This window comes from Ruminococcus sp. XPD3002, assembly GCA_900119535.1.
Classification (GTDB): Bacteria; Bacillota; Clostridia; order Oscillospirales; family Ruminococcaceae; genus Ruminococcus; species Ruminococcus flavefaciens_H.
Genome location: FPJT01000002.1, coordinates 173015 through 230685 on the forward strand (window position 1 = coordinate 173015; position 57671 = coordinate 230685).

Below are 57671 nucleotides of genomic sequence, written 5' to 3' on the forward strand. Positions count from 1 at the left end.
GTTATAATAGGATTCTTCTCAATGGGTAATTCTGAGATAAGCGCACAGGTACTTGGTGAGGACTCTCCGGGATGCATTCCTGAGATAGTTAGTTTCATAATGGACAATATAAGCGTTCCTAAGCCGCTTCTGCCTGTATTACTCACTGTTATCGGCTTTATTTACAGTATTGACGGCTCGGGATTCGCAGGACTTATGGTCATTGGAGACATCGCAAGAAGCTTCGGACTCGGCACAGAGGGATCAACTCTTCTGGCTGCACTTGGACAGCTTGTCATTATATGGGTTGGCGGAGGAACGCTTATCCCGTGGAGTATGATACCTGTTTCATCTGTTTGCGGAGTTGATCCTTATGAACTTGCAAAGAAGAACATCAAACCTGTACTCATCGGATTTGCGGCAACAGTGGCAGCAGCGATAGTGATATTATGTGTTAAGTGCGTATGATAAGCGATACGGGAGAGTTTTAAGTGTTCAATTACTAATTAAAAAAACAGATACAATAAATATTTATATACAATCAACAAAGTTGCGATATATGTGGAATTCGTTATTGACAAGGTAAAAAAAGTAAGATATAATATTGTAAGTAGATGCTAACAATTAAATATTTGCGACGGTTTTATTTTTCGATATATTGTTAGTTTGATATAACCAAATATCGTACAATAAAAGGGGATCGTATATGCTTAAGAAAGAACGGCGTGTAAAACAGTTCCCGTACGGTCTGACGGACAAGGAGAAACCGTACAGGTTATTCTGTTTTCATCATGCAGGAGGAAATGTAGTTGTATTCCGTAACTGGCTCGGATTTTCTTCCCATGTTGAAGTTATACCTGTTGAGATACCAGGACACAGCTCCAGAATGAATGAGGAATGTGTTACCGACTTTAATGAGGTGGTGGAGGAATCTGCCGAAGCTATAGCTCGTGCAAGCGATAACAGACCTATCTACCTCTACGGACACAGTCTTGGTGCGGTGATTGCTTTTCAGACTGCGTATATCCTGAAATCAAGATACGGAATAGAAGTCAGGAAGCTTTTCGTTGCAGGCAGACAGGCTCCCATGGACGAGGACGTCACAGGCTTCAAGCTTGAAATGGGCATAAAGAAAATGTACGAGGAACTAATAAATATGGGTATGACTACGGAGAAAGATGTTGAAGACGAGACATTCAGAAAAGTTTTTCAGCCTATACTTGTAAGCGATTACCGGCTTAACGAGAATTACAGGTATAACGGTGAAAAGCTCAATATCCCGATAGTTGCATTCAGCGGCGACGAGGACCACACTGCTCCGAGCGGAGTTATGAAAAGGTGGAAAAAGGTCACTGAGAAGAGCTTCAAGCATTATGAATTTCACGGAAGTCATTTTTTTCCTTATGATAACGGAGAGAAGAACGTTCTTAGCATCCTGAGAAGCGAGATATTTGTTTCAGAGGGAAGAAACGTTCCTGTAAAAGCGTGATAGTCAGCTGTCATTATCCATTCTGTGCGGTATTGGTGAGAACTGGAAATGCTGAACACTATGAAAAGCTCACTCAGGAAGAAAAACGAATGATGACGGACTCGTGTCAGAAGAGAAGGGAGGAGTTCGCGGCGGGACGACATGCTGCTAAAACGGCAGTCCAAAAGCTTAGCGGACATTCCTTTTTGGGTGATGCGATAACGATACGGTACGGCGAACATGGTGAACCTACAGCAGGTGACGATATTTCCCTGAGTATATCCCATGATAGCGGACTTGCTGCGGCGGTCTGCAATTTCATGGAAGCAGGTGCTTCGGGTATTGATATACATAGTATTTCACACGAAGCATCTGAAATAAAAGAAAGCTGGCTTGACGGTGCTGAAATAGCAGTACTTGATTGCTTTGACGATACGGATATAAGCTACTCACTTGCTTGGTGCGCAAAGGAAAGTGCAAGCAAAGTGCTTCTCAGAGGACTTGCGGCGATAAGTGATATCAGGATAATAGATATCGTCCGTGAACAGAATGATGTGTATGTTGATATGCTGTATCAGAATGAAGTTTACAGGGCATTCGTCATGAGGTTCGGCGCTTCGCTTTTGTCACTTTGCCTTGAAAAAAGCAGAGCTGTTACTTATGAAAACACAATAAAAAGTATAATGTACGATTTTCAGGAAGGCGGTCTATGATGGAAGACAGGAAGATATTCTGGTCGGGCAGATACGACTGGAAATACGGTGAAAAAGGCGTAATGATCGGAAATAAGGAATATGAATTTCAGGAAATGTTTCCTGAAATCTATTTTTTGTCCTGTCAGGGATACAAAATGGATGATTTGGTAGAAAAATTACCGGATGTAAATAAGGACAAAGCTCGTGAGGTCATCAGATTCCTGCTTGATATCGGAGCGCTTACGGATAACGTACAGTCACCGGAGGCGCTTTTTGAGCGTCAGTACGCCATTTATCCGAACAGAGATTCATACCCCGAGGATATGCTGATGCGGAATGATCTGATAGCGGAGTTCCGTACATCTGCATTGAACCGCCGTCTGCCGACTGATGCAGATAAATTGATATCGCTTCAGCGTTCTGAAAGAAGCGTCAGAGTTCGACGCAGTACCCGTTCGTTTGACACTGATAAAACAATATCATTCAGGTGCTTTTCCGAACTCCTTGACAGTATGCGTCAGGACAGCAGTGAAGGCGAAATAGTGTACTCTTACCCCAGTGCAGGCGGACTTTACCCCGTAGATATCTATATCTTCGTGAAGAACGGCAGAGTTGAGGGAGTGGACGGCGGAATATACGAGTATATACCGTCTTCACATTCACTGAGACTCGTTAACAGCGGAGAAGTCCCTGCAAGAAGTCACTTCTTCGGAAATAAGGAAATATTCAGGACCTCGGCGTTCTCAATGTATTTTTTCTACAATACTGATGCTTCAATGCCTAAGTATCACGGTATCGGATATTATTACGGCATTGTGGACTCGGGCATTATGCTTGGCAGGCTTACTGATAAAGCTGAAGAACTGCAACTCGGATCGTGCATAATAGGCGTATTTGACATGAAAAAGGCTGCTGCGAATTTCAGTACGGACAGCGGGCAGGTATATCTGCATTGTATGGAATTCGGTGTACCGAAAGAATAACTGCAACGGAGGTCAGAAAAAAGATGGAAAAGGATCGTAAGTCATTTGAAAAAGAGCTATTTGAAAAATACATAAGTGAAGGCTACTGGCGTCAGGAGACACAGTGGGACAGACTTGCCGCACAGGCTGAAAGACTGCCTGATAAGCTTGCGGTTACTGACGATGAGCGTTCACTGACATTTAGTGAACTTTTGAACAGAAGCAAGGCGTATGCAGCTTACTTTCTGTCTATGGGACTGAAAAAAGGTGATGCGGTAATAGTACAGCATCTCAATGCGGTAAGTTTTGTGGAAATGCTGTATGCCTGCTATGCGGTAGGCTTACTGATACATCCCATGCTTATGTCATACAGAGAAACTGAAATAACCGGTGTTATTGAAAAACTCAAACCGTCACTGTATATATCTGCGGATAATTATATGGGATTCGATTATGCCGCACTTGCAAAAAAGTGCATAGCTGAAAGTGATCCCGGACTTAAACTGCTTACAGTAAGTGAGTTTGAGAAAATCGACCTCAGCGGATACGATCTTGACTCTATGACTTACGAAGCACCTGTATTTACCGACTCTTCCATCATTGTTTCCTCAAGCGGTTCAACAGGCATCCCGAAACTCATAGACAGAACTCATGCAAATTACATCCATTGTCAGATGACTTGTGCAAAAAGCATTGATATGACAGAGAATGATATAGAATTTATTCCCATGCCGCTTATGCACTGCTGGAATCTTTGCGGACCGGGGCTCGTAGGTTCGCTCAGTGAGGGCTGTACAGTTGTGCTTTCAAAGTATAACACTCCCGACGAGATAATGCGCCTTATCGATAAATACAAGGTAACGGTAGTTGCACTTGTGCCTGCGCTTATACAGGCTTGTATAGAATACAGGAAGTATGATGAGTCTGAGGATATATCATCCCTGAGAGTTATACAGGCAGGCGGTTCTATCTGTTCTCCCGAGCTGGTCTCAGAGGCTATGGATTCACTGGGATGCGTGGTTCAGCAGATATACGGGATGAGTGAGGGCTTTGTAAGTGCAACGAAGCTTGATGACGAGCTTGAAACTATAGTTACTACTCAGGGTTATCCTGTCTCCGAAGGTTCTGAGATGAAGCTTGTGGATGCTGACGGAAATGAAGTTGCGGAAGGTGAAACAGGCGAACTTCTTGTCAGAGGTCCGAGCGTTGTAACGGAATACTATATGAATCCTGAAGCAAATGCACGTTCGTTCACAGACGATCTGTTCTATTGCACGGGAGATGAGGCGGTACTTGTTCAGAACGGCAGGATAAGGATACTTGGCAGGGTAGTAGAACTCATCAACAGATGCGGAGAGAAGATAACTCCTTCCGAGGTTGAAGAAATGCTGATGAAGATAGTTACTGTAAAGGAAGCTGCGGTTGTAGGCAAGAAAGACTCTGCGCTTGGTCAGAGGATATGTGCGTATGTCACGGCTGAGGACAGTTCGCTGGATCTTGCAGCGGTAAGAAGAAAACTCAGTGAAATGGGACTTGCTTCATTCAAGCTTCCTGACAGGTTTGAGATATTGTCTGAAATGCCGCATACAGGTGTAAACAAAATAAACAAGAAGCTGCTTTCGCAGAAAGAGGATCGGGTGTAAAAATGGAATTATTCAGAGAAGAAATATTGTTTGATATCGTGAAGGGATTTATCCCTGATTTTTCAGAGAGCAAGAAGGATGATGACCTTATTGAAATGGGCCTCACTTCGATACAGATAATGAATACAGCAAACAGACTTAAAAAATACGGAGTGAAAATACCTGTATTTGAACTCGGAACAAAACCTGTATTCAGCGAATGGGTGAAGCTTGCAGGAAAGTATGGAAATAATACAGGACTGAAACCACAGGAAGCTGCATTGGCTCCTGCAAAGGCTGAGGAATTTCCGCTTACCGATATACAGAAATCCTACTGGTTCGGGAGAAACATGACCAAGAACCTCGGTAACGTAAGCTGTCACGTTTATCTTGAACTGGACGGCAGCGGCATCGAACCTGAAAGGCTTCAGGATGCATGGAAGAGGATATTCGGATATCATCCGATGATGAGAATGACTATAACTCCTTCTGGCAATCAGCGTATACTTGAAAAATCGCCGTTCGACAAGCTGGATGTTTTTGATCTGAGGGAGCTTTCGGCTGAACAGGCTGAGGAAAAGCTGCAGCAGATACGAGATGAGCGTTCACAGCGGAAGCTGAAGATCGACAAGGGAGAGACTGCGGGACTTGCACTTTCACTGCTCCCTGATAGTAAAACAAGAATACATTTCGACCTTGATCTCATAGCTGCTGACGTTATGAGCTTCTATATCATAATGAATGACCTTTGCAAGCTCTATATAGGTCAGGAACCTGATGCTCCGAAGCACTGGGATCTTGCAGCTTATGCAGAAAAGCAGCAGAACGATCTTAAGGACGATATCGCAGAGGCAGAAAGATTCTGGAAGGAAAAGGCTCCGTATATGCCCGGAAGACCTGAGCTTCCTGTAAATGAAGGCGCGCTTGAAAAGGAAAGCTGTACATACAAGCGTCAGGTATACAGGATAGAAAGAAGTAAATGGGAGAAGTTTGAAAAGGCTTGTGCAGCAAATAAGACTACTCCTGCTATGGCACTTCTGACAGTTTATGCTTCTGCAGTTGAGAGATGGTCCACTGAAGACAGATTCCTTATCAATATCCCGATATTCAACAGAGATACGAATATAGAAGGCATAGACAAAGTTGTTGCGGACTTTACAAATCTTCTTCTTGTTGATGCCGACTGCCGTATCAGCGACAGCTTTGAAGCAAGAACAAAGAGGATAGGTGATTCATTCCGTGAGAACCTTTCCTACAGTGCTTACAGCGGAGTTAAAGTACAGAAGCTGATAAGAGATGCAAGGCAGGATACCTCAGCTCCCGTTGCGCCTGTTGTTTATTCCTATACTATAGGACAGAAGCTGCTGGATGACACATGCCTTAACACATTCGGCGAGCTTGGATTTATGATATCACAGACTCCGCAGGTCTACATCGATTTCCAGATAGTTGAAGCAGGAGACACTATAATTTTCTCCTTCGACTCTCCTGAGGAACTCTTCGAGGATGCCGTTATAGAGGGTATGTTCAGCGATATGAACGCTATGTTTGAACGTATCGCTGAAAGCGGCGGAGACTGGAGCTTTATTTTCGCAGACAGCGAACCTTCATGTGTACCTGAGAATTATGTGCTTCCTGAAAATAACGGACTTATCCATACAGGAATGCTTGAATATGCGGAGACCGCACCTGACAAAAAGGCTCTTATTTCTGCTGCGGACGGAAGTTTCATGTCCTACGGCGAACTTAAAAGCGAAGCACTGAAAACAGCTGCACTCCTTGCAGAAAACGGCATGAGACCGGGTGATGCTGTTGCTGTTACACTTGACAGAGGCTTCGGACAGATAATAGCTATATACGGTATACTCTGTGCAGGCGGTCATTATGTACCTGTCGGAACGCACCTTCCTTTTGAACGCCGCAAGAAGATATACGAACGCTGCAACATAAAAAATGTTCTCACAGATAAGAAGTATTCCGAAGAACTCGATTATCCCGATGGCATGAAGGTCATAGATATCGCAGGCAGAGACGGCTGCAACGAAGCTTCACCATATGCTTATCCCGACAACAAGGGCGTTGCCTACATAATACTTACATCCGGTACAACAGGCGAACCTAAGGGCGTTGTTGTAACTCATTACAATGCCGTAAATACCATAGACGCAGTCAACAGGGAATATGGCATAAGCGATAAGGATTCGGCACTTGCAGTTTCTGCGATAGATTTCGATCTTTCTGTATACGATGTGTTCGGAATCCTCGGAAAGGGCGGAACTCTTGTCACACTGGACAATCACACTGCAAAGGATAACATGGTATGGCTCAAGGCAGTTGAAAAGTATGGAATTACAGTATGGAATTCCGTTCCTGTGCTTATGGAGATGCTGCTTATGGGCGCGGAATCGCTTTCACATGAAAAGCTGCCGCTCAGAACAGTTATGCTTTCAGGTGACTGGATAAGCCTTGAACTGCCTGAGAGAATAAACAGAAGAACCGATAATTGTGCAGTAGCTGCTATGGGAGGAGCTACTGAGGGCGCTATATGGTCCAATCTTTACAAAGTAACTCTGCCTCTGAGAAGCGGATGGTCTACGATACCATACGGATATCCTCTTGACGGACAGCTTTACCGTGTTGTTGACAAAAACGGAAGAGACTGCCGTCCTTATGTAAAGGGCGAGCTTTGGATAGGCGGAAGCGGCGTTGCAGCAGGTTATGCAGGTGATCCCGAAACAACGGCAAACAAGTTCGTTGAACGTGATGGACTGAGATGGTACAGGACAGGAGACTTCGGAAGATACCGCGAAGAAAACCTGATAGAATTCCTCGGACGTGAAGATGCACAGATAAAGCTCAACGGTTACAGAGTGGAGCTTGGCGAAATAGAGAGCATGATGTCGGGAATGGCGCAGATAACCTCATGCGCAGCAGTATTCGACAAGAAACACGAAAAGATAGCTGCGTTCTATACAGGTGAAGAGCTTGACAATAATGTGATACTTGATACTATCCGTGTTGAGGTCCCCGAATATATGCTGCCTTCGCTGATAATGCATCTTGAAGATATGCCTGTTACAAAGAACTCCAAGATAGACAGGAAGAAGCTTACATCAATGGCTGAAGAAGCAAACGAGAATACTGCTTCTGAAACCGATGAAATAACCGAGGATACTGAATTCACCGCTATACTGAAGGAACTCTTCGGTACATCATCAATAAAGATGAATGCAGGATTCATCGCCAATAACGGCGACTCGATACAGGCTATGAAGCTTGCAACATGGCTTCAGGAAAAGATGAACGTTGAGATAGACGCTTTCGATATCCTGAATGTTGACGCACTCAGTGAGATAGAGGGCGAGATAAACGAACAGCTTTCCGCAAATAAATTCAGTGTATAAGGAGAAGGTATGAAACTCGATAAGGAAAAACTGGTTTTCTATAAGGATAAGGACGGAAATACCGAATTCCGACTTGCAAATATAACAGCTTTCTTCGCAGAGGGAATGAAGTTTTACAGCGGAGAAACGATACCGCCCTTCTGTCTGTATATTCCTGCCTGCCTCAGATTAAAGGGCATAGTTGATGAAGACCGCATGAAATATGCTCTTACCGAGCTTGTCAGAAGGAATCACGCTTTCAGGATGAACCTCGTGAAAGATACGGGCAGAGAAGGATATCGCTTCAGAATAATCGAAAACCTTGATTATCACGCTGAAATAGAGTATCTTCCCTCGGATGATCCCGATGAGAATATGGAATACGCAAAGAAAGCTGTTACTGATATCATCTATAAATATCCCGATCTTGAAAATGAACTGCTTTTTACTTTCAAGTTCTACAAGCTCGGAGAAGAGGACTATTTCCTCGGACTTATTATAAATCATGTTATAACCGACGGACATTCCGTCGGAAACATTATGAATCAGCTCCTTAAAACTTACCTTGACATTGAAGATGAAAAAATGTATTCAGGCGACGAATTCATGGATTTCTATCTTGCTCAGGCGGCAAGCCGTACAGAAGATACCGAGAAGAAGTATAAGGCTTACTGGAAGGACGAATTCGCCGATCTCCCTGCTATTGAACTGACGGACAGAAAGGGTTCCCATGATTTTAAGGAAAGTGATTTCTATCTGGCGTTCGAGAAAGCGCCTGTGCAGGAATTCTGCCGGAACAACAATGTGACTTTTTCCTCCGTGATCCTCACCGCAGTTCATTACGCACAGACGGCAGTTTACGGAGAAAGAGACACTGCGATAACATATTCAATGGCTAACAGAAGCAAGCTGTCCCATTTCACTACAGTGGGACCTATGGTGCAGATGATATCCCACCGTCTTGATATTGAAGAAGGTGATTCGTATTCGGATATATTGAAAAAGACCGGCAGGAAGATAGCAGAGAACGTTAAAAATCAGAACACATGGAACGAGAACATAGGCGCAAGCAGATTTATGCTGACTTTCATGAATCAGGGCGGAGTAGAAATGGTTTCTTCTCAGGGGGACGGAGTTGATGAGATACAGTTCATTCCCGGACTCAGGACCTCTATGTGGCAGGTTCCCATGATAGTGAACTGGGATCTTTATTTCTTTGTTCTGTTCATCACAGAGACCAACGGAATGATAGAGATAGGCTTTGCTACAAATCCGAAATATGTGCCTGTTGAGGATATCACCGCTTTCAAGGATAGTATAACAAGATGCATCAATAATATGATGAGCGGCATATCCGATACTGTAAGATTTGAGGACTGATGATAATGACTGAAGAAATGACAGATTATTTCAGAAGCATAAACGAAAGCTTCTATCGGGACAGGATCGAATGCAGGGGAAGGATAGCTGTTATCGGTGCAGGACTGCCTCCCGAGCTGATATACTGTTTTGACAGTTCTCCGCTGTGGATACTGAGCGGAACTCCTACAGAAGCAAGGGAATGTGACAATGTTCCTAAGGATGCGGATGATCTGAGCAGATCGATTTTCGGACTTCTTCGTTCGGACAGACTTAACATAGAAGATCTTGATGCGGCAGTAATACTTATCGGTGATGATAATTCCCGTAAGCTTGCATGTGAACTGCGCGAAAAATGCAGAGTTATAACGGTCGATATGCCTGCGATGTATCAGTCGGATGATGTTAACGGATACTGGCAGAAAAGCCTTTACGGACTGTTTGAACAGCTTAAGAAGACAGTCGGGATAAAACGCGGCAGTATCAGAGGTGCTGTTAGCTTCATGAACAGCGCAAGGAAACAGGTAAGACGTCTTGTGGCACTAAGCAGAAAGCATCCCGATATTATCGAACACGGTGATATCATGACAGTTGTGAACTCTCTTTACTGCAGCCGCAATAAAGAGGAATGGCTCGAAAAGCTTACTGCTCTTAATGACAGCATGTCAGATAAGGAAGAGAATACAGCGGTTTCGTCCGATCCGGGAGTGATACTTGTGGGTTCGCCTGTATTTTATCCTAACCACAAGGTGATAAGGCTGTTCAGAGAGACGAATATCCGTCTTCTCAGTTGTATTGACCCTGTGATGCAGCTTTACTTCGACAAGGAAATGAAGACAAGAAAGACCGACTATTCACAGTTCTACAGTATAATCAGAAATTCAATAGGCAACATAACTCTTTCAGGATATCTTGAGACAGACTACACTCTTAACAGGTTAAAGGATGAGATAAACTCTACAAGACCGGATGGAGTTATTTTCCATGTCATCCGCGGAAGAAAAACCGAGGACGCCGATTCGGTACACTACGAGAAGCTGTGTGAAAGATGCGGCATATCATACTTCAAGATAGAAACGGATTATCAGGAAAACGATATCGAACAGCTCCGCCTCAGAATAGAGGCTTTTCGTGAGATATTGGTTTGATGAAAGGATAAAAGATGTTCAATTCATATCGCAGAAATCTTATAGGCGCTCTTGCTATGATACTTATATTGGTCATAGCGCTGAGTACTTCCGTCATATGCATATGTTCATTTGACAGGACCATCAGCCTTAACAAAAATAATAACGGCGGAGAGCATCTTGGATATACTTTCAAGGATGATTCGCTTACACTTGATATTCCGTCCGGAGCGGATGAAAGCAGCGTAACATGGTATTATCTTACAGAAGAAACAGGCATCAACGAAATAACAGACGGAGCTTATGAGGGATGCTCAGCATTCCTTGTAGTGCTTGACGAAAGATCGGCTGACGGAATGACGATCCATGAATACGCCAAAGCTGTGACCGATGCAGGAAGCGGTCATTATGCAAAGCCAAACGCTTTTGATATGGAAACCGTACCCTTTGAAGTTGTGATGAATGCAAAGGAGATAACCAAGGAAGAAGACATAACAGTCTGGCTGAACGGTGAACCGCTCCGCAATGAAGAGGTAATGCTCAGAACGGTCAAAGGGGAAAGGAAAGTCTCCACAGATAAGAACGGAACGATCAAATTCAGCTCGCTGAAGGAGATACCCGGAGGTCTTACTGTTACCTATTCAGACGGCAGCGATAAGTACATTTTTTTCCTTATCGCACAGCACAGCGAAAGGTCATGGTATGGCTTCAGAAAGGGAATAGTTCCTGTACTGCTGCTCTTAGCCGTATCAATTGCGGGAATAGCTGCGGTGTTGATAATAAGAAGGTTCCTGTTTGGAGGCAAAAACAGATATGATGTGTCTGCCTTTGCAACAAGAAACAACAGAAAGGATACTTTCTGGCGTATAAGAGACATTGTCCATATCATATCCTTTATATTTATTTTCTTCGGATCGTATTTCTTCGGATTCAAGGTATCAAATTCGGATATACCCGTTTTTGCCTGCGGCTGGAATACGAATCAGTTCATCCAGTGCGGAAGCTGCTATTATATAAGCCACATTTCTTACTGGATGTCTGATCCGAAGGATTCGGTTGAGATGTTCAAGGGCTTCATGGATCAGATGAACTGGAGCATTAAGGACTTCATGCTCTGGGGTACAGGCTGGTTTGTGGGAATGCTTGCTGTAACACTCCTTTTCGGCAGACTGCTTTGCGGCTTTATATGCCCTATGGGATTCATACAGGATAAGCTGTGCGACCTGAGACAGGCTCTTCACATCAGAGAGATAAAGATATCCGAAAAAGGATATAAGGTACTCAGAGTCATACAGACGGAAATGGTCATCATCTTTGTGGGACTTGGCTTCTTCGGCATCGATTACTGTCATTTCTGTCCTGCTGCGGTCGCTACATCACCTGCGTTCGCTGGATTCAGGATAAATGTGTATACCAGCCTTATCACAGCCTCTCTGGCAGTCATAGGAAGCTTCTTCAAGGACAGATTTTTCTGCAACATCTGTCCGCTGGGCTTCATTATAGGATTGTGCCACAAGATATGTCCTGTTAAGATAAGAAAATCAGGAACAGCTTGTACAGAGTGCGGCGCATGCTATGATGCCTGCCCTGTCGGCATAAAGTCTATATATACAGAGCATGAAAAAGAGGACCTTACCTGCAAGGAGTGTTTATTGTGCGGAAAGTGCGTAAACCAGTGCCCCTGCAGCGGAGCTTTGTACATTACCGTTTTCGGCAAGAAGATATACGAATCGTCTGCGGATAAATTCCTGAAAAGACAGATAAGAAAGAAAAAGTGATAGACTATGAGTTCAAACGTTACTATTGGCGAAGAAGCTCTGAATAAAAGAGCGGAAGAGAGATTCGTCCGTAAGACTGCAAGAATATCTGCGAAGTATCTCAGAAGCGTCAGAGAAATGAACAACGTTCCTGAAGCAATGGCTCCATTCTGGAATGTTCTTGAGGACGTTTATGTAAACAACAAAAAGATATTTGAAGAGTCGGCACTGAAAACCGTGGGAACATACTGCGTTATGGTCCCCGAAGAGCTTGTCTATGCGGCAGGAGGAAAACCTGTCAGGATATGCAGCGGAAATCACGTTGCACTTCAGCTCGGAGAAGAGATACTTCCGAAGGATGCTTGTCCGCTTGTCAAGGCGGCAGCAGGAAGCATAATGCCGAATAGTATGGCGTATCTCGGAGATTGCAGGTATTCCGTTATCCCTGTAACCTGTGACTGTAAACGAAAGCTTGTTGATAAGCTGAGGGAATTCCACAGCGTTCATTCTATGAGGATACCTTCTGCGAGTCAGGATGACGGTTCTATTGAGGAGTATGTGACCGAGCTTTATAAGCTTAAGGATTACCTTGAAGAAAATCTCGGAGAAAAAATAACGTACAAGAAGCTGTATGATGCGATTGGCGAGACCTACGCAACAGCTCTTGAAACGGAACGCTTTTTCCGTCTGAAAAGCCGCTTCCCGAGCGTTATACACGGTATACATTCGATAATGCTGTTCAACGCCTACACTTACATGAGACCTGAGGAATGGCGAGGACATCTCAGCGTTCTTAATGACGAGCTTGAAAAAAGGATAGATTCAGGAGTGAGTGCGGCAAGAAAGAACACTCCGAGAATTATGCTTACAGGTTCGCCGATGATATTCCCGAATGTAAAGATCCCCTATATCATCGAAAGTTCCGGCGGAGTCGTTGTAGCTGATGAGACCTGTATAGGCGAACGCGGTTATTCGGATGTGCCTGTTATCAATGACTGCTCAATGGACGGACTTATGCATGCCCTTGCAGTAAAAGCGATACGTCCCTGTACCTGTCCCGTGTTTGTGGATACGGATAAGCGGCTTTACAGGATAAAGAAACTCATAGAACGCAATCAGGTGGACGGAGTTATATATCATGTGCTTCGCGGATGTCTGGTTTACGACTATGAATATCAGCGCATAGAGGATATGCTCGAAAGCATGGGCGTTAAGGTATTAAGAGTAGAGACCGATTATAGTGAAGAGGACGTTGAACAGCTTAAAATTAGACTTGAAGCGTTCCTTGAAGTTATAAAATTCTCAAAGTAAGGCAGGTGTGATCATGGATTATTATATGGGTATCGACGGCGGTTCTACATATGTAAAAGCCGCACTGATACAGAAAGACAGAATAGTGGATACAATGATAGCTCCCACAGGTATTGACAATCCCGGAACAGCAAAGCGTCTGCTTGAAGAGATAACCGCAAAAAACGGTATCACCAGGGACGATGTTAAATATATCATGGCAACAGGCTACAGCCGTAAGATCATTGATATAGCCGATGATGACGTATCCGAGATCACTGCACATGCATGTGGTGTAAAGCTTACGGCTCCGAAGGAATTCAAGCCGGGACTTATAATCGACATTGGCGGTCAGGACAGCAAGATAATCTATCTTGACGCAAATTACAGGGTAAAGAATTTCACCATGAACGATAAATGTGCGGCAGGTACGGGAAAATTCATGGAAGTTATAGCGCAGATACTTGAAACGACTATCGACTGCGTAGGTCCTATATCGCTCGAAAGCAAGGCGCCTTGTGAGATAAACAGTATGTGTGCGGTTTTTGCGCAGTCTGAAGTAATATCGCTTCTTGCAAGAAAATATGCCCGCGAGGATATACTTGCCGGTATGCACTACTCGATGGCAAGACGTATCATCCGAATGATAAAAAAGCAGGAAATGAACGGTGATATCCTCATGACAGGCGGCGGAGCGCTCAATACAGGCCTCCGACAGGCTTTTGAGGACGAACTTATGAAGGATATATTCGTTGCATCACATCCGCAGTTCAACGGCTCGATAGGTGCGGCGGTACTTGCAAGCGAAAGGAAGCGAGATGAGTGATAAGGCATATATTGCAACTCTGCTCACTCTCGTGCTGATAGGAAGCAGATGCGGTATCTCATGCAGTCCGAATATAGGCATCGTACTTTCAACGAATGTACTGACATATGCGGATAATGTGAAGAAAGCTTTCGTATCATATCTTGCTTTTTATCTGGGGAAACTTTCTTCGGTTATCGCCCTTTGCATGACCGCACATTTTGCAGGCGAGATACTTGTAAACTTTCTCGGATCAATAAACGGAGGAAGCGTTAATATTTTCCTTAAGGCAACTCTTGTTGCGGCAGGTATATATTACATCATAACATCACTCCGAAAAAAAGGCGGATGCGGAGGAAACTGCGGCGGCTGCGGACAGATGTGCATGAAAAGCAGTGATAAGGACACAAGGTTCATTTCGCCTTTCATGATAGGTCTTGCTTACGGAATAACGCCATGTGCTCCGCTCATACTGCTTCTCACCGAGTCCCTTGCAATGAAGGTGTGGCAGAAACTGCTTGCATCCGTTATATTTACAGCGGCAAATGCTGTATCGCCTGTTATTCTCATGATGATAATAGCGGGAGTTGTATCAAAAAAGTCGGAATTTGCAAAGGCTGATACAGGAAATATAATGAAAATGATTTCAGGAGCGGTCATGATAATATCAGGACTCACTCTTAAGATAGTCTGAAACTGCTTATGCGTGATAGGAGATGAAACGCTTTATGACGGACTGGATAAGAGATAATATTGCTTCGGTCATATTGTTTGCAGTGGTTCTGATCATACTTGCTGCGGCTTTGAGAAGCAAGATAAAGTCACACAAACAAGGCGGCTGCGGATGCGGATGTGCAGGCTGCAGCGGCTGTTGTATAAAATCTGATAAGGAGGAAAAAAACAATGAAACTGACGGAAACCAAGCCTGATAGTCACGGCAGGATCGTAAGTATCAAGGGCGATGACCGCTTTGTGAACCGCGTCACAGCCATTGGTATAACAGAGGATGTTTCGTTTCAGGTAGTAAGAAATGACAAGAAAATGCCTGTTCTGATCTATCTCAGGGAAACACTTATCGCACTGAACCGTGATGATGCTGAAAGGATCGAGGTAAAAATATGAATACGAGGATAGCACTTTTAGGTCAGCCAAACTCAGGAAAATCTACAGTATATAACGCACTAACAGGCTCACATCAGCATGTCGGAAACTGGCCGGGAAAGACGGTCGAGAAAAACGAGGGTTCATTCAGCTATGACGGAGTGAAGTATTCACTTATCGACCTGCCCGGAAGCTATGGCCTTACAGGTAACTCTGATGAAGAGGTCATAACAACCGACTATGTCAATTCAGGAAAAGCCGACCTTGTCTGTGTTCTGGTGGATGCCTCTCAGCTTGAGAGGAGTATGTTCATGGTATCGGAATTTACAGCGCTTAAAAAGCCTGCCGTACTTGTACTCAACATGATGGACGTTGCCGAATCGCAGAACAAGAAGATAGATGCTGAACTGCTTTCAAAAAGGCTCGGCATACCTGTGCTTGCTTTCACCGCCGCTGACGGAAAGGGATATGACAAGCTGAAAAAGCTTCTTGCTGATGGTCTTGCTTCACCAAAAATGATCAGTTCCGAACCTGAATTCAGCCGTGAAGCAGGAATGATGGATAAGAGCAAATCAAAGTATAAATGGATCGAAAAGATACTGAACGGTGTTACAAAAACTGCTTCTCCCGTATACAAGACCGCAAAGTTCGACCGTATCGCACTGCATCCTTTCTGGGGAAAGGTCATATCTGTACTTATCATACTTACAGCGTTTATGGTCGCAATGATGATATGGCTCCCATTTGCAAAAACTTCGATGAAAATACCTGCGGCACTTGGTCAGCCTATATCCGATCTGCTTCAGGGCTGGCACGTAAATTCGTGGCTTACGTCGGTATTCAGTCTTATCCTTCCGAACGTTGTTGCGTTTGCGATATCCATGGCTTCATTCGTTCTGGGAATAAATATAGTCTTTGGTTTCCTTGAAGAAATAGGATTCCTTGCAAGAGTTGCATATCAGTTTGACGGCATGCTCTCAAAGCTTGGTTTACAGGGCAAGGCTGTCTGCCCGCTTCTTATGGGATTCGGCTGTACCATAGGCGGTGCAAGCGGTACGAGAGTAATGGATAACTGGGGACAGCGAATGCTCTCAATGGCAGTTGTATGGGCAGTTCCCTGCAGTGCTATATGGGGCGTTGTACCTGTTATCTCGGGAATGTTCTTCTCACCTGCGGGCACAATGCTTGTATGTCTCGGAATCCTTGCATACATGGTGGTCATGATAGTTATAGTATCGAAGGTGTTCGGAGCAAAGCTTGCACCGAAGGCTTCAAGAACAGGTATGATAATGGAGCTTCCCCCTTATCATAAGGCACACTGGGGACATATCCTCAAGGAAGCACTGCTTAAAGCATGGGATATTTTCAAACGTGCTCTCAGTACTGTTGCGATAGTATCACTTATCTTCTGGCTTCTCCTTTACAGTTCATCAGGCAATATCGAGGACAGTGTGCTTTACAAGGTAGGTACTGCGATAGAACCTGTGACCAAATTCTTCGGCATGGGCTGGCAGACCTTTATGGCATTCCTCAGCTCGGCATTTGCAAAGGAAGCAACTCTCGGTGTACTCAACTCTGTATTCGTCGGACAGAACACTGTAGTTGATGCTGCATTCAATGCAAAGCTCGGTGTCGGCGACAATGCAGCTCTTGCAGATGTGATAACACAGAGTATCTCAAAGGCGGAGGCACTTGCATTCATGTTTGCATGTACATTCAATGTACCATGTGTAATGGCTCTGTCAACTACATACCGTGAATCACATTCACTTAAATGGACTGCAAAAGTAGCGCTATTCTATATCGGAGGTGCACTTGTACTTTCCTGCATCATTTACCACATTGCTTCTATATTCATGTAACAGAATTATCCGCAGCGCACATTCATGAACGCTGCGGATAGTCGCGTATAAATAATGCGTATTCAATAACCGGGTTTTGTTCGGGAAGCGCAAATTTTTTATAAAATATGGGATCTGCACATCACATTCACTTATGCCGTGCTGATTTTGTCATCTGACAACTTGAAATCGGATGAAACAAGCTGTATTATACTGATTTCAGACTGTTGGACAGAGATTAAATATATAACAGGAGATGATCTTATAATGGAGAAAAATGAAAAGATCGATGTCATGAAGATTATCGATCCCTATGCCAGGAAATGCAAGGGAGTTCTGACTCTGGGAAGGCTCCTTGCTGCATTGAGTGCCTTTGTTGCACTTATTCCTTTCTATGACATCTGGAAGATACTAAAGGTAGCCCTCAACGGCGGTGAAAGGTCCGAGATGAGCTCTCTGGGATGGCAGGCAGTTATTCTTACAGCGGTATCAATGGCACTGTATATATGTGCGCTCTGGTGTACTCATGTTGCGGCAATGCGTGTACAGGCAAATATGAGAAGCTCGCTTATGAGAAGGATACTGACGCTTCCGCTGGGAGTTTTTGACCAGTCTGGAACAGGAAAACTCAGAAGGATATTCAATGGAGCTGCCTCTGCTGTAGAGACATATATCGCACATAATCTGCCTGATAAGGCAGCCGCAGCCGCAACTCCAATAGGACTGCTCGTGCTTTTCGTAATTTTTGACTGGAAACTGGGACTTGTATGCCTTATTCCTGTTATACTTGCTTTTGCCTGCATGATGCGTACAAAGGGCAAGGTTATACAGCAGAAAATGTCTGAATACCAGAACGCCCTCGATGTTATGAGCAGTGAGGCTACGGAATATGTCCGCGGCATATCGGTAGTCAAGATATTCGGACAGTCGGTGGATTCCTTCCGCAGGTTCAAGAAAGCGATAGATGATTACAGCAGCTGGTCTGTGACATATACCAAGCTCATGCGTCCCTCTATGGTGGGATATCTCACATTTGTAAATGCGATATTCGCGTTTATCGTAGCGGCTGCATTTGTTCTCATAAAGGGCGAAATAACTACTGATATCATCCTCAACTTCACATATTACATTATCGTTACTCCGCTTCTTACAGTAACTCTTTCAAAGATAGCATATTCAGGCGAACAGGAAATGACACTGATAGATGCTTTAAGAAGAATAAGTGGTATTCTCGAGATAGAACCCCTTCCCGATGCAGAGAGCAAGGCTCTTCCGAAGGATGATTCGATTACTCTTGATAACGTGAAATTCAGATACAAAGAGGACACTGATATGGTGCTCAGAGGACTTTCCCTTGACATACGCTCAGGTGAACATATAGCGCTTGTAGGTCCAAGCGGCGGAGGAAAGTCAACAGCCGCAGCACTTATATCAAGATTCTTTGATGTTACGGAAGGCGCGATATACGTTGGCGGAGTCAATATAAAGGACATCCCTCAGAAAGAACTGATGAAGAAGATATCTTTTGTGTTCCAGAACAGCAATCTCCTTAAGACTTCAATACTTGAAAATGTACGTCTTGCACGACCAGAGGCTTCGGAAGAAGAAGTAATGAAGGCTCTTGAAGCGGCACAGTGTATGGACATAATAAACAAGCTTCCAAACGGTATACATACAGTTATAGGTGCGAAGGGAACTTATCTCTCAGGAGGCGAGAAACAGCGCATAACCATTGCAAGAGCTATACTCAAAAACGCTCCGATAATCATACTCGATGAGGCAACAGCATTTGCCGATCCTGATAATGAGGCACTTGTACAGGCAGCAATGGAGGAGCTTTCAAAAGGCAAGACTCTCATTATGATAGCTCACAGATTAAGTACTGTTACAAATGCTGACAGGATATACGTACTTAATGAAGGTGTTGTTGCAGAGAGCGGAAGCCATGAGGAACTTATGCAGAAAAACGGCATCTATGCAAAGATGTTTGATGAGTATACACGTTCGGCAGAATGGAGGATCAGAAGATGATTGAAAAATTAAAGCGTAAATATGCTCTTTCGGACCGCGGTGCAGCCGATATGATCAAGGCTTGCTTCTGCGTTGCATTTACGAATATAGTTCTGATGCTTCCTGTTGCGGTACTCTATAAGCTGATTAAGGATATGATGGATAACGATCTTTCAAAGAGTAAGATACCGCTGTATCTCATTATGTGCTTAGCTGTGATAATACTTATGGCGATCGCACACCATATACAGTACAATGCATCGTTCCTTGCAACTTACACCGAAAGCGGTGTAAGAAGAATAAGTCTTGCAGAGAAAATAAGAAAACTTCCCCAGTCTTTCTTCGGAAAGAAAGATCTTACAGATCTTACAACGACCATGATGGGGGACTGTACACAGGTAGAAACTGCTGCAAGCCACTGGATACCCGAAATGATCGGTTCGCTGATATCGACGGTGATAATCGGTGCTGCAATGTTCATATTCTTTGACTGGCGTATGGCACTTGCCTGCTTCTGGGTAGTACCTGTATCATTTATTGCTATATGGTTATCATCAGGCATGGAGAAGAAAGCTGCCGAGCATAATTCAGAGGCAATGCTTGAACTGGAAGAAGGAATACAGGAGTGCCTGGAATCAGTAAAGGATATCCGTGTAAATAATTATCAGGACAGATATATGGAAGGTCTTGATAAAAAGATCGATAACGTTGAAAAGCAGGCGCTAAACGTTGAGATAAAGCTTGGAATAACTGTCAATATCGCATCTATAATCCTTAAGCTCGGTATCGGTACCACTGCCCTTGTTGGCGGACTTCTTTTCGCAGGCGGAGAAATAACTATCCTCACGTTCTTCCTGTTCCTTATGCTGGTATCAAGATTCTATGATCCTATGGAAATAACACTTCAGAATTTTGCGGCTATTATTATGACGGGAATACAGTGCGAAAGACTTAACGAGATACTTGATCATGAAGTTCAGCAGGGCGAACAGAGACTTACCAATAACGGCTTTGACATAGAATTTGATCATGTTTCATTTTCATACGATGACGATACAGAAGTTCTTAAGGATGTTTCATTCACTGCTAAACAGGGAGAGGTCACAGCACTTATCGGACCAAGCGGCGGCGGAAAGACTACAGTATCAAAGCTTGCAGCACGTTTCTGGGACGCTAAAAGCGGAACGATACGTCTTGGCGGTATGGATGTTTCAAAGATAGATCCTGAAACACTGTGTTCGTTGTTCTCATTTGTTTTCCAGGATGTTACACTGTTTAATAATACTGTAAGAGAAAATATCCTTATAGGTAAAAAGGGTGCAACGGATGAGGAAATAAAGAGAGCAGCAAGAATGGCGAGATGTGATGAATTCATCAGCAGGCTTCCCGATGGTTACGATACTATGATAGGCGAAAACGGAAGTGAACTTTCAGGCGGTGAGAGACAGAGGATATCCATAGCAAGAGCATTGCTGAAGGACGCACCTGTAATACTTCTTGACGAAGCTACAGCGTCCCTCGATGTTGAAAACGAGACCGCTATACAGCAGGCGCTTTCGGAGCTTATCAAGAACAAGACAGTTCTTATCATCGCGCACCGTATGCGTACTATTGCAGATGCAGATCATGTTGTAGTGCTTAAGGACGGAGTTACCGCAGAAGAGGGTTCACCTGCAGAACTCATAAAACAGAATGGAATTTTCAAGCACATGACAGATCAGCAGCTTATTTCACAGAACTGGAAAATGTAATGTATGCTTTCATATGCAGCTCCCTATATGGGAGCTGTTGTTCTTGTAAGTGTTAAATATATTGTTCCCACGATGAATACATGGAATTCTGCTTCAAATCAGGTCTGACGATCGGTATTGAGAAGAGAATAGACAGAACTTGCGTATAAAAGTAAAAGCCCGGCTATTATAATGCTTCAAACAGCTGCCTGAACTGTTTATCATTCTTCTTCAGGCAGACAAGGAAATATCTCACCTCAGCCTCTTCGTCTGTAATGGGAACTTGAATACGGCCTGAACTGCTTCCGAAAAACTCATTTGCAGTATCTGTGCTGAATGATGGCAGAACAGAGGCATTGACGATCTCGTCGAAAGTAAAGCGGTCGTTTTGAATCAGAAATCTGGAATGGGACATCTTTCTGACAGCCATATCGTGCCAGAAACCGATCTCCGACATCAGCAGGAAGTTCTCGCCGTCAAGGTCGGAGAAAGACAGCGTGGCTTCATTTGCAAGCCTGTGCGTCGGAGGAAGCGAGAAGAACAGCTTTTCCGTTCCGCAGGCGGCGCTGACGTAGTGTTTATCTTCTGGCTGAAAATGCAGCACGATCAGCTGATACTGCCCGTTGTGGAGACCTTTCAGCAGCTCTGTTTCCTCTGTGATCTCCGTCTGTATTGTCATTGTCGGGTATAATTGCGACAGCAGGGGAGTCAGTTTCCATATGGGTGCGGGCGCACAGACGCCAAGCGAAATCGTCCTGCGGCTGCGGTCAAAGTCCCGCACCTGCTTTGCAATGCTGTCTATCTCTGACAATGCTTTCACGGCAAGTTCAGCGGTCAGTATACCATTTTCGTTTAGTTCCAGCTTATTGCGGCTGCGTACAAACAGTGGTACACCGATATCTTCCTCCAGCTTTCTCATATTACGGCTCAGCGCAGGCTGTGAAAGATACAGCCGTTCGGCAGCTTCGGAAAGTGTACCGTATTCTTTGAATGCGGAAAGCTGCCGCAGTAGATATAACTCCAACATATCATCACCTCAGTATGATTATGATTTATAGCAGTATCCAATATTAGCATTCTACAATTTCCGGATATTATGCTATAATATGCTTGTAACAGGATATTTGTTCTTATTATAACACAAACCAGTATCAAAAACAATACCGGAAAAGAGGGATCATATGCCGGAGAGAAAATTTCTGACTGTATTCTTTTCATGGGGTGGACACACAAGAAAGGCTGCAAAAATGATCGCAGAAACAACAAGCAGCGATCTATTTGAGCTGAAACCGGAAAAGGCGTACTCAAAAATATACCCCATATGTGCGGCACAGGCGAAGAAAGAGCGTGACAAAAACGTCCGACCTTCCTTTCAAGATGACATTGCGGATTTATCAAAGTATACCGACATTGTGATCGGCTATCCTGCATGGTGGTATACATGCCCGATGATCGTGCTTAGTTTTCTTGAACAGTACGACTTCACTGACAAGAATGTGTACCTCTTCAATACCCACGGCGGAAGCGGTTCTGTCGGCACGGACGACGTAAAGAAGCTGTGCAGGGGAAATGTTCACAAAAGCATTGACGGAAATCACCTGACAGAAGCTGCTGTCAGAGAATGGCTGAGTCTATAAATACAATACAAGGAGGATCTTATTATGGAATTCGTAACACTGAACACAGGAGCAAAAATGCCACTGGAGGGCTTCGGAGTATTTCAGGTGCCCGATGCGGCTGTCTGCGAACAGGCTGTATATGACGCGATCAGGACAGGATACCGCCTTATCGACACTGCACAGGCTTATATGAATGAAACGGCTGTCGGAAAGGCAGTTAAGCGTGCGATCGCTGACGGACTTGTAAGCCGTGAGGAACTATTCATCACCACGAAGCTGTGGGTATCCAACATGAAAACAGAGGACGGCGCCTATGCTTCTTTGAAAGAGTCCCTTGAAAAACTTGATATGGAGTATATCGACCTTATCCTTATCCATCAGCCTATGGGCGATTACTTTGCAGGCTACCGTGCACTTGAAAAAGCTTACAAAGAGGGCTGGGTAAAGGCGATAGGCGTATCGAACTTCTATCCTGCTATCCTTGCGAATTTCTGTGCGAATGTAGAAATCATGCCCGCTGTAAATCAGGTAGAGCTGCACCCGTTTTTTGCGCAGGACAGTGCGATCACGCTCATGAAGGAATACGGTATCGTACCGCAGGCATGGGGACCTCTCGCAGAAGGCAGACACGGTATCTTCACCCACCCTGTACTGACAGAGATCGGAGCAAAATACGGTAAGACCGCTGCTCAGATCGCATTGAAATGGAACGCTCAGAGAGGTGTTTCGATCCTACCAAAATCCGTTCATGTGGAGCGTATGGAGCAGAATTTTGATATATGGGACTTCACACTTTCGGACGAAGATATGCATAAGATAGCTGAACTTGATCTTGGACACAGCGAGATAGTTGACCACAGCGATCCTGCATTCGTAAAGATGATAAACGGTTTCAAGATCTGAGGAGGATAAAGCTATGTACTTAGAAAATATCAACAGCCCTGCCGACATCAAAAAGCTGGAGGTTTCCCAGCTTCAGTCACTTGCGGACGAGACAAGAGCCGCACTCATCAACAAGATAAGCAAAGCAGGGGGACATCAGGGACCGAACCTTGGTGTTGTGGAGCTTACAGTTGCTTTTCACTACGTTTTCGACTCACCGAAGGACAAGATAGTATTTGACGTATCACACCAGTGCTATCCGCACAAGATACTGACAGGCAGAAAGGAAGCCTTCCTTGACGAGGCGCATTTCGGTGATGTGACAGGCTATACCAATCCGAATGAAAGTGAACACGATATGTTCATTGTCGGTCACACATCCACTTCTGTTTCCCTTGCCCTCGGACTTGCAAAGGGACGTGACCTGAATAAGCGCAGTGAGAATATCATAGCACTCATCGGTGACGGCTCACTGTCAGGCGGTGAGGCTCTCGAAGCTCTTGACTATGCAGGCGAGTACGACAAGAACCTCATTATCATCGTCAATGACAACGACCAGAGTATCGCTGAAAATCACGGCGGACTCTACAAAACGCTGAAAAAGCTCCGTGAGTCCAACGGTACTGCCGAGGACAATCTCTTCCGTGCAATGGGACTGGATTACCGCTATCTCGATGACGGCCACGATACCTCAAAGCTGGTTGAACTGTTTGAGAGTGTGAAGGGCATCGACCATCCTGTTGTTCTTCATATCCACACTATCAAGGGAAAAGGCCTGCCCTACGCCGAAAAGGACCGTGAAAGCTGGCATGCAGGCGGTCCCTTCCACGTTGAGGACGGTTCACCGCTGTATCCCAATGAGGGCGGAGAAAGCGTTGTATTCAGCAGCCTTAAGAAACTGCTGGACACCGATGAAAAGGCTATCGTCCTTAATGCCGCAACTCCTATGGGACTTGGCTTTGTGAAAGGCGTCCGTGAGGAATACGTCGACCGCGGACAGTTCATCGACGTCGGCATCGCAGAGGAAAATGCAGTCGCTATGGCAGGAGGCATTGCACGAAACGGCGGTACAGCGGTATTCGGTACATTTGCGCCGTTCTATCAGCGTACATACGACCAGATGTCTCACGATGTATGTCTGAATGACAGTCCTGCAACTTTCCTGATACTCAGTCCCGGCGCATACGGCATGAATTCCAACACACATATTGCACTTTGCGATATACAGATGTTTGCACATATCCCAAATCTCATTTACCTTGCGCCTGCAAGCAATGAGGAATTCGTGCAGATGTTCAGATACGCTACAACTCAGAAGGAGCATCCCGTTGCTATCAGAGTGGTGGATAACCTGAAATCAACAGGAATCGCTGACGATACCGACTACTCCGTTCTGAAGAACAAGACAGAACGTAAGGGCAGCAAGGTCGCTCTCTTTGCAGTTGGCGGACTTGTTCCCATGGCGCTTGAAGCTGCCGACAAGGTGAAGGAGCAGACAGGTGTTGATATTACGGTCATCAACCCGAGATTTGTCAGCGGTGTGGACGAGGAACTGCTGAACACGTTAAAAGCCGACCACAGCCTTGTTATCACCATTGAGGACGGTGAGGTCATGGGCGGTTACGGACAGAATATCGCTTCATTCTACGGCGATTGTGATATGCGTGTACACTGCCACGGCATTTCAAAGGCTTTCCACACAGAATTCAAGGCAGATGAACTGCTTGATGCTCACGGTATCTCTGCCGAAAAGCTGGCTGCTGAGATAATCTGTGGGCTGAAATAATAATGTATTTCACATGAAAAGAAGTCCTCTTATTAAAGGACTGCCAATGTGAAGATCTGCGAGTTTTTTGGAATTCCTCTTCAAATCATGTGTGACGATCAGTATTGAAAAGTGAACATATAATAGAGGCTGCTGGCATCGTGTGATGTTGTTAACACGGTATCAGCAGCCTTTTTCTCATGTAATCATACTGTTCAAATACTAATATCTGTCACGACCCATTCATTTTCCTCCAGCGGATAGGCATTGCCGCAGAACGGGCAGTCTTTGTTCTTTGCCGCATCGAAGCTTGCGCTGCATGATGGACAAGTTACAGCCATGACAGAAAAACCAAGATCGGTAGGCTTTTTGATAACTTTCCGCAGACTCATGCGTATTTTGTCAGACTCGCGGAAGATTTTACCGCTGCGGTAGTGCAGGCTGTCGGTATAAAACGTGAGCGAAACATCGCAAACACCGTCTTTGATGCTGTATTTGTTAACGCCTGAATTATGGTAGGTAATATCCACGATCTCACGAAGTTTTTCCGGGATCGGTTTGTCGCAATGGCAGATGGTCAATTCCTGCGGATTTTGGCTGTAGAGCATGAGCTTCAGAAGCGACATGGACTTGTCACGGAAGTATTCTGTTGAAAAAGTGGGATCAAGCGTATGCATCTTATTACAAAATATCAGTGACTTCATCATTTTACTGCCGCCACGGGCGTTCTTACCCATCAGTTTTACTGAGCCGATACTATTTACAATGAACCACGCAACGACACCAAACATAGCGCCGGGAATAATACTTCCCAATATACCGGATACGCTTTCGCTCCAAAGGCGGGGATCATTCAATGTTCCGGTGAAGGCTTTGAACAACGTCGAAAGAATGAAAATTGCAAGAAAGAAAGCGGTACAGCCCAAGATATATTTTTTGATCTCCCTTGTGTCGAAGAGTTGTTTGCCGTCTTCTTGGATGAAGAAATGCATCACCTTCGGATACAGTTCATCCATGAGGAATTTAGTGTTACAGAATTCGCATCCGGATTCGAGCTTACCAAGTGTAGACGGTGCACCGCAGTTCGGACAGCTCATCGCAGTGTCAGGAGACGGAACACTTCCGTTTTTAGGATTCTGTATTACAATGGTCAGTCCGCCCTCAGCGTCACTGTTGTAGATCTCATTCTGCGAATTGCGGATGTTCGTGGTGATGTGTTTGCTTCCGCCAATGATGGAATTCACAAAGACGCTGTCACCGTAGGAAAGCGATCCGACGCCTCCATTGCTCACATCTGGTTTCCTGATCTGTATTTCCATACTAAGTCCAAGTGACTGAAGTTTCTGTTTTTGCAGCTCCAGCGTGAAGCGAGTGTCCTGACTTGCAAGCTCAGGGGTGTTTCCTTTGCTGTACCAGTCGGAAAGCTGTTTTGCAAAACGATGATAATGCTGCTTCATTTCTTTATTGTCTGAGCGGTTGTTACTTAATCCATATTCTTCCATAATGTCATTTTCTCCATTTCTTCCTCGGATTCGGAAAGCACATTTCAAACTGTTTGGATTATTACAACTTTTTTAAGCACTTAACTCTATCCTCGATCGCATTTTTTGATTAGCACTGTTTTTCTCTATTTTCAGGCTGTTTAACAAGTGTCAGTATTTCTGCACACTTAAAAGTTAAAAAGCAGTTTTAAGTACTAAAAATCGAGTGTTTAAATAGACTGATTCCTGAGCTGTATAACGCCAATTATCCGCAATAAATAGCCGTTTTAAGATTCCTGCCTTGACAGCAGAATGTCGCACTCAACGGGCAGTTTATTTGGAAATGTGTCTTTATTCTTATAATATCAGAAGTCCAAACTCTTGTCAATATATAATGTGCATGTATTATAGACACTATATTCCTCGCTAATATTCTCTGAGCCTGCGGTAGAAAGCATTGGTCCGAAGACATTAAGTAATAAATATATTGTTTCCACGATGACTGCTTGGAGTTCCGGCTTGAATTTGCTGTTCAGTATGTACAAATGAAAACAGCTATTGACAAGTGACCTATCGTTCGCTATAATATACAGTGAACGATAGGTCACTCTTTATTATCGGAGGTAAATATGGCAAAGGACACAAAGGAAAGAATACTCGATGAAGCGCTAAGGCAATTCTCGCAAAAAGGCTATGACGGTACGAATATCCGTGAGCTGACCGCCTCGCTGGGACTTGTGAAGTCTTCCATGTACAAGCACTTTGACAGCAAGGAGGAGATCTGGAACTCTTTGCTCGACAAGATGATCGCATATTATGCGGAGCATTTCGGTTCGGCGGAAAACCTTCCGCCTGTACCCGATTCGCTTGAGGGACTTGTTGCAATGACGATGCATATGGTCGATTTCACTGTACATGACGAGCGTGTTGTAATGACGAGAAAGCTCCTTACAATTGAACAGTACCGTGATGAACGTGCAAGTCAGCTTGCGACAAAGCATTTTCTGACTGGCCTGACCGTGATGTTCACACACATTTTCAAAGGCATGATCGACAAGGGACTGCTGCGGAATGATGATGCGGAAATGCTTGCCTTTGCCTATACTGCACCAATTTCGGCGCTGATACATCTTTGTGACCGTGAGCCGGAAAAAACAGATGCAGCAATATCGCAGATAAAAGCATTCAGCGAGCATTTTGTATTGACCTTCGGTATTCGTAACGGCGGTGAACAACTATGAAAAAGGTAATATATATCCACGGCAGAAACGGCAGCGCCGATGAAGCTGAGATATACAAGCCCATATTTTCGGGATATGATATCATCGGGCTTGAATACAAATCAGAAACACCATGGCAGGCAAAGACAGAGTTCCCGAAGCTGTATGATGAGATATGTGCAGAAAGCAATGAGGTCATACTCATAGCCAACAGCATAGGCGCTTATTTTGCTATGCATTCGCTGGCAGAAAAGAAGATAAACAAAGCATATTTTATATCACCCATTGTTGATATGGAGCGTCTTATCCTTGATATGATGAAATGGGCAGGTATCGGCGAAAAGGAGCTTGCACAGCGTGGTGAGATAAAGACCGACTTCGGGGAAACGCTTTCGTGGGAATATCTTTGCTATGTCAGAGAACGCCCAATAAAATGGCACATTCCCACAGAGATACTTTACGGCGAAAATGACAATCTGACCAGCCTTGAAACGATAACTGCATTTGCTGAAAGGACAGGCGCGGAACTGACGGTGATGTCCGGCGGTGAGCATTGGTTTCATACCGAGGAGCAGATGCGGTTTCTGACAGAATGGCTGACGAAAAGGAGATAAAACAATGACCGACCGCTACCGTGACATAAAACAACTGCTGTGCGATTATGCATTGCTATATTAAAGCAACTACAGATGGAGTCGTTTGACGTTTGTATATGGTTCTATGCTGATTGTAAGGCTCTTGAATACTATATCAACAGAGCACAGAAGTCGCATCTGGCAAGCGATATCATGCTGACGATGTCCCGAAGCACAGCAATGTCCGGAGACATCAGACATACGCTGTACCTCATCAAGGGGATACACCTTACATTCTTTTGTTCTCCTGGACGGCATAACAATATTTTTGCAGGGATTATCCGAAAGCATTTGCATCTTTACTGCATAATCAAAGATGGATTATATAAAGGATAGTTTCAATGCATGCGGCCTCGGCCGCTTTTTTTGCGGAGAAGTGAGTCATTTTAGTGGAGTGAATCCGTTTGTATGGCGGAGGTATTGAACGCATAAAAAAATGTGATAAAATTATTATAAATTTGTCCTATTTGGTACTTTAAGTACGAGTTGATAGAATGAAAGCGATCGCTGAACTGAATATAAGGAGGAATGCATATGACAGATCAGGAGTTCAAGGAACACATGAAAAGATCTCCGGAAGAGTGCATGAAAGCAATTTTCAATGACTACTGCAATTATGTATATATCATAGCAGCAACTAAACTTAAAAGCTGTGGTACTGCGGAAGATATAGAGGAATGTGTGAGTGACGTTTTTACAGAGGTATTCAAAAAGATGAATTATCTTGGTGACCGGGAAGGCGACCTGAAAGGATTTATCGGAGTTATAGCCAAACGCAAAGCAATAGATATGTACAGAAAACTAAGTGTAAAAGCATATAGAACGGTATCTGCTGAAGATGAAGGGATCATGGAAATATCGTCCGGAGAAAACATAATTGAATCTGCTGAGATGTCAGAGCGCAATTCCATCTTACTTAATAAAATAAAAGAATTAGGCGAACCTGACACGTCGATAATAATAAAACAGTACTACTATAATATGACAGTAGCTGAAATAGGAAAAGCGATCTCAATGACCGCAGCCGCAGTACAGAAACGAAGCGTCCGGGCAAGACAAAAGCTGAAAAACATGCTTTGTGAAGTCGGCATAAATTATTAAGGAGGGATATGTATGAATAAGAAAGATGAAATGTTCGGGGAATTCGACATTGACCTTGAAACTGCTGATAGAATTGCAAAAGAGTATCCGTCCCTGTCAGATTCAGCCAGAGAAAGGATGTTTAATATGACTAAGAAGAAAATGAATATAACAAACCATGCTGATGAGGATAACAATAACAGCGTACACGGTGTAGAAAAATACAATCGTCCAAGGTGGATAAAGTTTGCAGGTATGGCAGCAGCAGTTGCTATTATCGCAGGCGGAATCGGCGGAGGAAACTACCTGCTCCGCAATATGAAGAATTCAGCTCCGGCAGAAAGCTCATCATCAGAAGCAGAGCCTTCTACTGATAGTTCATCATCTGCGACAGAAGCTACTACAGGATCTCCTGTGATAACAAGCATTACTACAACAGCTGATACAATAACTACATCTGCTGTCGTTGAGACAACTACAGAAGCAGCTGATACAAAGAGCTTAACTCCTGAAGAGGCAGCACATAAGCTCACTGATGATTATTGGGATTATGAGTGCTTCTTCGATATTTTTGCCCGTACAAGAGGATATGATGGAGATTCAGAGTGCATAAGGTTAAATTACACTATCCGGTATGACGGGTGGACAAGTGATGCTGAACTATTATATTATAAAACTTCTGATGAAAGACTAACTGAGAAAAGTATGGATGGCTTGAAAAAGCTCTATAATACATATTACAGCAAAAATTATGATCCATTCTATTCTGTCAATGCTGAATATACACATAACTATGAGTTATTCGGACCTTCATTTACAGCAGATACTCTTCCTGCTGACGGAAAAATAGACCTTGCATATACATATATTGAGTATGAGGGTGAATTATATCAGAAAGTTATCTCTAGTGATTATATAAGCGATAATTACTGGACAGATGATCCGATGGAAATAACTGACGTAACTGAAAAATCTTTCACACTTAAAAGAAAACTGAATACCACTCCAAATGCAGTATACGAAGCAACTCCCGGCGAAGTAACATTTAAGATAGTATTCGATGAAGAGGCTCAGGACTGGAGAATCGAGCAGAAGGATGTTGAATATGAATATCCAAATACTTCTTCAACTGGTAATTAATAATAACACAGATGAATATTTGTCAGTTGATAGTCGCTACCAAATTCGGAGTAAACGCCAAAAAGTGAAATAAAAGAGTATATGATGAGACCGATTGTGAAAACAGTCGGTCTCATTTGCATATTATTCGATTGTCCGGATAAAAATGTTATTGTGGATCCTGTCGCCGCAGCGGATTTCCGGTTGAGCGCAGATACGGATATGGCTTTTACTATTGTTAATGAACTTCGGGATCAGATAAAACATTGAGATCATAGTCGGGATAAGTAGAAAATGCGTTATTTTGTCCACCTTTTCTTCATATTTTATGTTGACATGAGACAAATAAAATGGTATAATTAATTATAAAATGTTATTTGATATTACAATATTTAACTTGCTGTTGAGTCTTGATAATGAACGAGTCCTGAAACAAGTATATTATAGTCCGTTTGTTAACCTTATTATTAATCAAAAGGAAGTGCATAATAATGATCAAAGGATTGGGATTAAAGAAGCTGATGATAAGTATAAATGCGGCAGTTTTTTTGTGTCAGAGTCTGAGTATTCTGCCTTTACCACAAATAAAAGCAGCCGACATCAGCGGAAGAATTATCTATGTTGCAGAAAACGGCAGCGATCAAACGGGAAACGGTTCATCCGGCAGTCCGTATCGTTCAATCAAAAAAGCTGCTGATGAAGCAACAGCAGGAACAACTGTACTTATTCGCCCGGGTACATATATTGAGGAGGATATCAAGCCAAAGGAATCGGGCAAGGCAGATGCTATGATCGTATTCAGACCTGAAAATACATCTGATATTGGTAAGGTAATAATAAAACATAAGGATGTTTTCAACGGCTCAACAATTACTCCGCAGGTAAAGGCACAGTGGCTTGCCGATACGGGGTGGAAAGAAGATGAGGTCAGGCATTACGATGATGCAGGTATAGAATACTCCATTGCTGCAAGAAAGAATGAGCTGACTGACGTATTTAATCTGTTCGGACGTGACTATGTAAAAATCGAAGGCTTTGTATTCGAGGACTATAAATACGCAAGAAGTACGATCAACATTATGGGAAAGGGCAATGTGGTACTGAATAACCAGTTCAAGAATATCGGCTGTGTTTACAATGCTCCGTGGACCTGGTCCAATCAGGGAGTTTATCGCCCTGATGTAACTATTCCTGTTGCAGGACAGGATAATGTTATCCGAAACAACTACTTCCAGAGTGTATATGGCGAAACACTTTGCTATGACAATCATTCCCAGAACTGTATTATTTCTGAGAACACTTTTATTGGCGCAATAGGAAAAAATGCCGGTGCAGGCGGTGCGGAATCCTCCACATTAGGCGGCAGAGCTGACGGAAACAGAAATAATGCATTTGCCTTCAATTATTCAGGCGGTTCAGTAAACGGCGGAACGATCTGGCTTGATATCAGCGTAAGAGATTTCACTGCCGTCAGAAATGTAGCACACAATACAGCATATTTCATGTTCAATGAGTCTGAATGTACACGCAACTGGGCTTATGAGAATATTGTTTATAATAAACCTCTTGACGAAAACAAGAGAATGCCGATCGGTCCATATTTTATGAATTTCCCCGCACAGAAAATTGAATCCGGACTTTTCTCCGCATTCTGGGATACCGGCTCGACATGGGATGCAAGATGGGTCAATAATGTAACATATAATCTTAAAAATGGTATTTCTCTCGACAGATCATATAATAATGATGTTATAAATAATATTTCCTATGAAGACAATGACAGTATGTATAACAGCAATGATACTGTCGGACTCCTTGTCAAGGAAACATCTGTAAACGGTTTCCATTCATGGCACGGAATCGACCTTAAAGGCGGCGGCTCACTTACTGTTCAGAACAATCAGTGGTATTCAGAAAGGAAACCTGAGTATGTTCGCTATATGGATCCGTCACAGTCTAATATTACGGTAGATGCTTTGAATGCACAGCTTGGAACAAAGACAAACAGTCATGAGAATCCGATGTTTGCAGATCCTGCCGCAGGTGATTTCAGTCTGAAGGAAGGAAGTCCGGCGATCGGTTCAGGTCATAACGGAGTAAACAAGGGTGCATATGCAGTATATCCGAAGACCGATGTAGGTTATAACGAGGATCTCGGTCTGACAGAAGATGTGAATGTAAGCTTTGCAAATCTCAATACTTCTGCTAAACCGGGAGATGTCATTGACCTTAAGCTTAGCCTCAGCAAGCCTGCTGTAAGCACAATGGAATTCAAGGTCGATGCTGTAGCAGGTGATGCACAGCCTGATAAGGATTACAGCTTTGTTGACGATCCGGCTGTAACATTCAATAAAGGCGATACTGAAAAAACAGTCCGTGTTAAAATTCTTGGCGGATATGATCTTGACCAGCTTCTTGTATTCCGCCTTGAACCTGTTGGCACAACAAAACTTGAATCTGTAGGTGCAAGGGATATGCACCTTGTCAGGATCAACAGAGCTGAAAAGCGTGTATTGGTTCTCAGCAATGTTGGTGATTCCATGGGTTCTGTGGTTACAGAATATCATAAGCCGGGTGAACGTGTAACAATAGACGCAAAATCAAGACCCGGTTATACATTTGACGGCTGGCAGGTCGGTATCGATGCAATGGATGTAACTCCGGTCAGTGCAGACGGCACTATTTCCACATTCATCATGCCGGAATACAATCAGAGGATCCAGGCAAAATGGAAGCTGAACGGTTCTCGTGTAAATGTAGCAGGGATTCGCTTGAGTCAGGAAAATATATCACTGAATGCAGGCGAAACTTCTCAGATAAAAGCTGATGTTTTACCGGAAAATGCAACAGACAAGGTGGTCATCTGGACTTCATCAAATCCGCTTGTGGCATCTGTTGATAAAAACGGTGTAGTAACTGCATTATCAGACGGTACAGTCGATATCTTAGCAAGAACACTGGAACCAAGTGACAGGCAGTTTACAGCAAAATGTAAGGTCAGTGTTACAGGTTCGATCGTATCTGCTGAACCTATTCCTTTTGGTGAAAGAATCGAAGCAGAAAATTATACGACCAAATCAGGTATAGAAACAGAAGACTGCAGCGAAGGCGGAAAAGATGTTGCTTACATAGAAAATGATGATCATATCGGATTCAAAAACGTTGATTTCGGAGACGGTGCGGAAAATATTGATTTCCGTGTGGGTTCAAACGGCGGAGATAATTCAATTGAAGTGCGCCTTGGTTCACCTGACGGAAAACTCATAGGAACTTTGAATGTAAGCGATACAGGCGGCTGGCAGACATGGGAAACTCAGAAGTGCAGCATTGATAAGACCTCCGGTGTGAATGATGTTTACCTTGTATTCAAGGGCGGAGAGGGATATCTTTTCAATCTCAACTGGTTCTGCGTAAATAATACTGTGATAGGTGACTGCAATGCAGACGGTAAATTTAATATTGCTGATATCGTAACTTTGCAGAAATGGCTCCTTGCTGTTCCTGATGTGGAACTGAAAGACTGGCAGGCTGCGGATCTGTGCAAAGACGGAAAGATCGATGCTTTTGATCTTTGCATGATGAGAAGATCGTTGAAAAGTAAATAAACGGAAGCTCTCCTGAGAATACGCTGTTAAAGCCCTGAGGAGTACGCCTGTACATACCGCCTTTTTTTCCAATGAGCGAAAGTCCTTCTGTCTTGTGCGGTATCAGGTATACTCCATCTGGGGCTGGAGGATGCTGCTGCGGAGCTTCAACGCATGGAGGAAGTCCAGAACGCCCGACAGGAAATGAACAGAACAAAGGATGAAGCAGTATGATATGCTTCCAGCTACGGCTCACTTCGGTGAGCCGCTATTTTTTTGCCTGTTTTGACTTGATGAAATGGAAGGATTATGGTATAATGATAAGGAGTTGAGGACACTGGTAATTTTGAAGTCGTGCATGTTATTTGTAATGAGCAGATTCCATATGCTGATTTGGTGAAAATTGAGACGAAGGCAGGCTGATAGTAGGCATTACTCAATTGATGAAAGATAATTCTCTAATTCCTGACAAACTTTTCGAGTTGATTGGATTCTTCCTTTAACACCATGCAGACTTAGTATATTCATTGTTAATTCATCATTGTATTTTTTTATGAATTCAAGCTCCATATGCAATGGATACGTTAAGTAGTTTTCTCCGTTTACGACGAATTCTGAATCATCTATTTCTATTCGGTCCAGATTGACTTTGGTTACTTTACATTTAAAAAGGATTGCCATAACGGGTTTTGAAACATAGATATATACGATATCGCCAATTTTAATATTAGGTGAAGATTGCTTCCAGTCAAGACGTTTTAGTTTTGAAAAAGCTTCCTCCACTTTGTAATATTTTTGATTACAAGGAACAATCCATTTCTGCATAAATGCACCTCCGATTATTTTTCATTACTTTGATTATACATCGCATTCTCCTATGTGTCAATATCTGGAGACACTGTAATATGCACAAATATCGGAAAAATCACCTCGCACATTACTAAGCAAAATCTGAGAGGAAAAACGTATGATAAAGGTTATGTTTGTCTGCCACGGCAGCAGGGCTGAAACACATCTTTTAGGGCGCTGTAATGCGGCAAATGCGTGACTTGATTGACCAGTTTGCCGTATGTCTACTACCAAATTACTACTAACGATTTGAAGCCGAAAAATGATGTAAAATAGGGCTTTTCCGAGTAGCTTTGATGCTCGGAGAAGCCCCTTGTTTTTATACGCCCAGATGCTTTTCAAATACTGCCATGATTTCCTCGACGCGCTTATCGCCGATGCCCTTGATTTGACGGAGGTCTTTCTCAACCTCGCGCAAGTCGATAGACTTGCCGTCTTTCTCCAGCAGTCCGTCAGCGTAGCGCATCAACGTGCCACGACACGTTGAAAATGATTACTTTTATCCGCGACTATACTTCGGATACTCTTCAGTAGGCTGTTTTCGCTCAAAATCCGCACGAAGAAATGTGTCTAAAATTCTGGCTTTGGCGGAGGTATAATAATAAAGATGGGGTATATTCATATAAGCCGGTGTTTTTGTTTGCCTTCCTTTCCTGCATGAATGAAAAAGGAGAAGCCTCTCTTTCGGATGTCGTTGAAGCCTTTACATGGTATTACGAAGACCGCATTCAGAACGGTCTGCCAGCGGAGAAGAAGAACTGTATTGATGTCGAAATCACGACCTATTGTTATACTTCATATGTCCTGAAAAAGAAACACATATACACAGTCTCCATATTGCTTTTTCCTTTCCTACTTTATCAATCATGACTGTTTTCCAGATAATTGACAGCCCACTCCAACTCGTAATCTTCCCCGTCACGGAAAATCTTCATCGCTGCATCGAAATCCAGAGGGATGCGTTCCTCAACCGGATTACGGCTGATACGGTCGGGACGGGTGTCGATATTAGGGTCGCCGTTCCCGTCAAGCACAAGACCGACAGGATATCCCACATATAATTCTCCGCCCGAAAGAACGCTGATACCGCCTGTTTCCTGATTGCAACCGTAGGGGTCTGTCAGTCCCGCAAGGGTGACATTGGGCAGTCTTGAAAGGTAGTAGGAAGCACTGTCGCCTGCACTGAGACAGCCGAAGTTCGTCAGAGCGACCACTTTCAGGTCGGCAAATTCGCCGTCGGCATGAATGTTATGATCGGCATTGCAGATATACCTGCCGTTTTTGCGTGTGCCTACACCAAGCCCGTACCAGTCCTCTGTTGTCAGCAGGTCGCAGAGTGCGTTAGTGATCTCGTCAGCACCGCCCTGATTGTTGCGCAGGTCTATCACAAGATACTCCATTCCCTGTGTTTTGAGGTCACGCAGCTTTTCACGGAACATCTCCCTTGCCCGTGCGTGATCACCCATCATGTATCCGACGAATATATCATAAGCCCCATTGTCCGTTGTTTCTTGTGTCACTCTGAGATAGCCGCATTTTTCGTCAAGCATTTTTGTGGAGAAATTCTCGTCCGCCAGGGACTGATATTCTTCTTCTGTGCCTAAGGTCTCAAAATGCCTGTAAGCCCTGAACGCTTCAAGCTGTGTATGCGGGTCGCCTACATCGGTGAGGGTCACGGTCTGCTCTGCTCCGCTTTTATCCACAAAAGATACATCAACAGTCTCTCCGCCGACTCCCGAAAGTACCATCGCTGCCACACGGTCGGCGTTCTCCTTTACAGGCATACCGAGGTCGGGAACATCCTCTGCAAGGGACTGCAAAACGTCCTTACCGCCCCATTTTGTGATTACAGTGCCGTCCTCAATTCCGAGCTTATTCACATCATCGGTGGTGCATACTGCGATCACATCACCATTTTTGAGCTGAACCATTGCAAGACCGTACTCATGGGGCTTATATGACATTGTGTAAGATGCAAAGTGGATCATGTTTTCATCATCGCTCATCACAGGTACATGACCGTCATGAAGCTCACAGCAGAATTGCATGACCGCATCTGCAAATTTCTCCTTGTCCTGTTCCTGCTCCGCTTCCTGCACCATCGGCATATATTTTTCTTCAAGTGCGGCAAAGTCCACTTCCTTCCATTCTTTCAGGATATAATGCTTGTCCATATCCTGCACCAGTGAATGGAAGGATCCGGTGTAGCTTTCCCGTGTATGATTGAAATATAACGGAGACATACCAAGATAGTAGAAGCCGAAAGCACAGGTCACAAGCCCTGTGAGCGCCGCGCTGATCTTATAGCCTATCTTCCGCTTGGCAAAAGGTATAGGCAAAAGCGCAAACAATGCGATGACATACAGCGGGAAATGCCCAATGACAAACAGCGGGAATCCTGTCAGGTAGATCGCCGCATGAACAGCCGCAAGGATCAGTGGCAGCAGACAGAACAGCCGCCACAGCCGCACCTTTTTATTGTCATCCTTCCACTTGTGGTGGAGTATTGCGAGCGTAATCAGAATCACAATGACTGCACCGAACCATATGAGATGTTCCTTATTCGATGTCGAAAGCTGGTGCAGAAGTGAGCCCCAAAATGTGTTCATGTTTGTTTCCTCCGTGATTGATGAATGTAATATCTTTCGCTCCCGCCCTTTGCCTCTTTTCGGATATAAGCGGATATCACTATTATAACATAGAATATCCACGGATGCAAGAGAAAAAGCTTCATTTCTCAAAGCAGACAAATAATCCCCTCAACCAATGAATACAATGTCACCAGCGGAAGGAATTACAGTTTTCTATTCAGTTTTCTATACTACGCGCTATTGCAAATCGAGATAACGATTTGCAATCAGCCGTCTTTGACGGCGGGCGGCGCATAGCGCCGCTAAGCGCTCCGTTTATACGCCCTCTGCCAAAGCCACATAGTGGCTTTGGCGGCTGCTGCGCAGCCTGCAAAGCACAACATTGTTGTGCTTTGCAATAGAGGTCAGTATAATTATATCATATTTTGTATTGATTGTCAATATATAGTGTTGACTCACATCAAAAATTAGTAAATTGTACATAAATATTCTATCAGAATTCATCATCGCCTATTCTCAACATATCAGATCTATTATCTTTGGCAGTTCTGATTATTGCGATTATTAGATTTGTATGGTATACTGTTGTGCTGAAAAGGAGGTATGCCGCCATGCTAAAAGACCTTTATCACGGCAAGATCAATCCATCGGAACGAATCCCTCGACCAGAACCAACAGAAATGACTCAGGAGTGGATGCGGCTTTCAGAAGAGTTTGAGAAGTCGCTCACACCGGAGCAGGTTGAAATGTACCACAGACTTTCGGACATTCAAAGCGAGAGCGCTTCCCTCGACAACGAGGCACTCTATGTGCAGGGGTTCAAGGACGGGGCAAGAATGATGCTGGACGTCCTCGGAAAATGAAAAACAGGCTGCGGTCGATGATGACCGCAGCCTGCTTTTCACTTAATAAAACTAAGATCGTATCTTCTCGCCCCCGTTGGGAACGCCATATAACGCTCTATACTTGATCGAATGTTTTGTAGATCAGCATATCCGAAATAATGCTCTGCCGTATTGATCATTCCAGAATTCAGGGCAAGCGCATCTGTCTGTGAAAGCTGCTGGATATTGTATTCATAAGTTGCGGGTTTACCATGCTGGTTTCTCACCTTAGGAGGCTCGACTAAGTTAGAATCATCAAATCCAAGTAATTTACCAACAGTCAGTCCTTCCGTAGGCAATAGTCCATAGATATCCGACTTTCGATTGAAAAACTTATAAAAAATACTGAGCGAAACAACCGCTAAATCTTTTGTAACAGGGCAGATGAACATATCATATGGCGTAAGCATCTGTGCAACTTGCAGTAAATACGGATTCCTTGATTGCATCGCATAGGACAGCGTATACATACATTTATCGAATGATTCATCCGAAAATGGCGCAATATGTGTTGCTTGATAAGCGAAGCCAGTATCCGGAATAATAAAGTTTTCTTTACACCGTCTCGTGCTTACGAAAATAATGTATGAATGCATGATATTCTTGATATCTACAAACAAGCGGTTCAATGCACCTGCTCCGTCGCTTATCACCTTGCCAAGTTCCTCAAATGGATTCACCATCATATACTGGGCAAGCTCATCTGAATTTTGGCAAGCCAGCACTTTATTGATATTGTCGTAAAAGCGGGATGAGTATCCTTGTACGGCATCTTCAGGGTTTCCGAAGTTCTGTAAGGCTTCTGTACAATTAAAACGAATTGTTGTAACGATGAGATATTTTTTCAAAATGAAAAGCTCTTCTCGTGTCAGTACAATGCGTCGCTGTTCTTTTAGGATCTTGTTGTTTAACAGATTGGCAAATTGACTTTCTGTTTTGTAGCACATGCGATCAGCACGACCGTTTCTACGGTGCTGGATGCGATCTACAATGTCATTATGACAGTATGGAACGCTGTATCCGGCTTCATTTCGTCTGTGCTGAATGTGATCTGGTCGGTGATCTCCAGCATCTGGAATAGCATCCACAGCCATATTTCCAATACGCTGAACGCCATTTATGCGGTCATTTCGAGTGTTTGGAATACGGTCAGCGGATTTATCTCCGGTGTGCTGAATACGATCTTCGGCACGGTTTCCTCCGTATGGAACAGCATCAAGACGACCATCACAAACGTGATGAACGCTGTCAAAACAACAGTTTCTAACATCTGGGACAGCGTGAAAAATGCCGTGACGCAGAAGATCACGGCGATCAAAGATACCATCGTAAATGGCTTCAATGCTGCCGTCAGCTTCATCAAGGGGCTTGCATCGCAGGCGTTCCAGTGGGGCGCAGACATCATTGACGGCATCGTTGGCGGCATCAAGAACTGCATCGGCAAAGTATCCGATGCGGTCAGGGGCGTGGCAGATAAAATTCGTTCGTTCCTGCACTTCTCCGTTCCGGACGAGGGTCCGCTGGCGGATTTCGAGAGCTGGATGCCGGACTTCATGAACGGTCTGGCGGAAGGCATCAATGCTAATACCGCAGTCGTGGAGGATACCCTCACGACCTTCGCAAACGGTGTGACGACCACGATCCGGAACATCATCGAAAAAGCCCTCACGGGTATCGTAAGTATCGTGCAGGGCTTTATGGACGATGTATTCAAGATCATCAAGACGATCTGGGACAATGCGAAAAGTACGATCGACAGCGTCCTTTCGCAGATCAGCAAGGGCGTGAACGGCGGCTGGAAGGGCATCATGAACACGATCCGGTCGGCGCTGAACGACATCAAGAGTGTGGTTACGACGACTTGGAAGGCGGTCGGAACTGTCATTTCCACAGCGCTGGACGGCATCCAAAAGGTCGTGACGGCAGTCTGGGCGGCGCTCAAAACGCTCATCAACACGGGGCAGCTCGACATCAAGTCGGTCATCACGACCACATGGAACGCTGTATCTGATGTGGTGCGCTCCGTCCTCGATGCGATCAAGAGCCTTGTGACGAACGTCTGGAATGCTATGCCGGACACGGTGCGCTCGGCGATGGATCGTGTACGAGATGCGGTGCTGTCGATCTGGGACAATATCCGGGACGGCATCGGCGACCGGCTCGGCGGTGTGCGTGATGCTGTCAACAACGTCATGGGTGCGGTCTATGACGCCGTCATGGACAAGGTGAACAACTCTTGGTCTTGGGGGCGTGACCTCATGCAGAACCTCATCAACGGTATCACCTATATGCTCGGCAGCCTTATCAATACAGTTGCGGATGTGGCACGTTCTATCTGGGAATACCTGCACTTTTCCGTTCCTGAAAAAGGTGCGCTGACCGATGTGGAGGAGTGGATGCCGGACTTCATGAAGGGGCTGGCACAGGGTATCAACAAGAGCAAGAAGTATGTCGAGGCGGCTGTGTCCAGTGTGGCTGATGCCATGACGCTGACGATGCAGTCTGGGCTGAGTGTTGATATGGACGGTATCTCCGGCGCAATGATGAACGGCGGCAGCAGCAGCGTGGTCAACAATTACTACAACAATGACAACAGCCGCACAGTGAATCAGACCAATAATAGTCAGAAATCGCTGTCGCGGCTGGAGATTTATCGTATGACAAGGAATGCGCTGAATGTGTGATGGTTAAAAGTCTGCTGACTCAAACAATCTTTCAAGTTCATCTGGATTTTTAGTTTTATAGATAATTAGCTCTTTCAATTTATCTAAGCTACGGTGTAATTCCATAATGTTTTCTTTCAAGTGAGCGAGTAAAGCGTTAATATCATTAATCCGTTCGTCTATTTCATTTGACACTGATTCAATTGCATCCTTATTATACATATCATAATACTGCCCTTTGTTTGTAACCATCCAGTTATTCACTAAGTCCTGTAAGCTACTGGATTGAAGATCTTCAATCTGTTCGATTATTTCATCGAATAACGATTCATCATTTATTGCGGAAAATTTCTGATTCACACTGTCAGTTGCGGATTCAATATCTGGATCTCTGATGGTATCATAATCCTCAGAAAAAGAATTTATAATTTTTTGATATTTCTCTACTCTGGTTTTAAAATCTTTACAGTCAAAATTTAATTCTACATAATCTTCGTTATAAAATGTCTCACTGGATATTTCAAAAATACAGATATCATCAATGACGCTTTCAATATCCTTAAGAATAGCACAAATATCCGCATAAAACTGTATATGCTTGGAATTATCTAATATACATTCAATGCTTTTCGACCATAAGTCTTCAAACATTTCATCATATATATTTTTTATAACAATCGGATTTCTGATTATAACTCCAGATTCATAGTTGCTGCAACTCGCCTGCGTTAGATTTTGTGAACCTACATAGAGAACATTTTCAGTTCCGATTATTTTTGCATGATTATAACCGTTAAACGCTACTCTGATTCTTTGATTTTGAAGATTTTTGTTAAGGATCTCAAAATACTGTCTTAATTGCTTTTGATACTCCCTTCTATTATTTTTATAATTTATATAAGAATAATCGCCTAAGCCAATTACTATTTTGATATCTGTTAGTCCTTCAGTAGCATCAGAGATTGTTTTTAGCAGTGAGTCTTTTTCATTTGTGCTTATATTATAAGAAACAGCACGAAATTGCTTTGCATTTTTCAAGTCAGCTAATACCTCAGAATACTGGAAAACATTTTTTCCTTCAGGATCGCTTCTGCATAATGTAAAAGCAACACTTCCATCATCGACGATTGGAATGAACATTTCTGAATTCTTCATGATATGATTCTCCTTATACCACTGAATAATTAGTGATTACCATTTATATTATATCACACTCACGCCGAAAAAGTAAAGGGGGTTTTTATGTTCTTTTCCTTAATTTTAGAGAATGCGTCCGATGACCGGGTGGACATGACCACGACCGCTAACCAGTATATGACCGCAAAGGTTGAGGGCTTGAATCCTCCACCCGGCACAATCAGCACCTCCTCCTACGCAGGCATGGACGGCAGCTACCTCAACAACGCCTTCATCGAGAAGCGGAATGTGGTCATTTCCTTCGAGATGCGGGGCGTGGGGGTGGAAGCCAGACGTCACCAGCTTTACAAGGTGGTGAAGCCTTCCCGCTACATCAAGGTCTACTACAAGACGGCGGGCATTGATGTGTTCACGGAGGGCTACGTCGAGACCTGCGAGGTGAACAATTTTGAAATGCTGACTACGGGGCAGATCTCCATTCTCTGCCCCGATATTTATTGGTATTCGACCGAATCGGTCATGGCGTACTATTCGCAGATCACGGGTGCTTTCACGTTCCCGTTCCCGACCGAAAGCAACCCGGAGCCTTTTGTGCTGGGTAAGTACAACTCTAAAAACATGATGGAGATCATCAATGACGGCGATGAGACCGGATTTACGCTGGAGATGGAGGCGATCGCCGATGCACGATCTCCCACGCTCTACAACGCCGACACGGACGAGTACCTGCAAATTTCCGGTGACATCCTCACCGGCGACATCATCACGGTCACGACCAAAACGGGCAACAAGACCGTCACGCTCGACCGTGGCGGTGTCAAGACCAACATCATCAATCGGCTGGTGTCCGGCTCGACTTGGCTCACGCTGCGTGAGGGTAAGAACCGCTTTTACCTGCGTGGCACGGGGCTTCAAAACCTCAAGGTCAAGATCATCCACACCAACGCCTATCTGGGGGTATGACGATGCAGATCGAAGTCTACAAAATGATAGCGGACGGCGATTCGCTGACGATCACGCTGGAGGCGATCTGCGACAGCTTTTCCGCGCTCCTGTGGGATATTGAATACTACAAGTGCGGACAGTTTGAGGTGTATATTGCCGCAAGTCCGCTGACGATCGAGGTCTTTCAGACCGGACGCATCGTCGGGCGGGATGATGATGACCGGCACTTCGGCATCATCGAGTCGGTGCAGAGCGACACCGATGCCGAAAACGGCGACTATCTGACGGTTCGTGGGCGCTTTCTCATGTGCCTGCTGGAACGGCGCATCATCCACCCGACCTATTCTGTCACGGCGGAGACGGCATACAGCAGTATCGTGCAGGCGGTCGTGGAGCAGAATGCGATCGGTGCGGGCAACCGCAGGATTCCGGGGCTTTCGCTCGGAACGGTCTCCGGCGCTTGCTGGGAGCAGACCGCCAAGCTCCAGATCAGCTACGCAAACCTCATGGAGTGGGTGTATACGATCTGCGAGAAGATCGGCGGGACGGCGAATATCCGGCTGGTGAAAGCCTCCGGCGAGGAATACCGGATGGTGTTCGACCTCTCGGAAGGCACTGACCGGAGCGTAATGCAGGAGGAGAATCCGCATATCGTCTTTTCGGACGCATACAGCAACCTCCTGTCGTTCAGCTATGCCGAGGACATTGCCATTCAGCGCAATTTCGCCTATATCTACGGTCAGGGCAAGGGCGCAGACCGCAAGAATACAACATATTGTGTCGGCGAGGAGCCTGCTTACCTCGACCGCTATGAGCTGTATGTGGATGCGGATGATATTGCGGAGGAACAGCAGATCGACGGCGAGACCGTCCCCATTCCGGAGGATGAGTATATCGCACTGCTCCAGAACCGTGGCTCGGAAAAGCTGGTGCTGCCAAAAACGGCATCAGAGTCCGAGATCGCAGCGCACAACACGCAGTATGTGTATAACAAGGACTATGCCGTCGGCGATTATGTGACGGTGCAGCATCGGCGCTTCGGCATGATTCAGCCGTGCATTCAGCTTATTGGCATGATCGAGGGCTTCGACCAGAACGGCAGAAGTCTGACACCAACTTTCAAGGAGGTATGATATATGGCTTTTTACAGCGGTTTTTTCAATTCAAAAGGACTTGACCGCACCTACACAGCCGAGGACTTCACCAGCTACCTGTCGAGCATCATCTGCAATGGCATTCTCGATACCTACGGTCAGATGTTCAAGCTGACGGCGGCAAGCAGCGGTCTGAAAGTAAATCTCGGCACCGGCAAGGCGTGGATCAACGGTCACTATTTTATCAACGATGCGAGATACAGCATCGACCTCGGTTCTTATCAGGACGAGTCGCTTCCTCGTTATGTCGGCATTGCAATCTATCTGGACACCACGGAGGCTGTCCGCAGCGTGACGCTGAGGCTGTTTCCCGGAACGCCTGCCGAGAGTCCACAGCTTCCCTCTATCCCGCAGGACGCTGACCATGTACGTCTGCTGATGTATGCGGTGCGGCTGAATCCGGGTGCTGAAACTCTCACTGAGCGTGACTGGTACGACTACCGTGAGGACAGGAACGTCTGCGGCTATTGCAGGTGTATCCTCGGCAAATGCAAGGTGACAGATATGTTGGCACAGCTTGCGCAAATCACGGCGGAGATGCAGGAATACAACGAAACGGTCGCTGAACTGACGGCAAGGGTGGCAGAGCTGGAAGCAGAGATCGAGGATATCGGGGACATTGTCTCTGCCGGTCAGTGCGGCGAAAATGCGTACTATGCGCTCTACTCCAACGGCAAGGTGCTTGTAAAAGGCGCTGGCGCAATGTATGACTACGATCTCGAATCCAATCGTTCGCCGTTCTACCGGAACGATGCGGTGAGTTCGCTCGTGGTTTCCGAAGGTATCACAACGGTCGGAAAGGATGCTTTTGAACGCTGTCTGAATCTGGAAACTGTATCTCTCCCGACAACGCTCACCTCGATCGGAAACGGCGCATTTATGCCTGCGGATGAATATCCGAGTGCAGCCGGAAAGCTGAACAGCATCACCATTCCTGATGCAGTTACAACGCTTGGCGGCGCTGTGTTCTGGGGTGCTGCTCTGACTTCTCTCACTGTTCCCCGTAATGTGGCGACGGTCGGAAAGTATGTGTGCCGTGATTGTACGAGACTGACATCTGTCCGATATGAAGGCTCAGTGATCGGCGGTTTCATGTTCGTTAACTGCACAGCCCTCACGAGCTTTACGATGGCGCACACGGTCACTGCGATTGGTGAACACTGCTTCAATTACTGCAGCCGACTTGAAACCATTACCTATGAGGGCAGTCTGGAGGATTGGGCAGCAATCACGAAGCAAAACAACTGGGACGGCAAGGGTGGAATGGAATCCACACGTTCCGGCTTGACACGCATCCAGTGCCTTGACGGGTATATGGAGTATGACGATGAGACTGGAGAATGGTTGGAGGTGAAGGAATAATGTGGAAATTTCTTGTAAAGAACCAGAGCATTGAGATTCTGGAGCGTGAGGTGCTGGCAGATCACCAGATCCAGTATGTGCAGTTCAAGTTCACCTTTGACGGCGACTGGAAGCGCTTTCACAAGGTCGTGCAGTTCTCGCAGTGCGATGAGAACTACAACATCGTGCTTGGTGTGGACGGCACATCGTTGTATCTGCCTGCGGAGCTTCATGTGGGCGCTGCCAAAATGTCGGTGTTCGGTTACGACACCGAGAGCGACACGACCGTCCGTGCAACGACCGTTCCGGTCACGCTGAATATCCGTCCCTCCGGCTTTGTGGGTGACGACGAGCCGCCCATTCCGCCGACACCCGACCTCTACGCACAGCTTTTGAAACGCATCGAGGATGCAGAAAAGGGACTTGACGGCAAGTCCGCCTACGAGATCGCCGTGGAGCATGGCTATGTTGGCACGGAGGAGGAATGGCTGGCATCCCTGCACGGAGCTGACGGAAAAGACGGCAAGGACGGCGAAACACCGGATATGTCCGAATACCCGAAAACTTCCGAGGTCACGCAGATCGTTGACCGTGAGATCGAGCAGGTCGTGGAGGACTTCCATACGCATCCCAACAAGGAAACGCTGGATGCAATCACGCCGGAACTGTTCGATGAGCTGGGCGGCTTGCAGCAGTTTGAGGATGAGACGAAATACGAGATCCACACGCTGAACGAGGCGCTGGACAATTTCTCCCGCACAGCGCACACACACGAAAACAAGGACACGCTCGATGCCCTGACGCCGGGACTTCTTGCGCTCCTTCAGGGCTTGCAGCAGTACGAGAATCAGACTGCACAGGATATGCAGACGCTTCGTGACAGTGTTGAGCCGGTCATCACGCAGGCGCACTGGCATCATAACCTCACGCTCCTGAACGGCATCACGGCGGACAGGCTCTCGAAGTGGGACGGTGCAGTGACGGACATTGCCACGCTGAAAACACAGCTCAATGCGCTGTCCACGGAGCTTACCGTGTTCAAGGGCAAGTGCGACAACAACTCCGCCCGCATTGGCGTGAACGAAACGGACATTGACAGCATTCAGGCAACGCTTGTTGATCTGCAAGCGCAGATCGATGCGCTGAAGAACAACGGCTATACCGTGCTGTTTGAGTGCGGTGCTGATGTACCTGAAAAATACGGCATTCTTCTCGGATTCGTGGTGAACGGCGGCTTCCGGACGCTGACGAATATGCGCAGCCAGTTCCCGAATTTCTGTGCGGAAACCAACGACTATGCGCTGTTCTACAATCAGGAGGACTTTAACTGGGATGCACAGGTTCTGACCTGTGTCGAACAGCGCATCAAGCTGACCTCGGACAGCAAGATCCAGTTCTGCTACAATTCCGGCGCAACGGAGGACGGTATGCTGTATCTCATCAACCCTCCCGGCGGCAAGATCGATGTTCCGATCACGCTGTATGCCCGGAGCGAGATCGAGTACGGCAGAGCGATCCAGCTTGACTTCCAGTGGCTTCAGACGCAGAAATTCATCACCACGGAGACCGATTGCACCGGCATCCAGCCGGGTGAATACTATCTCTGCTGGGTGGGCAGGAGCAACAACACGCATCCCATTATCCGCAGCGTGAAGGTAAAGGAGGAAGAGGCATGAAGGAAACGATTTGTACAGTAATTGGCATGGTGGGCGGCTTCATTGCCGCCCTTATCGGCGGCTGGGATTCGGCGCTCGTGACGTTGGTGATCTTCATGGGCGTGGATTTCGTGACAGGCTTTGTGACGGCGGCAATGGGCAAGTCCAAGCACAGCGCCAGCGGCAGGCTCAACAGCAAGGCTGGCTGGGTGGGGCTTGCAAAGAAGTTCTGCGTCCTGCTCATGATCGTGGTGGCGGTGCGCATCGACATTCTGCTCGGTACGACCTACATCCGTGATGCGACCTGCATTGGCTTCTGCGTCAACGAGCTTCTCTCCATCGTGGAGAACACGTCCCTCATGGGAATCCCGTACCCCGATGCGATCAAGAAGGCGATCGACGTGCTGCAGAAGAAGGCGGGGCGCATCAATGATGAGGCGGAAGACGTTCTGGAGGAAATGGAGGACGACGATGACTAAGACCTATCCGTTTGATGACAGCACCCAGCTTTCGGCACATTTCAATGTGTCGGAGTTCCGGTGCAAATGCGGCAAGGTGCATGACACGCTCCTTGCCGATGAGCTGGTGGAAAAGCTCGAACAGCTCTACGCTGCGCTGGACTGCTCCAAGATCATCGTGACCAGCGGCTTCCGCTGCTCGATGCATGACCGAACAGTCGGCGGCAGCGGCACGGGGCAGCACACGAAGGGCAATGCGGCGGACATCTGCTGTTACGGGCAGGACGGTCAGCCGATCTCCTCTAAGGTGGTCTGCTGCAAGGCGCAGGATATTGGGTTCACGGGCATCGCCAACATCACGGCGGCATATCAGTACACGCACGTCGATGTGCGTCCGAATGGCAAGTGGTACGGCGATGAAGTCCACGGAAACAACACTGTGACCGATGATTTTTACAAGTATTTTGGAGGCGAGGATATGAAGGGTATTGATGTGAGCGTACACAACGGCAACATCGACTGGAATCGTGTCAAGAGCGCAGGCATCGACTTTGCGATCCTGCGTGCAGGCTACGGCAGACTGGCATCGCAGAAGGACGAGTGCTTCGAGCAGAACTACTCCGGCGCAAAGGCGGCTGGCGTTCCGGTCGGCGCTTACTGGTATTCCTACGCCATGAGCGAGGACGAGGCACGGCTGGAAGCGGATGTGTTCCTCTCGGTCATCAAGGGGAAGCAGTTCGAGTTCCCGGTGTACTACGATGTGGAGGAGAAAAAGCAGTTTGCCCTCGGCAAGGAGAAGGTCTCTGCAATCATGCGGGCTTTCCTTGAAAAGGTCGAAGCGGCAGGCTATTTTGTCGGTCTGTACGGCTCTGCTTCTTCGCTGACCACGCACACGGCGGACGACATCAAGAGCCGCTACACCATCTGGCTGGCGCACTGGGTGAACCAGACCAGCTACGGCGGCGCTTATGGCATCTGGCAGCATTCCGAGAAGGGGCGTGTGGACGGTATCAACGGCAACGTCGATCTGGACATCGGCTACAAGGACTTCCCGACCATCATCAAGGCGAAGGGGCTGAATGGATACGGCAAGGAGCCGGTGCCGCCGAATCCGCCTGCTCCTGCGGCGGAGGACGGCATCACGGTCGAGGTCACGGTTGACGGTCAGAAGTACAGCGGAACGCTCCATTGTGATTAACTCTGAAACTGAATATCTGTCAACAAACCCGTGTATGTCCTGCGTGGATATGCACGGGTTATTTTTTTGTTCCGTCCATGCCGTTCGGAACACTGGAACTGAAATTTGTGTTTCTGTTCCATTTTACACTCCGTTGGAACAATAAAACAAGAACATCATATCTTCCCGTATTACCTGCTGTTTGGGGCATTCTGTACCTGTTGTTCCAATTATTACATATCAATAGAAAGCAGATAGGAAATAGCTGTATATACCATATATACAGCCATTTATAATATATAAGAAATTTTGGCACAATCGGAACAATTGGAACAACCGGATTTTTTATGCCGGGGTACGAATTGCGCCATTTCTATTTGACGGACTACATGAAAGGAAAAGCCACATGAAATATTTTTCATGAAGGGGTACGAATTAGGCAGTTTCCTTTTGACGGAATACTTGTGAGGGCAAGAACCCCACGGAAAGGAGTGAGAATCATGCATAACAGGAATCAACGGAAAGGAGGAATCACGGATGAGCAGAATCAAATTGCTCCTTGACCTCATCGAGGACGTTCGTGCTGTGGCAGATGATCTGCAATCGATTGCTGATGCAATGGCAAGTGATGAGCCGTCTGTTGCTAAACCGGAAGTGACACCGAAGGAAGAGACAATTCGTTTGGAGGATGTTCGTGCTATCCTTGCGGCAAAGAGCCGTGACGGCTACAGTGCGCAGGTGCGTGAGCTGATTGCTAAGCACGGCGGCAGCAAACTGTCCGACATCAATCCGTCCGAGTATGGTGCGATACTGCAAGAGGCGGAGGTGTTCGGAAATGCCACCTAATACACACGCTTTTCTGCCACCGTCCAGTGCTGATCGTTGGATGCACTGCACTCGGTCAGCAAGACTTGAACAGGAATTTGGAGAGAAAGAATCCGATGCCGCTGCCGAGGGAACAGCCGCTCATGCTCTCTGTGAACACAAAGTCAAAAAAGCATTGAAGCAGAGAAGCATCAGACCTGTATCCTCATATGACAGCGACGAAATGGAAGAACTGACCGATGCTTACAGGGACTATGTTTTAGAACAGTTGATGCTGGAACGGCAGTCTTGCCCTGATGCACAGATCTTCATTGAGACAAGGCTTGACCTGACGGCTTATGTTCCCGGTTCATTCGGCACTTGTGACTGCCTGATCGTTTCGGACAGCAAGCTCCACATCATTGACTTCAAGTACGGTCAGGGCGTACTGGTCGAAGCAGAGGGCAATCCGCAAATGAAGCTCTATGCTCTCGGTGCGCTGGACATTTATGACGGTCTGTACGATTTCAAGGAAGTGGCAATGACCATTTTTCAGCCACGGCGTGACAATGTCAGTACCTACACAGAATCGGTAGAGGTTCTCCGCAAATGGGCAGAGGAAGAACTGAAGCCGAAAGCAAAACTGGCAAATGCCGGTGAGGGCGAGTTTTGCAGCGGAGACTGGTGTCTGTTCTGTAAAGCGGCAGTCAAATGCCGTGCAAGAGCGCAGGCAAAACTTGAACTGGCAAAGCAGGAATTCTCTCTTCCGCCAACATTGACAGATGAGGAAATAGCAGATATTCTGCCGAAGCTTCCTGATCTGACAAAGTGGGCTAATGACATCATGGCATATGCAACGGATGCCGCACTCAACCACGGAAAGCAATGGAAAGGCTTCAAGGTGGTCGAAGGGCGCAGTGTCCGAAGGTACAGTGATGAAGATGCCGTTATCAAAGCTGCAAAAGCATCTGGCTACACGGATATCTTCAAGACAAGCCTTATCACGCTGACCGAAATGGAGAAGCTGATGGGCAAGAAGAAATTCAATGAAATACTCGGCGGTCTTATCATAAAGCCGCCGGGGCGACCGGCTCTCGTCCCTGATACGGACAAGAGAACGGCTATCACAGGTAACGATCCTAAAACAGAATTTACGGAGGTAAAGTAATTATGGCAAACAATAGCAAAACTAAGGTTGTGACCGGAACGGTCAGACTCTCCTACGCAAACGTGTGGGAGCCGAAATCCATCAACGGTGGTGCGGAGAAGTACAGCGTGTCCGTCATCATTTCCAAGGACGATAAGAAGACTATTGATGCGATCAATGCAGCAGTCGATGCGGCAATTGAGGAAGGTCTGGCGAAGTTCGGCGGCAAGAAGCCGAACAAGGCGGCAATTAAGTTGCCTTTGCGCGATGGTGATACCGAGCGTGATGATGAGGCATATGCAGGCAGTTACTTCCTGAATGCCAATAGCCAGACAGCACCGCAGATCGTTGACCAGAATGTTAATCCGATTCTGAACCGCAGTGAGGTCTACAGCGGTGTTTATGCAAGAGTCTCCCTCACGTTTTACGCCTTCAATTCCAATGGAAATAAGGGTGTCGCAGTGGGTCTGGGGAACATCCAGAAGGTGCGTGACGGTCAGCCGTTGGGCAATCGCAGCTCTGCTGAGGACGATTTTGGCACCATTGAAGACGATTTCCTTTCCTAAAGCGTAAGCAGGACGATAACAAGTAAGAACGGTGGGCGGTGGAGATGACATCTCTGCCGCTTTGCTGTGAATTGAGGTGAACGTGATGCAATCCATTAGTATCGATATTGAAACATACAGCGATATTGACCTGACAAAATGTGGTGTTTATCGCTATGCTGAGTCTCCGGCATTTGAGATACTGCTCTTTGGATATTCTGTTGATGGCAGTGAGGTAACCGTCATTGACCTTGCACAGGGTGAGAAGATACCCGATGAGATTCTCGACGCCCTGACAGACGATACGATAACAAAATGGGCATTTAACGCCAATTTTGAACGTGTCTGCCTGTCCAGATATTTGCATGATCTCGGCCGCAGTCTTGACCCATTTCATGATAAACATCCACTCTCAACAGAAATGGCAAGGTATCTGAATCCGGTGGGCTGGCGGTGTACTATGGTCTGGGCTGCGACAATGGGACTGCCACTTTCGCTTAAAGATGTAGGCAGTATCCTGAAATTGGAAGAGCAGAAAATGGATGAGGGCAAAATGCTTATCAAGTATTTCTCCGTTCCTTGCGCACCAACAAAAGCTAATGGTGGTCGTACAAGAAACCTTCCAGCAGATGCTCCTGATAAATGGGCGACTTTCATAGCATATAACAGGCGTGATGTGGAAGTAGAAATGGCAATACAGCAAAAGCTGTCCGGCTTTCCTGTGCCAGAGTCTGTCTGGGATGAATATCATATTGATCAGGAGATCAATGACCGTGGTGTGCGGGTCGATATGCAGCTTGTAAATAATGCCATTGATATGGACGGACGCTCTCGGAAAGAGCTGACCGCCGCTATGAAGAGAATCACGGCTCTTAGCAACCCTAACAGCGTTCAGCAGATGAAACAGTGGCTTGCTGACAACGGACTGGAAACCGATACCCTCGGTAAGAAAGCCGTAGAGGCACTTCTAAGAGATGCACCGCCGGAGCTTGCGGAGGTATTGGAACTGCGACAGCAGCTTGCGAAATCGTCTGTGAAGAAATATCAGGCAATGGAAAACTGTGTCTGCGATGACGGTCGCTGTCACGGTATGTTTCAGTTCTATGGTGCAAACCGTACCGGGCGGTGGGCTGGCAGACTGATACAAATGCAAAATCTTCCGCAGAATCATCTGCCTGATTTAGCAGAGGCAAGGGCGTTAGTATGCTCCGGTGATTTTGATTCAGTAAAGCTCCTGTATGAGGATGTACCTGATACGCTCTCACAGCTAATCCGAACGGCATTTATCCCGAAAGACGGTCAGAAGTTCTATGTGGCAGACTTCTCCGCCATTGAAGCAAGAGTGATCGCATGGTATGCCGGAGAAAAGTGGCGGCAGGAAGTGTTCGACCGAGGCGGTGACATTTATTGCGCCAGTGCTTCGCAGATGTTTCATGTTCCTGTCGAAAAGCATGGCGTAAATGGTCATCTACGTCAAAAAGGTAAGATTGCGGAACTCGCTCTCGGCTACGGTGGCTCCGTAGGTGCCCTTAAATCAATGGGAGCATTGGAGATGGGGCTTTCAGAAGATGAACTTCAGCCGCTGGTAGATGCATGGCGGCAGTCCAATCCGCATATCGTGAAGTTCTGGTGGGACGTTGACCGGGCAGTAACAGAGGTCGTAAAACAGCATAAAACAGTACATTGCTACGGGCTGGCTTTTTCTTATCAGTCCGGTATGCTCCTCATTACACTGCCGTCTGGGAGAAACCTCGTCTATGTAAGACCCAAAATAGGAACGAACCGCTATGGTGGTCAGTGCATTACCTATGAGGGCATCGGGGCAACAAAGAAGTGGGAACGCCTGGACTCCTATGGTCCAAAGTTTGTGGAAAACATTGTTCAGGCAACTTCCCGTGATATTCTCTGCAATTCCATGAAAACATTGCGGTGCAGTTCTATTGTTATGCATATTCATGATGAGCTGGTCATTGAAGCTAATCCGAAAGTATCTCTTGATGTGCTGTGTGAGCAGATGGGCAGAGTACCCGACTGGACACCGGGATTAAAACTCAGAGCTGATGGTTACATCTGCGATTTTTACATGAAAGACTGAGCTATGGCGGGTTATGTACACCTTTCAGCGTAAGGGGTACGAAACCCGCCTTTTTCTTTTGACGGAAAATATGAAAGCATTTATTGACAGGAGGTGTTATTATGATACAGCACAAGATCAAGGGCAGAGAAAAAACTGCCACGAACGGCGAAAACGCCACGCAGGAAAGCAAGAAGACTGTTGTACCGGTCAGCGATAAGTATATGCTGACGATCCGGGAGGCTTCGATCTATTTCAGCATCGGCGAAAAGAAGCTGCGTCGGCTGGCGGAAGAACACACAGGTGATTTCGCTGTCATCAACGGAAACCGCTATTTGATTATTAGAACAAAATTCGAGCAGTTTCTCCTCGAAACTTCTACCATCTGATTTGACGTTAAAGTGCCGTAAGTAGTTGCTTTTTCTCCGAAATAGAGTAATATATGATACTAAGCCCGGAGAGGCAAATATATTACTGGAGGCGATCAGCATGGACGAACTGAAAATCCCGGAGAAGTTTATTCTTTCGGTCAAAGAGGCTGCTTTATACTTCGGCATGGGAGAGAAGAAAATCCGCAGAATGGCAGAAGACAACGAAGGCGACTTTGCACTGTACAACGGTAATCGCTACCTTGTTATCCGTCCGCTGATGGAGCAGTATTTCACAGCGCTTGCAAAGAAAGGAGGGACACAGGATGCAGAGAGCAACACCGGAGAATAAGGATTTCCTGACGCCTGAAGAGACGATCGTTCTTTTCGTCCTGAGCAGACGGAAATTCGGCGAGTGGCTGCGCAAACAGAACACCCGCCCGATGATCGTGATGGTCGGGAAGCGTAAAATGATCAACCGCACAGCCTTTCAGGAGTATCTGTGCGAACACCCTAAGTTAAGGAGGAAAATTTAATGGGTATCAGAGGAAACATCCGCCGCGATCCCAAGCGCCGAATTCTTCGTGCCGGGGAATCCATCAGGGCGGACGGCAAGTATCAGTTCAAGTATTATGTGGACGGGAAGCCGCACTTCGTTTATAGCTGGAAGCTGGAACCGACAGACACGCTTCCGCAGGGAAAGAAACCGTGTCTTTCCCTGCGTGAGATGGAGAAGCAGATCGGCTATGACCTTGATGCGATGCTCGATCCGCAGAAGAAAAACATGACGGTGATGGAGCTTGTGGAGCGCTACCTCAGAACCAGAACCGCTGTAAAGCCGCAGACGAAAACGAATTACAACTTCGTGGTGAACCTTCTGAAAAAGGAGGAGTTCAGCGGAAGAAAGATCGGAACCATCAAGACCTCGGATGCAAAACTGTTCCTGATCAAGATGCAGAGCGACGGCAGGGGCTACAGTTCCGTCAAGACTGTGCGCGGTGTTCTGCGTCCGGCATTTCAGATGGCAGTCGATGATGACATTCTCGTCAAGAACCCCTTCGGCTTCCAGCTTGCCGGTGTGGTCGTCAACGACAGCAAGACCAGAGAGGCTATTACGAAAGAGCAGATGCGCAAGTTCCTGAAATTCGTACATGACGATAACACCTACTGCAAATACTACGAAGCAGTCTACATCCTGTTCCATACCGGGATGCGCATTTCCGAATTCTGCGGTCTGACGCTGAAAGACATCGACCTGCAGAACCGGGTAATCAATATCGACCACCAGCTTCAGCGCACTTCCGATATGGAGTATGTGATTCAGACCACCAAGACGAATGCCGGTAAGCGGCAGATCCCGATCACCGAGGAGGTCGCCCGGTGCTTTCAGGCGATCATCGAGGACAGAGAGAAACCTCGACGGGAACCGTTCGTAGACGGCTACTGCGGCTTCCTGTACTTCGATGAGAACGGTATGCCGCTGGTCGCGCTGCACTGGGAACACCGCTTCAACCGCATGGTCAGCAAGTACAACGAGATTTACCGTGTGCAGATGCCGAATATCACGCCTCACATCTGCCGCCATACCTACTGCAGCAATCAGGCGAAGGCAGGTATGAACCCGAAAACGCTGCAATATCTGATGGGACACAGCGAGATCGGCGTCACACTTGACGTTTATACGCATCTGGGGCTGGAGGATGCTGCTGCGGAGCTTCACCGCATGGAGGAACTCCAGAACGCCCGACAGGAGATGAACAGAACAAAAGATGAAGCAGTATGATGCTTCCGGTTGCGGCTCACTTGAAGTGAGCCGTTATTTTTTTGCCCATTTTGACTTGATGAATTGGAAGGATTATGGTATAATAAAAAAGTATATACTGGTTCATTAGTAGTAACCTACTGTAATCGTGGTAGTAACCGTAGTAGTAATCGCTTTACTACTACGCGCAGTTTCCGCGATACGCCCCAATTCCTTAGTAGTAAAACACCCTGTGTTTACTACCATTTTTACTACTAACGATGTCCTTAGAATGCCAAGATATGCCGCAATTTGCCGAGTTCGCCGTGAATCTTGACAGAATCAGCACACCCGTTCGTCGAAGTATACAACGGCAAAACGCGGCAAATCACGGCAAAATACGGAGGTTTATACCTATGATAAAGGTTATGTTTGTCTGCCACGGCAATATATGCCGTTCACCTATGGCGGAATTTGTTATGAAAAAGCTTGCGGCTGAAAACGGAATGTCCGACGAGCTGTACATTGTTTCAAGCGCAACAAGTACGGAAGAACTGGGCAATCCCGTATACCCTCCTGCAAGGGCGGAGCTTGCGGCACACGGTATACGCTGTGCAGGCAAAACAGCAGTACAGCTGAGAAAGTCCGACTACGATAAATACGACTATTTTATCGGTATGGATACCGCAAATATTCGTAATATGAACCGCATTTTCGGAAGTGATCCCGATGAAAAGATTTATAAGCTGCTGACCTTCGCAGGAAGGGGAGACGATGTTTCCGATCCGTGGTACAGCCGTGATTTTGAAACTGCATACAATGATATAGCAGAGGGCTGTACGGGACTGCTTAAGCATCTCAGAAAGGAGCTTTTATGAGATACACCATACTTGATATCATTGAATGGGACTACGGCTGTGAGGGCGTTCCTGACGGCGAAGAACCTATGTGCAGCGTACTTGTCCGCAGTGAGGACGGCTGCGAGAAAACGCTGAAGCTTCCGGACAGCTACCTCAGCGAAAAACGCCTTGACATTGGCGATACTTTTGAAACAGACTGATGCTTTATTATATGTTCAATAAGCCGCAGGGCTGTGTTACAGCGCGTTCGGATGCGGTACACAGAACGGTCATGGACTATTTCCCGAAGGAACTTGCTGAAAGGCTTCATCCCGTGGGCAGACTGGACAAGGATACCTGCGGACTCTTGATACTCACCGATGACGGAGACCTTGATTTCAGAATAATGCAGCCTGACAGACACGTAAGCAAGACCTATTTTTTCTATTCCATAGGAACTATGAACGACGAGAAAAAACAGCTTCTTGAAAAGGGCGTTCCGATGGTCGGATTCACGACGGGAGTGGCCTCTTTTACCCTGCAAAAGGAGTACCGCATATGCGAACTTGAAAAATTTATGCCTGCCGAACGCCGTGAACGCTATATGAGAAACCCTGATGGACCTGCTTTTTCTGCGTCGCTTACTATCCATGAAGGGAAAAAGCACGAGGTCAAACGTATGCTTGAAGCAGTCGGGTGCAGGATATTCTATCTGCGGCGTGAAAGCATCGGCAGTTTACAGCTGGACAGTTCCCTTGCTGAGGGCGAATATCGTGAACTTTCAG

General features: G+C 45.9%; 52 protein-coding genes (2 of these 52 running past the window's edge). 44 read left to right on the top strand and 8 right to left on the bottom strand.

Annotated elements, in window-relative coordinates; translation table 11 throughout:
• The 17 genes from BT127_RS02215 to BT127_RS02295 all read left to right on the top strand — a co-directional run.
• Positions 1-447, top strand: the 3' portion of a protein-coding gene (locus BT127_RS02215; RefSeq protein WP_075423395.1) for a hypothetical protein. It extends 927 nt beyond the left edge of the window; only the last 447 of its 1374 coding nucleotides appear in the window; its start codon lies beyond the left edge, outside the window; the stop codon is at positions 445-447.
• A 238-nt stretch (positions 448-685) separates the two neighbouring features.
• Positions 686-1468: a thioesterase II family protein gene (locus BT127_RS02220; RefSeq protein WP_075423396.1), complete on the top strand. Its 783-nt coding sequence runs from the start codon at positions 686-688 to the stop codon at positions 1466-1468.
• Positions 1469-1557: 89 nt separating this feature from the next.
• Positions 1558-2160: a 4'-phosphopantetheinyl transferase superfamily protein gene (locus BT127_RS02225; protein WP_075423397.1), complete on the top strand. Its 603-nt coding sequence runs from the start codon at positions 1558-1560 to the stop codon at positions 2158-2160.
• Entirely contained in the window at positions 2157-3125 is a 969-nt protein-coding gene (locus BT127_RS02230; RefSeq protein WP_075423398.1) for a SagB/ThcOx family dehydrogenase, read from the top strand. Before BT127_RS02225 ends, BT127_RS02230 begins: the two co-directional genes overlap by 4 nt.
• A 23-nt stretch (positions 3126-3148) precedes the next feature.
• A complete protein-coding gene (locus tag BT127_RS02235) occupies positions 3149-4747 on the top strand; it encodes an AMP-binding protein (protein ID WP_075423399.1) in 1599 nt (532 codons plus the stop codon).
• 2 nt (positions 4748-4749) lie between these two features.
• Entirely contained in the window at positions 4750-8130 is a 3381-nt protein-coding gene (locus tag BT127_RS02240) for a non-ribosomal peptide synthetase (RefSeq protein ID WP_075423400.1), read from the top strand.
• Positions 8131-8139: 9 nt separating this feature from the next.
• Positions 8140-9489: a condensation domain-containing protein gene (locus BT127_RS02245; protein ID WP_075423401.1), complete on the top strand. Its 1350-nt coding sequence runs from the start codon at positions 8140-8142 to the stop codon at positions 9487-9489.
• Positions 9490-9494: 5 nt separating this feature from the next.
• A complete protein-coding gene (locus BT127_RS02250) occupies positions 9495-10616 on the top strand; it encodes a 2-hydroxyacyl-CoA dehydratase family protein (RefSeq protein ID WP_175541898.1) in 1122 nt (373 codons plus the stop codon).
• A 14-nt stretch (positions 10617-10630) separates the two neighbouring features.
• Positions 10631-12373 (top strand): 4Fe-4S binding protein, encoded by a 1743-nt coding sequence (locus BT127_RS02255; protein ID WP_075423403.1) that lies wholly within the window; start codon positions 10631-10633, stop codon positions 12371-12373.
• A gap of 6 nt (positions 12374-12379) precedes the next feature.
• Positions 12380-13663: a 2-hydroxyacyl-CoA dehydratase subunit D gene (locus tag BT127_RS02260; RefSeq protein ID WP_075423404.1), complete on the top strand. Its 1284-nt coding sequence runs from the start codon at positions 12380-12382 to the stop codon at positions 13661-13663.
• 13 nt (positions 13664-13676) lie between these two features.
• Complete coding sequence (locus tag BT127_RS02265) at positions 13677-14468, top strand: acyl-CoA dehydratase activase (RefSeq protein WP_075423405.1); 792 nt, start codon at positions 13677-13679, stop codon at positions 14466-14468.
• Positions 14461-15141 carry an urease accessory protein UreH domain-containing protein gene (locus BT127_RS02270; RefSeq protein ID WP_075423406.1) on the top strand — a complete coding sequence of 227 codons (681 nt, stop codon included), beginning with the start codon at positions 14461-14463 and terminating at the stop codon, positions 15139-15141. Before BT127_RS02265 ends, BT127_RS02270 begins: the two co-directional genes overlap by 8 nt.
• 34 nt (positions 15142-15175) lie before the next feature.
• On the top strand, positions 15176-15376 hold the full coding sequence (locus BT127_RS02275; protein WP_075423407.1) for a FeoB-associated Cys-rich membrane protein: 201 nt from the start codon (positions 15176-15178) through the stop codon (positions 15374-15376).
• The gene (locus BT127_RS02280) at positions 15351-15569 is read left to right on the top strand and encodes a FeoA family protein (RefSeq protein WP_075423408.1); all 219 of its coding nucleotides are present in this window, start codon (positions 15351-15353) and stop codon (positions 15567-15569) included. The genes BT127_RS02275 and BT127_RS02280 overlap by 26 nt, the downstream gene beginning before the upstream one ends.
• A complete protein-coding gene (gene feoB / locus BT127_RS02285; RefSeq protein WP_075423409.1) occupies positions 15566-17410 on the top strand; it encodes a ferrous iron transporter B in 1845 nt (614 codons plus the stop codon). The genes BT127_RS02280 and feoB overlap by 4 nt, the downstream gene beginning before the upstream one ends.
• Positions 17411-17656: 246 nt before the next feature.
• Positions 17657-19420 carry an ABC transporter ATP-binding protein gene (locus BT127_RS02290; RefSeq protein ID WP_075423410.1) on the top strand — a complete coding sequence of 588 codons (1764 nt, stop codon included), beginning with the start codon at positions 17657-17659 and terminating at the stop codon, positions 19418-19420.
• Positions 19417-21150: an ABC transporter ATP-binding protein gene (locus BT127_RS02295; RefSeq protein WP_175541899.1), complete on the top strand. Its 1734-nt coding sequence runs from the start codon at positions 19417-19419 to the stop codon at positions 21148-21150. The genes BT127_RS02290 and BT127_RS02295 overlap by 4 nt, the downstream gene beginning before the upstream one ends.
• Before the next feature lie 166 nt (positions 21151-21316).
• Here the strand turns inward: BT127_RS02295 and BT127_RS02300 are convergent, their stop codons facing one another.
• On the bottom strand, positions 21317-22156 hold the full coding sequence (locus BT127_RS02300; protein ID WP_075423412.1) for a LysR family transcriptional regulator: 840 nt from the start codon (positions 22154-22156) through the stop codon (positions 21317-21319).
• Between the two features lie 154 nt (positions 22157-22310).
• Here BT127_RS02300 and BT127_RS02305 point away from each other — a divergent pair, with 154 nt between their 5' ends.
• The 3 genes from BT127_RS02305 to BT127_RS02315 are packed head-to-tail and all read left to right on the top strand — an operon-like array spanning position 22311 to position 25416.
• The gene (locus BT127_RS02305; RefSeq protein WP_075423413.1) at positions 22311-22766 is read left to right on the top strand and encodes a flavodoxin; all 456 of its coding nucleotides are present in this window, start codon (positions 22311-22313) and stop codon (positions 22764-22766) included.
• 24 nt (positions 22767-22790) lie between these two features.
• Positions 22791-23651, top strand: coding sequence for an aldo/keto reductase (locus BT127_RS02310; RefSeq protein WP_075423414.1), 861 nt, complete (start codon positions 22791-22793; stop codon positions 23649-23651).
• Between the two features lie 13 nt (positions 23652-23664).
• The gene (locus BT127_RS02315; protein ID WP_075423415.1) at positions 23665-25416 is read left to right on the top strand and encodes a 1-deoxy-D-xylulose-5-phosphate synthase; all 1752 of its coding nucleotides are present in this window, start codon (positions 23665-23667) and stop codon (positions 25414-25416) included.
• A 194-nt stretch (positions 25417-25610) separates the two neighbouring features.
• On the opposite strand, the gene BT127_RS02320 is transcribed toward BT127_RS02315, so the two are convergent.
• The gene (locus BT127_RS02320) at positions 25611-26897 is read right to left on the bottom strand and encodes a hypothetical protein (protein ID WP_075423416.1); all 1287 of its coding nucleotides are present in this window, start codon (positions 26895-26897) and stop codon (positions 25611-25613) included.
• Between the two features lie 608 nt (positions 26898-27505).
• On the opposite strand from BT127_RS02320, the gene BT127_RS02325 reads away from it, so the two are divergent.
• Positions 27506-28117 (top strand): TetR/AcrR family transcriptional regulator, encoded by a 612-nt coding sequence (locus BT127_RS02325; protein ID WP_075423417.1) that lies wholly within the window; start codon positions 27506-27508, stop codon positions 28115-28117.
• Complete coding sequence (locus tag BT127_RS02330) at positions 28114-28710, top strand: alpha/beta hydrolase (protein WP_075423418.1); 597 nt, start codon at positions 28114-28116, stop codon at positions 28708-28710. Before BT127_RS02325 ends, BT127_RS02330 begins: the two co-directional genes overlap by 4 nt.
• 69 nt (positions 28711-28779) lie before the next feature.
• Here the strand turns inward: BT127_RS02330 and BT127_RS16675 are convergent, their stop codons facing one another.
• Entirely contained in the window at positions 28780-28932 is a 153-nt protein-coding gene (locus BT127_RS16675; protein WP_175541900.1) for a hypothetical protein, read from the bottom strand.
• Positions 28933-29316: 384 nt separating this feature from the next.
• On the opposite strand from BT127_RS16675, the gene BT127_RS02340 reads away from it, so the two are divergent.
• From BT127_RS02340 to BT127_RS17115, 3 genes are all read left to right on the top strand, one after another.
• Entirely contained in the window at positions 29317-29832 is a 516-nt protein-coding gene (locus tag BT127_RS02340) for a sigma-70 family RNA polymerase sigma factor (protein WP_318257116.1), read from the top strand.
• A gap of 12 nt (positions 29833-29844) precedes the next feature.
• Positions 29845-30951, top strand: a complete 1107-nt coding sequence (locus BT127_RS02345; RefSeq protein WP_075423421.1) for a hypothetical protein — start codon at positions 29845-29847, stop codon at positions 30949-30951.
• Positions 30952-31421: 470 nt separating this feature from the next.
• Positions 31422-34535: a carbohydrate-binding protein gene (locus BT127_RS17115; protein WP_075423422.1), complete on the top strand. Its 3114-nt coding sequence runs from the start codon at positions 31422-31424 to the stop codon at positions 34533-34535.
• 411 nt (positions 34536-34946) lie between these two features.
• Here BT127_RS17115 and BT127_RS02355 read toward each other — a convergent pair whose 3' ends face one another.
• The 3 genes from BT127_RS02355 to BT127_RS02360 all read right to left on the bottom strand — a co-directional run bounded on the left by BT127_RS02355 (position 34947) and on the right by BT127_RS02360 (position 37972).
• Positions 34947-35339, bottom strand: coding sequence for a hypothetical protein (locus tag BT127_RS02355; protein WP_075423423.1), 393 nt, complete (start codon positions 35337-35339; stop codon positions 34947-34949).
• Positions 35340-35682: 343 nt separating this feature from the next.
• Complete coding sequence (locus BT127_RS16685) at positions 35683-35829, bottom strand: hypothetical protein (protein WP_175541901.1); 147 nt, start codon at positions 35827-35829, stop codon at positions 35683-35685.
• A 394-nt stretch (positions 35830-36223) separates the two neighbouring features.
• Entirely contained in the window at positions 36224-37972 is a 1749-nt protein-coding gene (locus tag BT127_RS02360; protein WP_075423424.1) for a S41 family peptidase, read from the bottom strand.
• Between the two features lie 593 nt (positions 37973-38565).
• Between BT127_RS02360 and BT127_RS02365 the strand changes: the two genes are divergently transcribed.
• Positions 38566-38817 carry a DUF6809 family protein gene (locus BT127_RS02365; RefSeq protein ID WP_082334864.1) on the top strand — a complete coding sequence of 84 codons (252 nt, stop codon included), beginning with the start codon at positions 38566-38568 and terminating at the stop codon, positions 38815-38817.
• A gap of 38 nt (positions 38818-38855) precedes the next feature.
• Here the strand turns inward: BT127_RS02365 and BT127_RS02370 are convergent, their stop codons facing one another.
• On the bottom strand, positions 38856-39785 hold the full coding sequence (locus BT127_RS02370; protein ID WP_139275356.1) for a hypothetical protein: 930 nt from the start codon (positions 39783-39785) through the stop codon (positions 38856-38858).
• A gap of 51 nt (positions 39786-39836) precedes the next feature.
• Between BT127_RS02370 and BT127_RS02375 the strand changes: the two genes are divergently transcribed.
• The gene (locus BT127_RS02375) at positions 39837-41522 is read left to right on the top strand and encodes a phage tail protein (protein WP_139275358.1); all 1686 of its coding nucleotides are present in this window, start codon (positions 39837-39839) and stop codon (positions 41520-41522) included.
• Positions 41523-41525: 3 nt separating this feature from the next.
• Here BT127_RS02375 and BT127_RS02380 read toward each other — a convergent pair whose 3' ends face one another.
• Positions 41526-42656: a phospholipase D-like domain-containing protein gene (locus tag BT127_RS02380; RefSeq protein WP_075423426.1), complete on the bottom strand. Its 1131-nt coding sequence runs from the start codon at positions 42654-42656 to the stop codon at positions 41526-41528.
• Positions 42657-42743: 87 nt separating this feature from the next.
• Between BT127_RS02380 and BT127_RS02385 the strand changes: the two genes are divergently transcribed.
• From BT127_RS02385 to BT127_RS02465, 17 genes are all read left to right on the top strand, one after another.
• The gene (locus tag BT127_RS02385) at positions 42744-43601 is read left to right on the top strand and encodes a phage distal tail protein (RefSeq protein WP_075423427.1); all 858 of its coding nucleotides are present in this window, start codon (positions 42744-42746) and stop codon (positions 43599-43601) included.
• A 2-nt stretch (positions 43602-43603) separates the two neighbouring features.
• The gene (locus BT127_RS02390) at positions 43604-44716 is read left to right on the top strand and encodes a siphovirus ReqiPepy6 Gp37-like family protein (RefSeq protein ID WP_075423428.1); all 1113 of its coding nucleotides are present in this window, start codon (positions 43604-43606) and stop codon (positions 44714-44716) included.
• 3 nt (positions 44717-44719) lie between these two features.
• Complete coding sequence (locus tag BT127_RS02395) at positions 44720-46099, top strand: leucine-rich repeat domain-containing protein (RefSeq protein ID WP_075423429.1); 1380 nt, start codon at positions 44720-44722, stop codon at positions 46097-46099.
• A complete protein-coding gene (locus tag BT127_RS02400) occupies positions 46099-47754 on the top strand; it encodes a hypothetical protein (protein WP_075423430.1) in 1656 nt (551 codons plus the stop codon). The genes BT127_RS02395 and BT127_RS02400 overlap by 1 nt, the downstream gene beginning before the upstream one ends.
• Positions 47751-48212 (top strand): phage holin family protein, encoded by a 462-nt coding sequence (locus tag BT127_RS02405; protein ID WP_075423431.1) that lies wholly within the window; start codon positions 47751-47753, stop codon positions 48210-48212. Before BT127_RS02400 ends, BT127_RS02405 begins: the two co-directional genes overlap by 4 nt.
• The gene (locus tag BT127_RS02410; protein ID WP_075423432.1) at positions 48205-49389 is read left to right on the top strand and encodes a GH25 family lysozyme; all 1185 of its coding nucleotides are present in this window, start codon (positions 48205-48207) and stop codon (positions 49387-49389) included. Before BT127_RS02405 ends, BT127_RS02410 begins: the two co-directional genes overlap by 8 nt.
• A gap of 516 nt (positions 49390-49905) precedes the next feature.
• Positions 49906-50214 carry an rRNA biogenesis protein rrp5 gene (locus tag BT127_RS02415; RefSeq protein WP_075423433.1) on the top strand — a complete coding sequence of 103 codons (309 nt, stop codon included), beginning with the start codon at positions 49906-49908 and terminating at the stop codon, positions 50212-50214.
• A complete protein-coding gene (locus tag BT127_RS02420) occupies positions 50204-51340 on the top strand; it encodes a DUF2800 domain-containing protein (RefSeq protein WP_075423434.1) in 1137 nt (378 codons plus the stop codon). Before BT127_RS02415 ends, BT127_RS02420 begins: the two co-directional genes overlap by 11 nt.
• Positions 51341-51342: 2 nt before the next feature.
• Positions 51343-51885, top strand: coding sequence for a DUF2815 family protein (locus tag BT127_RS02425; protein ID WP_075423435.1), 543 nt, complete (start codon positions 51343-51345; stop codon positions 51883-51885).
• An 85-nt stretch (positions 51886-51970) separates the two neighbouring features.
• Positions 51971-53959, top strand: coding sequence for a DNA polymerase (locus BT127_RS02430; protein WP_075423436.1), 1989 nt, complete (start codon positions 51971-51973; stop codon positions 53957-53959).
• A gap of 101 nt (positions 53960-54060) precedes the next feature.
• Positions 54061-54327, top strand: a complete 267-nt coding sequence (locus tag BT127_RS02435) for an excisionase (RefSeq protein ID WP_082334867.1) — start codon at positions 54061-54063, stop codon at positions 54325-54327.
• 100 nt (positions 54328-54427) lie between these two features.
• Positions 54428-54658 carry an excisionase gene (locus BT127_RS02440; protein WP_075423437.1) on the top strand — a complete coding sequence of 77 codons (231 nt, stop codon included), beginning with the start codon at positions 54428-54430 and terminating at the stop codon, positions 54656-54658.
• Positions 54633-54842 (top strand): DNA-binding protein, encoded by a 210-nt coding sequence (locus BT127_RS02445; protein ID WP_075423438.1) that lies wholly within the window; start codon positions 54633-54635, stop codon positions 54840-54842. Before BT127_RS02440 ends, BT127_RS02445 begins: the two co-directional genes overlap by 26 nt.
• Entirely contained in the window at positions 54842-56089 is a 1248-nt protein-coding gene (locus tag BT127_RS02450) for a site-specific integrase (RefSeq protein WP_075423439.1), read from the top strand. Before BT127_RS02445 ends, BT127_RS02450 begins: the two co-directional genes overlap by 1 nt.
• Positions 56090-56463: 374 nt before the next feature.
• The gene (locus tag BT127_RS02455; protein WP_075423440.1) at positions 56464-56925 is read left to right on the top strand and encodes a low molecular weight protein-tyrosine-phosphatase; all 462 of its coding nucleotides are present in this window, start codon (positions 56464-56466) and stop codon (positions 56923-56925) included.
• Positions 56922-57107: a hypothetical protein gene (locus BT127_RS02460; RefSeq protein WP_075423441.1), complete on the top strand. Its 186-nt coding sequence runs from the start codon at positions 56922-56924 to the stop codon at positions 57105-57107. Before BT127_RS02455 ends, BT127_RS02460 begins: the two co-directional genes overlap by 4 nt.
• Positions 57107-57671: the 5' portion of a pseudouridine synthase gene (locus BT127_RS02465; RefSeq protein WP_075423442.1), read on the top strand. 50 nt of this gene lie beyond the right edge of the window; only the first 565 of its 615 coding nucleotides appear in the window; it begins with the start codon at positions 57107-57109; the stop codon falls past the right edge of the window. Before BT127_RS02460 ends, BT127_RS02465 begins: the two co-directional genes overlap by 1 nt.

Bases quoted from the DNA above. Each gene is read 5' to 3' on its own strand.
- BT127_RS02255 (WP_075423403.1), top strand. From the start codon at position 10,631: ATGTTCAATTCATATCGCAGAAATCTTATAGGCGCTCTTGCTATGATA.
- BT127_RS02240 (WP_075423400.1), top strand. From the start codon at position 4,750: ATGGAATTATTCAGAGAAGAAATATTGTTTGATATCGTGAAGGGATTT.
- BT127_RS02365 (WP_082334864.1), top strand. From the start codon at position 38,566: ATGCTAAAAGACCTTTATCACGGCAAGATCAATCCATCGGAACGAATC.
- BT127_RS02460 (WP_075423441.1), top strand. From the start codon at position 56,922: ATGAGATACACCATACTTGATATCATTGAATGGGACTACGGCTGTGAG.
- BT127_RS02430 (WP_075423436.1), top strand. From the start codon at position 51,971: ATGCAATCCATTAGTATCGATATTGAAACATACAGCGATATTGACCTG.
- BT127_RS02345 (WP_075423421.1), top strand. From the start codon at position 29,845: ATGAATAAGAAAGATGAAATGTTCGGGGAATTCGACATTGACCTTGAA.
- BT127_RS02395 (WP_075423429.1), top strand. From the start codon at position 44,720: ATGGCTTTTTACAGCGGTTTTTTCAATTCAAAAGGACTTGACCGCACC.
- BT127_RS02450 (WP_075423439.1), top strand. From the start codon at position 54,842: ATGGGTATCAGAGGAAACATCCGCCGCGATCCCAAGCGCCGAATTCTT.
- BT127_RS02390 (WP_075423428.1), top strand. From the start codon at position 43,604: ATGCAGATCGAAGTCTACAAAATGATAGCGGACGGCGATTCGCTGACG.
- BT127_RS02320 (WP_075423416.1), bottom strand. From the start codon at position 26,897: ATGGAAGAATATGGATTAAGTAACAACCGCTCAGACAATAAAGAAATG.
- BT127_RS02250 (WP_175541898.1), top strand. From the start codon at position 9,495: ATGACTGAAGAAATGACAGATTATTTCAGAAGCATAAACGAAAGCTTC.
- BT127_RS02340 (WP_318257116.1), top strand. From the start codon at position 29,317: ATGAAAGCAATTTTCAATGACTACTGCAATTATGTATATATCATAGCA.
- BT127_RS02235 (WP_075423399.1), top strand. From the start codon at position 3,149: ATGGAAAAGGATCGTAAGTCATTTGAAAAAGAGCTATTTGAAAAATAC.
- BT127_RS02265 (WP_075423405.1), top strand. From the start codon at position 13,677: ATGGATTATTATATGGGTATCGACGGCGGTTCTACATATGTAAAAGCC.
- BT127_RS02455 (WP_075423440.1), top strand. From the start codon at position 56,464: ATGATAAAGGTTATGTTTGTCTGCCACGGCAATATATGCCGTTCACCT.
- BT127_RS02260 (WP_075423404.1), top strand. From the start codon at position 12,380: ATGAGTTCAAACGTTACTATTGGCGAAGAAGCTCTGAATAAAAGAGCG.
- BT127_RS02410 (WP_075423432.1), top strand. From the start codon at position 48,205: ATGACTAAGACCTATCCGTTTGATGACAGCACCCAGCTTTCGGCACAT.
- BT127_RS02435 (WP_082334867.1), top strand. From the start codon at position 54,061: ATGATACAGCACAAGATCAAGGGCAGAGAAAAAACTGCCACGAACGGC.
- BT127_RS02305 (WP_075423413.1), top strand. From the start codon at position 22,311: ATGCCGGAGAGAAAATTTCTGACTGTATTCTTTTCATGGGGTGGACAC.
- BT127_RS02300 (WP_075423412.1), bottom strand. From the start codon at position 22,156: ATGTTGGAGTTATATCTACTGCGGCAGCTTTCCGCATTCAAAGAATAC.
- BT127_RS02370 (WP_139275356.1), bottom strand. From the start codon at position 39,785: ATGTGCTACAAAACAGAAAGTCAATTTGCCAATCTGTTAAACAACAAG.
- BT127_RS02375 (WP_139275358.1), top strand. From the start codon at position 39,837: ATGACAGTATGGAACGCTGTATCCGGCTTCATTTCGTCTGTGCTGAAT.
- BT127_RS02225 (WP_075423397.1), top strand. From the start codon at position 1,558: ATGATGACGGACTCGTGTCAGAAGAGAAGGGAGGAGTTCGCGGCGGGA.
- BT127_RS02290 (WP_075423410.1), top strand. From the start codon at position 17,657: ATGGAGAAAAATGAAAAGATCGATGTCATGAAGATTATCGATCCCTAT.
- BT127_RS02280 (WP_075423408.1), top strand. From the start codon at position 15,351: ATGAAACTGACGGAAACCAAGCCTGATAGTCACGGCAGGATCGTAAGT.
- feoB (WP_075423409.1), top strand. From the start codon at position 15,566: ATGAATACGAGGATAGCACTTTTAGGTCAGCCAAACTCAGGAAAATCT.
- BT127_RS02355 (WP_075423423.1), bottom strand. From the start codon at position 35,339: ATGCAGAAATGGATTGTTCCTTGTAATCAAAAATATTACAAAGTGGAG.
- BT127_RS16685 (WP_175541901.1), bottom strand. From the start codon at position 35,829: ATGCGCTACGCTGACGGACTGCTGGAGAAAGACGGCAAGTCTATCGAC.
- BT127_RS16675 (WP_175541900.1), bottom strand. From the start codon at position 28,932: ATGTCTGATGTCTCCGGACATTGCTGTGCTTCGGGACATCGTCAGCAT.
- BT127_RS02220 (WP_075423396.1), top strand. From the start codon at position 686: ATGCTTAAGAAAGAACGGCGTGTAAAACAGTTCCCGTACGGTCTGACG.
- BT127_RS02380 (WP_075423426.1), bottom strand. From the start codon at position 42,656: ATGAAGAATTCAGAAATGTTCATTCCAATCGTCGATGATGGAAGTGTT.
- BT127_RS02405 (WP_075423431.1), top strand. From the start codon at position 47,751: ATGAAGGAAACGATTTGTACAGTAATTGGCATGGTGGGCGGCTTCATT.
- BT127_RS02440 (WP_075423437.1), top strand. From the start codon at position 54,428: ATGGACGAACTGAAAATCCCGGAGAAGTTTATTCTTTCGGTCAAAGAG.
- BT127_RS02270 (WP_075423406.1), top strand. From the start codon at position 14,461: ATGAGTGATAAGGCATATATTGCAACTCTGCTCACTCTCGTGCTGATA.
- BT127_RS02420 (WP_075423434.1), top strand. From the start codon at position 50,204: ATGCCACCTAATACACACGCTTTTCTGCCACCGTCCAGTGCTGATCGT.
- BT127_RS17115 (WP_075423422.1), top strand. From the start codon at position 31,422: ATGATCAAAGGATTGGGATTAAAGAAGCTGATGATAAGTATAAATGCG.
- BT127_RS02245 (WP_075423401.1), top strand. From the start codon at position 8,140: ATGAAACTCGATAAGGAAAAACTGGTTTTCTATAAGGATAAGGACGGA.
- BT127_RS02360 (WP_075423424.1), bottom strand. From the start codon at position 37,972: ATGAACACATTTTGGGGCTCACTTCTGCACCAGCTTTCGACATCGAAT.
- BT127_RS02325 (WP_075423417.1), top strand. From the start codon at position 27,506: ATGGCAAAGGACACAAAGGAAAGAATACTCGATGAAGCGCTAAGGCAA.
- BT127_RS02275 (WP_075423407.1), top strand. From the start codon at position 15,176: ATGACGGACTGGATAAGAGATAATATTGCTTCGGTCATATTGTTTGCA.
- BT127_RS02445 (WP_075423438.1), top strand. From the start codon at position 54,633: ATGCAGAGAGCAACACCGGAGAATAAGGATTTCCTGACGCCTGAAGAG.
- BT127_RS02315 (WP_075423415.1), top strand. From the start codon at position 23,665: ATGTACTTAGAAAATATCAACAGCCCTGCCGACATCAAAAAGCTGGAG.
- BT127_RS02385 (WP_075423427.1), top strand. From the start codon at position 42,744: ATGTTCTTTTCCTTAATTTTAGAGAATGCGTCCGATGACCGGGTGGAC.
- BT127_RS02330 (WP_075423418.1), top strand. From the start codon at position 28,114: ATGAAAAAGGTAATATATATCCACGGCAGAAACGGCAGCGCCGATGAA.
- BT127_RS02295 (WP_175541899.1), top strand. From the start codon at position 19,417: ATGATTGAAAAATTAAAGCGTAAATATGCTCTTTCGGACCGCGGTGCA.
- BT127_RS02230 (WP_075423398.1), top strand. From the start codon at position 2,157: ATGATGGAAGACAGGAAGATATTCTGGTCGGGCAGATACGACTGGAAA.
- BT127_RS02310 (WP_075423414.1), top strand. From the start codon at position 22,791: ATGGAATTCGTAACACTGAACACAGGAGCAAAAATGCCACTGGAGGGC.
- BT127_RS02425 (WP_075423435.1), top strand. From the start codon at position 51,343: ATGGCAAACAATAGCAAAACTAAGGTTGTGACCGGAACGGTCAGACTC.
- BT127_RS02415 (WP_075423433.1), top strand. From the start codon at position 49,906: ATGAGCAGAATCAAATTGCTCCTTGACCTCATCGAGGACGTTCGTGCT.
- BT127_RS02400 (WP_075423430.1), top strand. From the start codon at position 46,099: ATGTGGAAATTTCTTGTAAAGAACCAGAGCATTGAGATTCTGGAGCGT.